General features: G+C 35.2%; 47 protein-coding genes and 2 other annotated features. Of the genes, 5 read left to right on the forward strand and 42 right to left on the reverse strand.

The genetic code is table 11. The features are described from left to right. Window positions 1-260: 260 nt before the first annotated feature. From BN349_RS14985 to BN349_RS24055, 6 genes are all read right to left on the reverse strand, one after another. Window positions 261-2,228 (reverse strand): S-layer homology domain-containing protein, encoded by a 1,968-nt coding sequence (locus tag BN349_RS14985; RefSeq protein ID WP_019243144.1) that lies wholly within the window; start codon window positions 2,226-2,228, stop codon window positions 261-263. A gap of 282 nt (window positions 2,229-2,510) precedes the next feature. Beyond that, window positions 2,511-4,502: an S-layer homology domain-containing protein gene (locus BN349_RS14990; RefSeq protein ID WP_019243145.1), complete on the reverse strand. Its 1,992-nt coding sequence runs from the start codon at window positions 4,500-4,502 to the stop codon at window positions 2,511-2,513. Between the two features lie 300 nt (window positions 4,503-4,802). Further along, complete coding sequence (locus tag BN349_RS14995) at window positions 4,803-5,807, reverse strand: C40 family peptidase (RefSeq protein ID WP_019243146.1); 1,005 nt, start codon at window positions 5,805-5,807, stop codon at window positions 4,803-4,805. Between the two features lie 362 nt (window positions 5,808-6,169). After that, complete coding sequence (locus tag BN349_RS24960) at window positions 6,170-8,167, reverse strand: S8 family peptidase (RefSeq protein WP_019243148.1); 1,998 nt, start codon at window positions 8,165-8,167, stop codon at window positions 6,170-6,172. An 86-nt stretch (window positions 8,168-8,253) separates the two neighbouring features. Next, window positions 8,254-9,705, reverse strand: coding sequence for an N-acetylmuramoyl-L-alanine amidase (locus BN349_RS15010; protein WP_019243149.1), 1,452 nt, complete (start codon window positions 9,703-9,705; stop codon window positions 8,254-8,256). Between the two features lie 384 nt (window positions 9,706-10,089). Continuing rightward, window positions 10,090-11,505 (reverse strand): hypothetical protein, encoded by a 1,416-nt coding sequence (locus BN349_RS24055; RefSeq protein WP_019243150.1) that lies wholly within the window; start codon window positions 11,503-11,505, stop codon window positions 10,090-10,092. A gap of 681 nt (window positions 11,506-12,186) precedes the next feature. On the opposite strand from BN349_RS24055, the gene BN349_RS15020 reads away from it, so the two are divergent. After that, window positions 12,187-13,797, forward strand: a complete 1,611-nt coding sequence (locus BN349_RS15020) for a hypothetical protein (RefSeq protein WP_019243151.1) — start codon at window positions 12,187-12,189, stop codon at window positions 13,795-13,797. After that, window positions 13,787-16,630, forward strand: coding sequence for a DEAD/DEAH box helicase (locus BN349_RS15025; protein WP_019243152.1), 2,844 nt, complete (start codon window positions 13,787-13,789; stop codon window positions 16,628-16,630). The genes BN349_RS15020 and BN349_RS15025 overlap by 11 nt, the downstream gene beginning before the upstream one ends. 452 nt (window positions 16,631-17,082) lie before the next feature. Here the strand turns inward: BN349_RS15025 and BN349_RS15030 are convergent, their stop codons facing one another. After that, window positions 17,083-17,445, reverse strand: a complete 363-nt coding sequence (locus tag BN349_RS15030) for a single-stranded DNA-binding protein (RefSeq protein WP_019243153.1) — start codon at window positions 17,443-17,445, stop codon at window positions 17,083-17,085. 275 nt (window positions 17,446-17,720) lie between these two features. On the opposite strand from BN349_RS15030, the gene BN349_RS15035 reads away from it, so the two are divergent. Further along, on the forward strand, window positions 17,721-18,152 hold the full coding sequence (locus tag BN349_RS15035; protein WP_019243154.1) for a YwpF family protein: 432 nt from the start codon (window positions 17,721-17,723) through the stop codon (window positions 18,150-18,152). A gap of 358 nt (window positions 18,153-18,510) precedes the next feature. Here the strand turns inward: BN349_RS15035 and BN349_RS15040 are convergent, their stop codons facing one another. From BN349_RS15040 to BN349_RS15090, 11 genes are all read right to left on the reverse strand, one after another. After that, window positions 18,511-18,915 (reverse strand): hypothetical protein, encoded by a 405-nt coding sequence (locus BN349_RS15040; protein WP_019243155.1) that lies wholly within the window; start codon window positions 18,913-18,915, stop codon window positions 18,511-18,513. 560 nt (window positions 18,916-19,475) lie between these two features. Beyond that, the gene (locus tag BN349_RS15045) at window positions 19,476-19,790 is read right to left on the reverse strand and encodes a hypothetical protein (protein WP_019243156.1); all 315 of its coding nucleotides are present in this window, start codon (window positions 19,788-19,790) and stop codon (window positions 19,476-19,478) included. A gap of 342 nt (window positions 19,791-20,132) precedes the next feature. Next, a complete protein-coding gene (fabZ, locus tag BN349_RS15050; RefSeq protein ID WP_019243157.1) occupies window positions 20,133-20,561 on the reverse strand; it encodes a 3-hydroxyacyl-ACP dehydratase FabZ in 429 nt (142 codons plus the stop codon). Between the two features lie 239 nt (window positions 20,562-20,800). Beyond that, window positions 20,801-21,055: a DNA-directed RNA polymerase subunit beta gene (locus BN349_RS15055; protein ID WP_019243158.1), complete on the reverse strand. Its 255-nt coding sequence runs from the start codon at window positions 21,053-21,055 to the stop codon at window positions 20,801-20,803. Window positions 21,056-21,073: 18 nt separating this feature from the next. Continuing rightward, the gene (locus BN349_RS15060; RefSeq protein ID WP_019243159.1) at window positions 21,074-21,904 is read right to left on the reverse strand and encodes a flagellar hook-basal body protein; all 831 of its coding nucleotides are present in this window, start codon (window positions 21,902-21,904) and stop codon (window positions 21,074-21,076) included. Window positions 21,905-21,949: 45 nt separating this feature from the next. Then, the gene (locus BN349_RS15065) at window positions 21,950-22,792 is read right to left on the reverse strand and encodes a flagellar hook-basal body protein (RefSeq protein ID WP_019243160.1); all 843 of its coding nucleotides are present in this window, start codon (window positions 22,790-22,792) and stop codon (window positions 21,950-21,952) included. A gap of 589 nt (window positions 22,793-23,381) precedes the next feature. Continuing rightward, the gene (locus tag BN349_RS15070; RefSeq protein ID WP_019243161.1) at window positions 23,382-24,383 is read right to left on the reverse strand and encodes a rod shape-determining protein; all 1,002 of its coding nucleotides are present in this window, start codon (window positions 24,381-24,383) and stop codon (window positions 23,382-23,384) included. A gap of 257 nt (window positions 24,384-24,640) precedes the next feature. Beyond that, window positions 24,641-24,913 carry a sporulation transcriptional regulator SpoIIID gene (gene spoIIID / locus BN349_RS15075; protein WP_019243162.1) on the reverse strand — a complete coding sequence of 91 codons (273 nt, stop codon included), beginning with the start codon at window positions 24,911-24,913 and terminating at the stop codon, window positions 24,641-24,643. A 254-nt stretch (window positions 24,914-25,167) separates the two neighbouring features. Continuing rightward, window positions 25,168-25,812 carry a 3'-5' exonuclease gene (locus tag BN349_RS15080; RefSeq protein WP_026089332.1) on the reverse strand — a complete coding sequence of 215 codons (645 nt, stop codon included), beginning with the start codon at window positions 25,810-25,812 and terminating at the stop codon, window positions 25,168-25,170. Between the two features lie 19 nt (window positions 25,813-25,831). Further along, window positions 25,832-27,760, reverse strand: a complete 1,929-nt coding sequence (locus BN349_RS15085; protein ID WP_019243164.1) for a DUF294 nucleotidyltransferase-like domain-containing protein — start codon at window positions 27,758-27,760, stop codon at window positions 25,832-25,834. A gap of 433 nt (window positions 27,761-28,193) precedes the next feature. Next, window positions 28,194-28,994: a M23 family metallopeptidase gene (locus BN349_RS15090; RefSeq protein ID WP_019243165.1), complete on the reverse strand. Its 801-nt coding sequence runs from the start codon at window positions 28,992-28,994 to the stop codon at window positions 28,194-28,196. Window positions 28,995-29,190: 196 nt separating this feature from the next. Here BN349_RS15090 and BN349_RS24060 point away from each other — a divergent pair, with 196 nt between their 5' ends. After that, complete coding sequence (locus BN349_RS24060) at window positions 29,191-29,610, forward strand: VanZ family protein (protein ID WP_019243166.1); 420 nt, start codon at window positions 29,191-29,193, stop codon at window positions 29,608-29,610. Between the two features lie 171 nt (window positions 29,611-29,781). Here BN349_RS24060 and BN349_RS15100 read toward each other — a convergent pair whose 3' ends face one another. Next, complete coding sequence (locus BN349_RS15100; RefSeq protein WP_019243167.1) at window positions 29,782-30,969, reverse strand: MFS transporter; 1,188 nt, start codon at window positions 30,967-30,969, stop codon at window positions 29,782-29,784. 129 nt (window positions 30,970-31,098) lie between these two features. On the opposite strand from BN349_RS15100, the gene BN349_RS15105 reads away from it, so the two are divergent. Next, window positions 31,099-31,959: an AraC family transcriptional regulator gene (locus BN349_RS15105; protein ID WP_019243168.1), complete on the forward strand. Its 861-nt coding sequence runs from the start codon at window positions 31,099-31,101 to the stop codon at window positions 31,957-31,959. Window positions 31,960-32,035: 76 nt separating this feature from the next. Here BN349_RS15105 and BN349_RS15115 read toward each other — a convergent pair whose 3' ends face one another. The 23 genes from BN349_RS15115 to BN349_RS15230 form a co-directional block, all read right to left on the reverse strand. Beyond that, window positions 32,036-32,359: a hypothetical protein gene (locus tag BN349_RS15115; RefSeq protein WP_019243170.1), complete on the reverse strand. Its 324-nt coding sequence runs from the start codon at window positions 32,357-32,359 to the stop codon at window positions 32,036-32,038. 555 nt (window positions 32,360-32,914) lie between these two features. Next, window positions 32,915-33,943: a stage II sporulation protein D gene (spoIID, locus tag BN349_RS15120; RefSeq protein WP_019243171.1), complete on the reverse strand. Its 1,029-nt coding sequence runs from the start codon at window positions 33,941-33,943 to the stop codon at window positions 32,915-32,917. Window positions 33,944-34,298: 355 nt separating this feature from the next. Beyond that, window positions 34,299-35,597 carry a UDP-N-acetylglucosamine 1-carboxyvinyltransferase gene (gene murA, locus BN349_RS15125; protein WP_019243172.1) on the reverse strand — a complete coding sequence of 433 codons (1,299 nt, stop codon included), beginning with the start codon at window positions 35,595-35,597 and terminating at the stop codon, window positions 34,299-34,301. A gap of 32 nt (window positions 35,598-35,629) precedes the next feature. Beyond that, complete coding sequence (locus BN349_RS24965) at window positions 35,630-36,358, reverse strand: YwmB family TATA-box binding protein (RefSeq protein ID WP_019243173.1); 729 nt, start codon at window positions 36,356-36,358, stop codon at window positions 35,630-35,632. Window positions 36,359-36,523: 165 nt separating this feature from the next. After that, window positions 36,524-36,763, reverse strand: a complete 240-nt coding sequence (locus BN349_RS15135) for a DUF1146 family protein (protein WP_019243174.1) — start codon at window positions 36,761-36,763, stop codon at window positions 36,524-36,526. A gap of 469 nt (window positions 36,764-37,232) precedes the next feature. Continuing rightward, window positions 37,233-38,009, reverse strand: a complete 777-nt coding sequence (gene trpA, locus BN349_RS15145) for a tryptophan synthase subunit alpha (RefSeq protein WP_019243176.1) — start codon at window positions 38,007-38,009, stop codon at window positions 37,233-37,235. Then, on the reverse strand, window positions 38,006-39,205 hold the full coding sequence (trpB, locus tag BN349_RS15150; protein WP_019243177.1) for a tryptophan synthase subunit beta: 1,200 nt from the start codon (window positions 39,203-39,205) through the stop codon (window positions 38,006-38,008). Before trpB ends, trpA begins: the two co-directional genes overlap by 4 nt. Then, entirely contained in the window at window positions 39,202-39,819 is a 618-nt protein-coding gene (locus tag BN349_RS15155; protein WP_019243178.1) for a phosphoribosylanthranilate isomerase, read from the reverse strand. Before BN349_RS15155 ends, trpB begins: the two co-directional genes overlap by 4 nt. 70 nt (window positions 39,820-39,889) lie before the next feature. Continuing rightward, on the reverse strand, window positions 39,890-40,660 hold the full coding sequence (gene trpC / locus BN349_RS15160; RefSeq protein WP_019243179.1) for an indole-3-glycerol phosphate synthase TrpC: 771 nt from the start codon (window positions 40,658-40,660) through the stop codon (window positions 39,890-39,892). After that, window positions 40,632-41,669 carry an anthranilate phosphoribosyltransferase gene (gene trpD, locus BN349_RS15165; RefSeq protein ID WP_019243180.1) on the reverse strand — a complete coding sequence of 346 codons (1,038 nt, stop codon included), beginning with the start codon at window positions 41,667-41,669 and terminating at the stop codon, window positions 40,632-40,634. Before trpD ends, trpC begins: the two co-directional genes overlap by 29 nt. Then, entirely contained in the window at window positions 41,666-42,250 is a 585-nt protein-coding gene (locus BN349_RS15170) for an anthranilate synthase component II (protein WP_019243181.1), read from the reverse strand. Before BN349_RS15170 ends, trpD begins: the two co-directional genes overlap by 4 nt. Then, window positions 42,247-43,629 (reverse strand): anthranilate synthase component I, encoded by a 1,383-nt coding sequence (gene trpE / locus BN349_RS15175; protein WP_034294493.1) that lies wholly within the window; start codon window positions 43,627-43,629, stop codon window positions 42,247-42,249. Before trpE ends, BN349_RS15170 begins: the two co-directional genes overlap by 4 nt. A 90-nt stretch (window positions 43,630-43,719) precedes the next feature. Further along, window positions 43,720-43,960: a binding site (T-box leader), on the reverse strand. A 38-nt stretch (window positions 43,961-43,998) separates the two neighbouring features. Further along, window positions 43,999-44,253, reverse strand: a binding site (T-box leader). A 128-nt stretch (window positions 44,254-44,381) separates the two neighbouring features. After that, window positions 44,382-45,536, reverse strand: coding sequence for an anti sigma factor C-terminal domain-containing protein (locus BN349_RS15180; protein WP_019243183.1), 1,155 nt, complete (start codon window positions 45,534-45,536; stop codon window positions 44,382-44,384). Next, on the reverse strand, window positions 45,536-46,027 hold the full coding sequence (locus BN349_RS15185) for an RNA polymerase sigma factor (RefSeq protein ID WP_019243184.1): 492 nt from the start codon (window positions 46,025-46,027) through the stop codon (window positions 45,536-45,538). Before BN349_RS15185 ends, BN349_RS15180 begins: the two co-directional genes overlap by 1 nt. A gap of 612 nt (window positions 46,028-46,639) precedes the next feature. Further along, window positions 46,640-48,163, reverse strand: a complete 1,524-nt coding sequence (nuoN, locus tag BN349_RS15190; protein WP_019243185.1) for an NADH-quinone oxidoreductase subunit NuoN — start codon at window positions 48,161-48,163, stop codon at window positions 46,640-46,642. Window positions 48,164-48,169: 6 nt separating this feature from the next. Next, window positions 48,170-49,690, reverse strand: a complete 1,521-nt coding sequence (locus BN349_RS15195) for an NADH-quinone oxidoreductase subunit M (RefSeq protein WP_019243186.1) — start codon at window positions 49,688-49,690, stop codon at window positions 48,170-48,172. After that, on the reverse strand, window positions 49,690-51,552 hold the full coding sequence (gene nuoL / locus BN349_RS15200; protein ID WP_019243187.1) for an NADH-quinone oxidoreductase subunit L: 1,863 nt from the start codon (window positions 51,550-51,552) through the stop codon (window positions 49,690-49,692). Before nuoL ends, BN349_RS15195 begins: the two co-directional genes overlap by 1 nt. A gap of 54 nt (window positions 51,553-51,606) precedes the next feature. Continuing rightward, the gene (nuoK, locus tag BN349_RS15205; RefSeq protein WP_019243188.1) at window positions 51,607-51,921 is read right to left on the reverse strand and encodes an NADH-quinone oxidoreductase subunit NuoK; all 315 of its coding nucleotides are present in this window, start codon (window positions 51,919-51,921) and stop codon (window positions 51,607-51,609) included. Next, the gene (locus BN349_RS15210; protein ID WP_019243189.1) at window positions 51,921-52,439 is read right to left on the reverse strand and encodes an NADH-quinone oxidoreductase subunit J; all 519 of its coding nucleotides are present in this window, start codon (window positions 52,437-52,439) and stop codon (window positions 51,921-51,923) included. The genes nuoK and BN349_RS15210 overlap by 1 nt, the downstream gene beginning before the upstream one ends. Before the next feature lie 2 nt (window positions 52,440-52,441). Further along, a complete protein-coding gene (gene nuoI / locus BN349_RS15215) occupies window positions 52,442-52,855 on the reverse strand; it encodes an NADH-quinone oxidoreductase subunit NuoI (protein ID WP_019243190.1) in 414 nt (137 codons plus the stop codon). A gap of 31 nt (window positions 52,856-52,886) precedes the next feature. Then, window positions 52,887-53,894: an NADH-quinone oxidoreductase subunit NuoH gene (nuoH, locus tag BN349_RS15220; protein WP_026089335.1), complete on the reverse strand. Its 1,008-nt coding sequence runs from the start codon at window positions 53,892-53,894 to the stop codon at window positions 52,887-52,889. A 1-nt stretch (window position 53,895) separates the two neighbouring features. Beyond that, window positions 53,896-54,996: an NADH-quinone oxidoreductase subunit D gene (locus BN349_RS15225; RefSeq protein ID WP_019243192.1), complete on the reverse strand. Its 1,101-nt coding sequence runs from the start codon at window positions 54,994-54,996 to the stop codon at window positions 53,896-53,898. 3 nt (window positions 54,997-54,999) lie between these two features. Beyond that, window positions 55,000-55,917 (reverse strand): NADH-quinone oxidoreductase subunit C (locus tag BN349_RS15230; RefSeq protein ID WP_019243193.1); only part of this gene is annotated, 918 nt, incomplete at its 5' end.

Raw genomic sequence — 55,917 nt, forward strand, 5'->3', positions numbered from 1 at the left:
CTATTCATATATCATCACCGTCGATTGGGACTTTCACCCGACCCCGAAGGATAAAACATATCATGTTTTCATAACTATCATATCACTATACTTTTTTATAAATCTATAAAAATCTCAAAAATTATCCTATTCAATAATGGAAATTTAAAAAACAGACAAAACTATGTGTGATTATCCCTGAATTTTCAAATAATTACATAAGTTTTTTCACTCTATTAAAAAACACCCAAAAGCATAACGCTGATGGGTGTTCTTGATTATTATTTAGCTATATTTAATAGCTCTATTAATCTTTGATCTTGATCAAATTCGGCTACATAGCCATATTTCTCATTATTACTATCTGATAGGATTTTATGCCACGTATAACCCGAAGTCATTTCACTGGAAAGAGATGCTATCACAGAATCCATCACTTTATATTGATATATTCTAGTGGAACTAATGCTTGGTTCTTGACGCACATTTAAATTGTTTGTCGGCGAAACGACTTTATAAAGCGTATAAGGATTATTATTATGAATAAAATCCTTACCACCCATTTTTTCATCTAATCTATACAGATGCCCAGCAATTTTTTGTCCCCAATAAGGGTCTGTTGCATAAAGAACATTTACTCCACGATATTTATTTCCTAAATTTGGGCCATTGGCGAATTTTCCGTTTGCCGGAATATAATTTTTATTCAAATAGTTATCTACTAAATCTTTGATACTATCTTCAGGCGTGGAGTATTTATTAGCGCTACCCGTACCATCGTATGCACGTAAGCCAAATAAGTTATTATTATTCTGAGCAAACCCACTCATACCATACTTGCTTTCATGAATTGCTTGTGCCAATATCATAAAGGCATTTACTTTACTCTTCTGTTCATACTCTTTTAATGTTTTCCCTAGTCCAATCAGTTTACTATTTTTAGTTGCATCTTTGTATATTGAATAACCAGTTGGATCTTTCTTATATAAAGCCTCTCTTTCAGCAAGTTCACTCTTTATAATGTTATCGAGTTCATCTGCTGAATAATTTGTGGCTGTTCTAAATGGTAGAACGTTAAAATATTGATAGATAGTTGTAATTGTCGTTCCATTTTCCGCTGTAAAATTCACACCATCTCTGCTGGAATATTTAACATTTGGTCTAAAATTAGCCGGTGCTTTCCCATATAAAACTGTTTCATATCTCTTATCTTCCCGATTATAAATATTTAAATAAATCTCACTATTTGAATCTACCGAATAATACGTTCTATTTTCATCTACTACTTCAGGTAATAGATACGCTTCAGAATACTTCACATAGCCGTCCTGTCCAGCTATATTAACACGGATACTCTTCTCGTCTGAAGAAACGTATTCCATATCCGAACCACGAGACATACCTAGCTTAACGGTCCTTAACTGGTCAGTCGTATAAACAACTGTTTCTTTAGTGCCGCTAGCTTTCGCTACAACAATCCCCTTGTTCATTTTTACAATTGTGCCATTATAAGAGATTACTTGATTCGAAGCAGTAGTAAACTCTTTTTCAGCCTCTTCAAATGTTTGATATATCTTATTAGTAGGCGTTATCTTCCCCGTAGAATCGATGGTTCCAACAGTGTATACATCCTGTTCTGGCTCAGGAGTTGGTATCACATTTCCAACAACACTTAGCAAACGATTTATAAATGCAGCTGCTTGGTTTCTTTGTGCATTTGCTTTTGGCTTAAATTCATTTGTTGTATAGCCAAGTATAATCTTATAGGCTACCATATTGGATACTGCTTTCTTGGTAGCTGGTGACGATAGATTATAATTATCTTTAAAAGTTAGTGTAATGGTTTTTCGTTCGATTTTTAGATAGTCCATTGCTCGGTCCATCATTAATGACATTTGTTCTCTCGTAATATTTTGTTTAGGTGAAAAAGTTTTGGAAGTTGTTCCAAAAACAATGCCTGCATTAGCTGCAGCATTAATACCAGGTGCATAAATGGATTTTGCATTCACATCACTGAATCGGTTCACACCACTTGGTAGTTTTAATGCATTACTAATATATGTTGCAAATTCTTCTCTTGTTATAGTCCCAGTAGCGGTAGGATAGACTCCTTTTTCGTTTTTAATGATGATACCTTGATCAATCATTTTTTGCCATTCTTGATTTAGCCCAGCTGCAGAAGTTTGATTAATTGGTAACAGTGAAACAATCAGCAAAATACTCATAATAAATATCGCGATTTTCTTCATTACTGTACTCCCTTCCATGTCGGATATACTAAATTATACCATCTACTATTAATCTATAACTCTCATGCACAAGTAAATTTTAAAATATTTTGTCAATTAACTAAAGTAAATACAATCGTTTTCTCGTTTTTTGTTTCTCTCTCGGAAAGTTATGCTTCAAACTAGCTCAATTCATGCCCAATTTTCACTTTCATTCTCTCCTATTTTGCAGCTACTAAAAGAATACAAAAAAGATGGAGAAAACAAATTTTTCTCCATCTTTTATCTTCATGACCTATAGTACTATTTTGCTATTGGCAATTGCTTCGCATAGCTCGTTGAGATATAAGCAAATTGATCTGCTCTACTATCAGAAAGAATTTTGTACCATGAACCTTCTGTTGCAACAACAGCTACTGGAAATCCTGCTTTTTTATACGTATATAAAAGGTTGGTTGAAGTAGTACCCGCAGAAGATCTTACATTTAAGTTATCTGTAGTTGTTTCATAGATAGCATACTGATTTGCAAAATCTTTACCACCAAGCTCTTTGTCTAGAGTATAGGCATGTCCCGCATTTTTTTGACCCCAATAAGGATCAGATGCATATTTCACATTAATACCTCTAGCTTTATTTCCAAACATTCCTCCGTTAGCATAAGCAGCTGTTGCAGGAATATAATTTTTATTTAAATAATCATTGGATAAGGCACGAACACAATCTCGTACAGAATTGAACTTCCCGCCTACAAGAGGTGCACTATCATATACAGAAAGTCCGAAAAGATTGTTATTGTTCTGTGCATGCGCACTCATTCCAAAATCACTTTCATTAATCGCTAAACCTAAGATTAATAAAGCATTCAACTTATGATCTTTACTACTCTCAAAGTCTTTTAATATTTGACCTAGACCGATTAACTTACTTTTCTTCGTCGCATCCTTGTAACGTGCATATGTCGTTGGATTTTTCGTATAAAGAGCTTCTCTTTCAGCAAGCTTTTTCTTTATGATACTTTCAAGCTCTGCTGCCGTATATTTCGTACTAGTACGCATCGGTAACATATTAAAATATTGATAGAATGTGCCTGCTGAAGCTCCACTTTCTAGTTTAAAGTTCGCTCCATCCATACTGATATACTTAACCCCTTGCTTAAAGCTAGAAGGTGCTTTACCTACTACATTGGTAGCAGACACTTTTTTCGTACTGTGATTATACAAGTTGAAAACCAAATCTCCTGCAGAATTGACACTATAATACGAGCGTCCAGTCATTTGCTGAGTTGGAATTAAATAAGCATCATCATGGCTTACGTATACTGTTTTACCTGCTAATTTAACCGTAATTTTATCTTCATCAGAAGATACATACTCTAACTCATTTCCACTATTAATATATGTAATTTGAGTTTTCATGTTTGATTCATAAATCGGTGTAGTAGATTTTCCTGTACCAGGTTTTGATACAGCGATACCACTTTGCATTTTTAAAATTTTATCGCCTTTTACGATAACTTGGGAATTAGCATTTGTAATAGCAGAAGCCGCTTTTGTAAATGTTGAATAGGATTTACTACTAGTGGTCATATTCCCATTAGAATCTAATGTTCCAATTTTATAGTCACCTGTTTCTTCACCTGGTGCTGGATCAGGATCTGGTTCAGGCGTCGTACTACCACCTTGGCTTTTCTTCACATCTAGCATTCTGGAGATAAAAGCAGCAGCTTCAGCTCGTGTCGCTGTTTTATGTGGTTTAAATGCAATTCCGTCTCCATCTTTGAATCCAGAAATAATCCCATGTCCCACCATGTTTGAAATCGCAGCACTAGAGGAAGCACCTATATCTTTATTATCAGTAAAAATTAGATTCGTTGTTTTCTTACTAATCTTCAAATATGTAAAAGCATTATCAATCATAATCGCCATTTGGCTACGTGTAATATTGTCCTCAGGTTTAAAAATTGTTTTGGAATAACCATTTACAATTTTAGCGGCTGCGGCTGCATTAATTCCTAGAGCCAACGAAGAACTAGGAGCTACATCCTCAAACCTATGCTCACCTGCAGGTAATTTTAAAGCTCGATATATAAATGTTGCAAATTGCCCTCGACTTACATTTTCAGCTGGTGCATATACACCATTCCCATAGCCAGAAATAATACCTTGTTCTATCATTGCTCTCATTTCTTTTTCTAAAGCAATTCCTGTAATATCATCAGCCGCTGATGCTGATTTAACAGGTATTAAAGTAATGAGGAGCACCAAACTAAGAAGCATTGAAACTAATTTTTTCATTTTAAACTCCCTTCAAACTTTTTCTTGCCCATCTATCTGTCAATCAGGACATATATCATACTTACGCTCTACTTATATATCGGCATGATAGAACGTATCTACTAGTATTCTAGCAAAAAAAGCATTATATATAAAAATATATCTAGATTACTAGTAAAAAAGAATGGTTGTTCATTCTTTTATCGCGACTCAATTAAGACATTTCGGCTAATAAACCATTATTTTATTGTCGTGAATAAAAAGAATAGTTCATTACTCTCACAAAAAGGCTGCTCAAATCGATTGAGACAGCCTTTTTCATTATTTAGCATTTACTCCGTTGTAGACAGCTGCAGAGAAATCTGCTCTTGTCGCTTTATCTCCTGAACGGAATTTAGTTGTTTTAAATCCAGTTGTTTGATCAATTAAATTCATCGTTACAATCGCATCGTAGGCCCAATATGAAGGACTTACATCCGAATATAGTTTACTTGCGCTTTCGCTTGATGCACTTGCATGACTAATTTTGAAAGCATTTTTTACGATCACTGCCATTTGACCTCTTGTCATTGTATCGTTAGGTCTAAATGTACCATCTTTAAATCCATTGATAATACCAAGGTGTTTGATTGCTGCAATATCCTTAGCAAAGTTATTGCTTGGGGATACATCTTTAAAGGATACAGAGCTTGGTGCTGTATGTTTCACGATTCTATTAACAATCGCTGCTGCTTGTCCTCTTGTAACAGATGAAGTTGGGCGGAAGCTACCATCGCTATATCCACTAATAACTCCTTGAGTACTTAATGTTTTAACAGCAGAGAATGCAAAGTGATCAGCAGATAAGTCTACAAATTCACCTTCTGGCAACTTAGGAGACAAAACACGTTTTGCTCCTGTGTATTTTGGTTTCCAATAGGAGTTATTCAAGCTAGCTACAGAAACGCCACTACTAGATGCTGCACTAATAAAGTTATTGTTTCCTACATAGATTCCTGCGTGAGAGATTCCTTTTTTATATGTATTTGAAAAAAATACTAAATCTCCTGGTTGCAGGTTACTTCGATCTACTTTCGTTCCTACCTTGTTGTACTGCTCTTCAGCTGTACGTGGCAAAGAAACGCCTACTTGCTTGAATACGTAAGTTAAATAACCTGAGCAATCAAATCCTTTTGGAGTTGTTCCTCCAAAAACATAAGGTACACCTTTATATTTGTTTGCTATGCGTACAACATCGTCACCTGTGTATGCCGCTGCTTCACTTTTTACTGGCATAATGATTAATAGAAGAGTCGCTGTCATCACCAAGTAGAATAACTTCCTCATCGTAAACCTCCAAAATAAAATCATATATCTATTAAAACCTTTAAATAAGGCTAAATTCCGCCTCAATCAACATGTACTATTCTATCAAAGACATCAGCATAGTAACTTTACACTTATATTACAATTCTTTTACTTTTGTTATATTAAAATACTATTAAAACATTTTCAAATCAATCTCATGTCATTATTACATTTTGATTTGAATTTTATCGGTTCAACTTTAAGTGTTTTTGGTTCAATTTCCTGACTTGTTCGTTCAACTTTCGACGCTTTTGATTCAACTTTGCTACTATTCAGTTCAACTTTCCAATCTAAACAAAAAGAGGATGTCTCATAACTTTGAGACATCCTCTTAGGATTCATTACTGTACTTTCAAACTCGAATTATAGGCTCTTGATAAGAAAACAACATATGTGGCACGGTTCATTTTTTCATACGGTTTAAAGGTCTTTTCATCATACCCTTGAGCTATCCCATTTGAAACCACTTTTTGAATAGCATCATAGCCCGCTATTTTCTTATTAACATCTTTAAATGATGTAACATTTAAGGTTCCCTGCTGTAATTGGAACGCTTTTGAAATCATAATACTCATTTCTACTCGTGTAACCGTTTGAGATGGACGGAATGTTCCATCTGCAAAGCCAGATAGGATACCATTATTTACTGCTGCAGCTACATAATTAGCACCAAACTTTTTAGCTGGTACGTCTTTAAAATAGCTCTTTTGATCATCTAAATCTAATCCAAGTGCACGAACTAATAGAACAACGGCTTCTAAGCGATTAATGTTCTGAAGAGGCTTGACCTCCCCTGTGTCATATCCTGATAAAATATTTTCTTGGTATAAATACATAAGGTTACGACTGAACCAATAGCTATTGTTCATATCTTTTATGTTAGGAGAAGCTACATCTATCTTAACTATTTTTGTTTGTAAGATCATTTCATTTCCATCTACTACAGGTATTAGTTTATACTCTAGACTACCTTTACTTGCGTAATCTTCCAAACTCGTACTCTTTCCATTCGAAATGATTTTATTGTTAAATCGATAAAGATTATAGCCCGTCGCATTGTCTGGAAGTTTATTTATTTCAATCTTTACTATTCCCTTTTCATTAGCTGTTGCTGTAAAATTCGTAACTACTTCTGGTGAAGTATCCATTTGCACTAACCCGTAGCCAAATTTCGCATCTCTTCCCTTAACACCTAAATCTTTCGCATTGCTTTGTAACAGCTTACGAATTTGTACATTCGTTAAGTCCGGAAACTTCTCCATGTATAGAGCAGCAACGGCTGAGACAAACGGTGTTGCCATTGATGTACCTGACATAGACATATAGCCATCTCGCTTACCATCAATATCATATGCAAGTGGTACTGTACTATAAATCGATCCACCTGGAGCTGTTAATTCCATTTCCTTCCCTACTGAGCTTGTATGAATTAAATCCATACTTCTTCCTAAAGCCGAAACAGCAATGGCTTGTGAGAACTTTGCTGGATACAAGACATTTTCTTCTTTACCAGTTACGTGCTCTTCGTTACCTGCTGCTGCCACAATTAAGATTCCTTTGTTGTAAGCCTTCTTAATGATAGATTCCATCGCTGGCTCATAATATTCGGAATTCAAACTCATATTGATAATATCCACGTTATTTTGAATGGCCCAATCAATCCCTGCCAAAATAGAGGACGTGGTTCCATAACCTTCTTGATCCAACGCTTTAATAGCATAAATACTTGCCTCAGGTGCCACACCTACAACACCTATGTCATTATTCTGTGCTCCAATAATTCCTGCCACATGCGTTCCATGCCCATTATCATCTTCATATGATTTTGAGCACCAACCACCGTTTAACACTTGCTCAAGCACGCACTTTCCACCCGCTATTTTTAAATCTGGATGGCTTGTATCTACTCCTGTATCAATAATAGCAATTCGAATATTTTCCCCTGTTAATGTTGATGGCACACTATTTTCCAAATTTAATTGACTATAGCCCCAACTCGTTGTTTGAGATTGAAGCTGTACCAGTTGATCCTTTTCTATACTTTTAATTTGTGGTTCTTTAGATAGCTGATCCATTTGATTTGGATCGATTTCAATCGTTACTGCTTCAATAGAATGATAATCATAGATAATATCAGCATGATATTTTTTCAGTAAACTATAATCGATCGTGTCTTTAAACAACACATTCACTCTAGTTGAGTTTTGTAATGCTTCTTTAGCTATTGAATAGGAAGCTTTGTCGGTTGCTCCTTTTTCTTGAACACTCTCAGCCTGAGAGCTGTGAGGAAGTAAACATAATAAAAGAATAAAAAATAGAAAGCGGAATGTATGTTTCATACGGTCTCTCCCAACATCCTGATATTAATATACGTCTTTTTTAATCAAAGGAAAGGGAGTCAAAAGTTGGACTCCCTTTAATATATCTATTCATTTACAACACTATAAAGGCTACTTACGTTGTATCCTTTTGCTTTATAATAATCTAAGATTCCTAGATAAACGGCATTTGCGGCTTTTTGGCGATATGTCGGTGAAGCAAGTTTGGCATTATCCGACTTATTCGAAATGAAGCCCAATTCTACTAAAGCGGCCGGCATCGTATTTTCACGAAGAACATGCAAGTTGCCAATTTTTGTTTTACGATCCTTCATATCCATTGCCACATACAATCTCTCTTGAATACTACTAGCAAGTAACTTACTGTCAGCTACATTCGGATTTGTTGCTCTTGACGCGCTATAATAATAGGTTTCTGCTCCAGTTGCACTTTCATTGGTAGCAGAATTCGCATGAATACTCACGAACGTATTTCCATTATTCTTTTTAGCAAAAGATACACGATCCGATAGCTCAATAAATACATCTGTGTCTCTTGTAAGTTTTACATTGAATGGTGTTTTATCTAGTAGCTTTTGTACAAGTAATGATGTTTGTAATACAACATCTTTTTCTTTTAGTCCAAAGCCAACTGCTCCAGAATCTTTCCCACCATGGCCCGGGTCAATAATAATAGTTTGTGAAGAGATTGCATCATCTGAACTTCCATCTGAAGGATTATCTCCCGGTGTATCATCCCCACCAGATGCAACTTCATTTGACAAATAAGAGCTTGAAACAAAACCAGTTAGTGAGCCTGATTTAATAAACGTCCAAGTTCCTACTGTATATCCTATTGATACTTTGTCATGTTTCTGTAAAGTTCCAATCGATTTATATTTCGTAGATGGACCAGTTCGAACATTTAAATCATTGGTTATCGCATACTTTTCTCCACTATAAGTAATAGTAGGTTTTAATCGTAACGTGTAATCAACAGCTCTTGCTAAGAAGACTGCAAAATCAGCACGAATGATATTTTGTTCTGAACCAAAACTACCGTTGGATAAACCTTGTGCAATACCTCTTGATTTAAGTGCATTTTCAGCTCCTGTTAGGGTATTACCATAGCTGTATTCAAACGCTCTGCTAATCATAATCGCCATTTCTCCACGATTGATTAACTTATCTGGTTTAAATGTTCCATCAGCAAATCCTGAAATAATACCTTTTTTCGTAGCTGCATCAATATAGCCTGATGCAAAATTTCCTGATCCTACATCTTTAAAGGCTGTGCTTTTCTTTGTCCCATCCAGATTTAATGCTCTTCCAACAAACGCCGTTGCTTCGGCACGTGTTACATTTCTGTTTGGTGCAAAAGTACCATTTGAACTACCATTAATAATTTGACCTTGAGCTAAATACATAATTTCTTTATAAGCTCGGTGATTTGGACCTATATCCGAAAAACTAGATGCCGCCTCCGTTGGTTTACTACCGAATGTTATACATGCAGATGATACGAGTAATAAACATAGTAGTGCTTTTACAATTTTCATTCTTCTTTAATCCCTCTCCCTTCCTTTAAATTTCCTTACTTTCCATACAGATTGCTATAAATCATTGCTGTATTTCTCTATTAAAAAGCAAAAAAATTACTAATCGTAATATATAAAACTATCGATTTTTTCTAAAAATACATAATGCCTTAGTATTATATCAAAAATCGACAATTAATTGGACAGCTACCTCCTATTATCACATATTCGACAAACAATTGAAACAATTCCAAATAACATTTTATTTCAGATATAAGGACACTAAAAAGGAAGATTCTCGATAAAAGTAGTGATTATCGAGAATCTCCCTATATTAAAGGAAATTTTTCTTATAAAAACAGGTCTTTGTTCACAACAGCTTTTTCAACAGATAGACGTTCAGAGTCATCTTCTCTTTTTCATCATTTCCTTTAACCAATTTTTCAAAGCAAAGAAACCTAGTAGAGTTCCTATTGTGATACCTGAAATTCCAATAATTAAAGCAATCCATTCAAAAAAAGAATAGGACAAAATTTGATCCCACTTTAAAGCTTTATCCCAATCTTGTATAACCAGGTTCATTCCATAAATACCTGATATGACCGTATAAATTGTTAAAATTTGCAGTAAATAATTATCTCGTTTCGACACGATTTTTTCATGATTCTGATAGAGCGTTTCTAAGGTCGTTTTTACATGATCAAGTAAATAGTCGATGTGGTAAACATCCTTTACCATTCGGAAGATTTCTTTTCCGATGGTACTACTGTTAACCTCCGGAAAATAATAGCCAGATGAAAATTCCGTGATATCTTTAATCAACCCTTCTATTTTATCTTCATCTTTATCGATTTGAAGAGTGGATTGCTCATGTGTTAATTTCATCAAAACAATCTTGTAATAATAGTAGAGTAAAATAGAATAATAATGATTTCCATTCATCGCATTTGCTAACATCTTATGTAAATTTTCATCTTTACTATTGGTCGCACATGAAAAAGTATAATCACTTACAACAAAAAAAGTTTCATCCGCCCATCGGTCATATACATTATTTTCGTAATATCTTTTTATATATTCTGGATTTTTAGCACCAACTATTGGCTTTTTATTTGAATCATAGCCCGATAAATGGCCAATTCGAAATAAATCTGTAGAAGAGATATGGCTATCGTCCTCCATATTTAAATAGCCAATGACATACATCCGCTCATCCATAAAATAAGGTAAACTCCCGAAATATGGGGAAATTTCATTTTTTTCATTTATGTATTCTCTTATCCCCTTGCATAATTGTTCAAATATAAAATCCTTCACATTGTGGTAGACATAATGATCATTTGTAATCTTACTATGCGGATCATCGTCAACAAGTGGCTCCATCATTCGAAATTCACTTCCGAATTGCAAGGAGTCGGATAATGATATTCCTTTAGGTAAATCAACTCGTATATTCATGATCCCTATTTGAAAAGGGCAAATAATAATATCAAAAGAAGGAATCTTAAATGGAATTTGAATAAACTTTGAAGTTAGTTCACAGGAGAGATCAATAACCTTAGTAAAACGGCGAAGTGCTCTTTCCTCTTTCATCGAAATCGGAAAAAGAATCCGTTCAATATTTGGAAGAAAATATTTCTCTAAACTCCGATGGGATACAACATTTCCACCATAAAATTTATCCTCTTGCTCAAAGTTTTTAAGCTGAAAAAACTCAAACCCATTTTGCAATAAATGTTTTTCCATCCGGCCATTTACATGCTCTTTCAGCATAAAAGGAAACATAAATTGAAATTGTGAAGTTTGTATTTGTGTAGTCATCGATATCCCTCCTTTATTCCATGTTAATTAACGCTACAATCCCTACTACTTATATCCAAAAACCCCCAAATCAAAACAACCTTTCGAAAAGATTGTTGTTTTCACACTTGTTAATAAGAACGAAGTTTTAAAATGCCGCCTTCCTTTATAAACTTCATTATATACAAAAACAACACTCTATTCTCTTTTAAAAATAGAGTGTTGAAGCTTTCCTTTATTCCTTTCAAACTGATATTAGACTCCTACTCTATAACGAAGGGGGAAAATGTTCTAGCTAGAGTTTCACTATCAGTATGTGCCCAATCGGCTTACCTAACCAATGTAACATTTGTACTTCCAATGATTGTTTAAAGCTGTCCCTTATCTTGATTGTTTCTTAAAGTTTTGTAACAATACTTTTAACTTTTTCGATTCTTTTTTTCTGCCCCGTTCACATATCTTTTTGATGTTATTCTTGTTTGTATAGCTCTTCAAGATGAACGCTCCCTCTATGATGTTAAAGAACTATTCCCAAATTAAACATAAAGTAAACATTTTGTTAACACTTTTAAAACGAAAACTTCTTAAAGTATAATATGTTCAGATATTTAATTTTTTTATTACTTAGTGTTACAATTTTATAATAATTGCCAATACTTTATAATACTGTTGGATTATTGTAAAGTAGTCGGAGGTTTTCAAATGACCAATGAGTTACTGTTATTCAGTTCAGAATTAGAAAATTCGTTAAATCCTAAAACGCCAGAGGATATCGTATCAGTTCAAAGAGGATTATTATTATATACACAAAATATGGTTTATGGAAAAAAAGAAACTAATGAAATCATTTCAGCAACTGTTCAAGATGTTGTACCTTGTCAGGTAACTCTCGATTTAACATTTCCCAAAAACAGCAGTTGTTCTTGTAAACGCCAAACCATTTGCCGCCACCAGCTAGCTGTATTCTTTTCCTCCTATTCTTCAATCGGTTCCATTAGTGATTGGATTAGAGATTGGAAGCACTCTAGTCATTCATCAAATAATCATGTAATCCAATTGCAAAAAGCAAAAGAGCTTTTACAATCAGAACCAAAAATTGAACATACATACGATGGATGGAAGCATTATTTAGAAGAGATGTTTAAGAAGCAAATTATCTATTCGCTTCAACAGCCATCCTATACTTTTGCGCAAAAATGGGATCAATATTTACATCGTATAAAAGCCAAAATGCCTATAGAAGCAGAATGGCGCTTATTGTATTTATTCATTACGTACTTCCACACATTTCAAATGACTTTACGTTGTTTAAATGACCCGGAAATTAGTCATAATACGAGACATTATTTAGAAAAAGAAGTGCATGAGCTTGTCGATAATATTCTCCATATCATGGAACAACTCACAAGTATCTCAAGACCTTTTTCCTTTGATGAATACTATTTAGGAATTCGGCACGATATGAAATTTCTCCTTGAGGAATGTGGATCATTTTCGGATGCAGCTCTAAATATTTATCGTTCTATTTGGTCGAATTTATTAAAGGAAAAGGCATGGAGAAAAGAGGAATTCACTGAGGTATACGACCATTTGCAAACACTGCCACCTTCAACAGAAAAAGCAACTGTCAGTGATTCTTATTTAATTGCTACTATTCATCTAGCGTTATTAACAGGACAAGAAGACCAAGTTAATAAACTATTACCTGAAATGCATCCTAAGGATATTCCACTTATCAGCTATTGGATTCGCTATGAGGATGAAAAAAAGGTGGCTCCCTTTATTGAATTCATCATCAAGGACGGATTAAAGTTTTTCGATTATGCGTCAAATTATTATCGTAGGAAAGAATTTGTTCAGTATTTCCTTCCTCATGTTAAAAAATATTGTATAAACAATAGAAAATTAGATACTTTTGAGAAATATTGTGAAGTCTGTCTTCCCTATTCTTTTGTTTATTTTAGTAACTATCTATTGGATGCAAGTAAGTACAAAAAGTGGGTTGAGTTATATTTATATAGCAAAATCGAGCTAGATTATATATCTGCCGATGAAATAAAAATCGTTCAGCAGCATGACCCTTCCTTATTGTTGCCTTTATTTACAAGTATAGTGAATGAAAAAATAGAAAATAAAAATCGACAAAGCTATCGAGCAGCGATTCGATATTTGAAAAAGATTAGAACGATATATAAGAAAATGAAGAAATTGGATCAATGGGAAAGATATATAGATAAAATTCAAACTTCTCATAAGAGATTACGAGCCTTTCAAGAAGAGCTGAAAAGAGGTAAGGTGATTGATGTTGAATAATATTACCGTGCATACAGAGCTCTTACCAACAGGAGAGTTTTTTTTAACTGCCTATTCAAAGGATGGGGGGCTGCTTCATCCAAAGGAATATGCAAAACAACTATTCGCTTGGGATGAGGAAAGCTTTTATGGCAGCTTTTTAACCGAAGTGACGATTGATAATGTTGAAGGCATTCAGCTTCAAGCATGGGAGCTGCTTTCCTTGTTTTCACAGGATCATTTTCTTTCTTTTATTCAGTGGCAATGGGATGAGCTTTCTTTTCTATGCCTAACGTCAGCTCCTGCTTTAAAGGAAGCGATTGAAAATGGTGTACCCGTTCCTGACTTTAGTCAAATGGAGCATGATGAAATCGGCTGGGCTTTACCCCCAATGGTCATTCATGAGTTCGATGAAGAGTTTTGGACAGAGCACCACCAAGTAAAAGATGGATCTATTTCTACCCATGATTTTATCCATCAATGGTACAACCGTGCCACTCATTCTTTTTTACAAAACAACCCGGAAACGAAGGAAAAATGGGAAACAGCGCTCCAAGCATTAAAGCACGCAGAATTCACGCCGCAGGAACTCCAGCATTATTTCACAGAGGATCGTTGGAAAAAATGGATTGGTGCTGAAGAGGATGATATTCCATTTACAACTGGCTTTCGCTTAATCGAACCGACTGACGGTGAAGGAACGTGGTCTTTAGAAATCATTCTACGTTCAAAAAAGAAGGAAGAGCAAATCAAAATTTACAACCAACAAAAGCTTCCAAAAGCTTGGAATGATTATCAATACGTTATTGAAAAAGATCTCAATAGCTGGATGGAACTTGTCCCTTCACTTACAGAAGGTGGACAATTTAAACAAGAATTAACCGAAGAAGAAGCTTGGTATTTTTTAACGGAAGCTAGTGAAAAATTACTTTTTGTTGGTGCCACTATTCTGCTTCCGTCTTGGTGGACGGAGCTAAAGAAATCATCTATGAAGCTGAAAGCACAAGTAAAAGGACAATCCTCAAAAGGAAATTCTTTTGTCGGTCTACAATCCATCATGGAATTCGATTGGCGTGTTTCTATGAATGGAGCTGAATTGTCGGAGCAGGAATTTCAACAACTTGTTCATGATAAACGACGCCTTATTTACGTAAATGGACAATGGATAAAACTAGATCCTGAACTCATTCGTAATATCCAAAAAATCATGAGAACAGCTGAGAAAAAAGGTATTTCATTAAGCGACATCTTATTTCAGCAATTTGCTGAAGAGGAAGAATTAATAGAAGAAGATGACGTTCAAGATCTATTAAAAATTCAATTCGAATTAAATAAAGATTTACGTAAAATGTTTAGCGCTCTTAAAGAGATTAAACAGATACCGCTCATGCCATCTCCATCTACCTTACAAGGAGATTTGCGTCCTTATCAGAACCAAGGGTTAAGCTGGCTGTTATTCTTAAGAAAACATGGATTTGGAGCTTGTTTAGCTGATGATATGGGTTTAGGAAAAACGATTCAAGTAATTTCTTATTTATTATCCATACAAGGGAAACCCATACCGTTGGTTCAACAGCCACTTCCTGTCACACAAGCAGCTCTAATCGTTTGTCCAACATCCGTATTAGGAAATTGGCAAAAAGAAATTGAACGCTTTGCACCCACATTAAATGTCGGTCTTTATTATGGACCACAGCGTGCCAAAGGAGAAGATTTCGTAGAATTCGCCAAGCAGCATGACGTTGTTTTAACCTCATATGGAATGACACATATTGATTTTGAGCATATAAGCACTATTTACTGGAACAGCATCATTATAGATGAAGCACAAAATATCAAAAATGCAGGAACAAAACAATCTCGTTCTGTTCGAAAGTTAAAAGGCTATCATCATATTGCTCTTACCGGTACGCCAATGGAAAATCGTTTAAGTGAACTATGGGCTATTTTTGATTTCATTAACAAAGGCTATTTAGGCTCTATCAAAACATTTCAGGATCGTTTTGTTACAAGTATCGAGCGTGATGGCCAAACAGAAAAAATTAAAGAGCTACAACGTATTATTCAGCCATTTCTTCTAAGAAGAACGAAAAAAGATAAAGATGTAGCACTCAACTTACCAGATAAAATCGAGCAAAAGGAATTTGTTCCTCTTACTTCTGAACAAGCTTCCTTATACGAACAGTTGATTAAAGATACATTTGATCAACTTGATAAATTAAATGCTTTTGAACGTAAAGGCATGATTTTGCAAATGATCGGCAAACTGAAACAGCTGTGTAATCATCCAGGACTTTACTTAAAAGAAGAAGCTATCTCGAATGTACGAGTTCGTTCTGGAAAGCTTGATAAGCTTTTCGAACTAGTGGATGCGGTTCAAGAACAAAAAGAAAGCTGTTTAATCTTCACACAATATATCGGTATGGGCGAAATGATTCAAGCACAGCTAGAGAAAACCTATGGCTTTGAAGTTCCTTTTTTAAATGGAAGCTTAAGCAAAAAACAGCGCGATACAATGATTGAAAGCTTTCAAAATGGAGAATTTCCGATTTTCATACTGTCATTAAAAGCAGGTGGAACCGGTTTAAATCTAACAGCTGCTAATCACGTTATCCATTTTGATCGTTGGTGGAATCCAGCTGTTGAAAATCAAGCAACTGACCGAGCATACCGCATTGGCCAAAGCCGTTTCGTTCATGTCCATAAGCTAATATGTACCGGAACACTAGAAGAGAAAATCGATAAAATGATTGACCAAAAACAAGCACTTAATGAGGAAATTCTAACAAGTGAAAACTGGATTACTGAATTAAGTACAGACGAGATAAAAGAACTTGTATCTCTTAGAGGGTAAATACACTTACACAAAACACAAATAAAAAAAGCATAAAAGCCCCTAACCCAGCTTATTTATAAGCTGGGTTTTGGTTTTCATCGTTTATTTCTTCATTCAAACAAAAATAGACTGCTGATTGCAGTCTAAACGAGGAAAATCATAAGCTCTATCTATTTAGAGGAATTTTGCGGATTAGATACGAGGATAATAGAGGATTCATCTTATTAGAGGGGTATTTTCCAATGAAGAATCTAAGAGGTAGACTGATTTTTCTCAAGCAAAGAGCGAACATATCTTTCTAACATCACAATCTGATTATTTAACTCACTTATTTTATCTTCATACGCACATACTTGAACATGACATCGTGCTGTAAGTTTTATTAAGTCACATACGAGAGTCTCGAGTCTTAGTACCTGATCTTGTTTTGTAGAATCTATTTACGCTCACCTCCTCCTAAATATGGCACATTATGCTTCTACCGGATGAGCAACATTTCGTTCATTCAAAGAGCGTTTGTTTCCCATAAATTTAACATGCTCTGCCACCACTTCCGTTATATATACCTTCTTGCCATTTTGATCATTATAATTTCTCGTTTGAATACGACCAGTGATTCCAACAACTGAACCCTTTTGACAATATTGTGCTGTATTTTCAGCTGCTTTCTTCCAAATCGTACATTGAACAAAATCAGCTACATACTCCCCACTACTATTTTTATAATTCCGATTTAATGCAAGTGTAACATTTGAAACTGCATAACCATCTGGCGTATAGCGAAGCTCCGGATCCTTGGTTAATCGCCCGACTAAAGTAACCTGATTAATCATCAACTTCCACTCCTTCCTAATAATCGTGATTATGTCTGTATCATACATTCTTATGTCCCATTACGTAAAATGACTAAAAACGACTTTTTGTAGCAATAATTCTCGAGCTTCGATATTTTCCTCCTACAAAAGTCACTTTTGTTTTCATACTTTCCATAAAAAATCCTTTGTGTCTATTTCAGCATTTTTCTTCGTTCTTTATATCGAAATAACCAGCATAAATGAATTGTGATATAATGGAAATATTCTAGTTAAGAAAAGAGCGGAGGGGTATAATGAAGTCTTTTAGGCTTATCTCGCTACAAATTGTTACCTCTGAAGAAGATCTAGTCGATATTGAATTAACAGAAGGATTAATCATAAATAAAGAAGATGAACATAATCGATGGTTATTAGAAGGATTCATACATCAAGATCATTATCAGCACTTACTAGATACCATAAAGGATCATCAAAGAGTTAAAATACAAGTCATTATCTCAAAAAAAGATAATAATCCAGCAACCTTCGATACTGAATTATTAACGATAAAGAAAGTCGAAGACTATTACAGCGTTTTATTTGAAGGGTGTATCGTATATAGCCAAATTGAGTATGCAGCTGTTCTTCTCGAACACCTTATGCATGAAGGCATTGAGGGCGATAAACTAATTGAACAGTTCAAAGAGAAAATGAAAACGAAGCCGCGAATAGTAGCTCAAAAATAAACAACTCACAAAAAGGGGCTGTCTCAGAAGTGAATAATATTCACTTTTGAGACAGCCCTACGGTCGCATTATCATAACACCTAAAAAACACGTTATGTTCCTATGTATTTTCTTACTTGCTAATAAAAACTCAAAAAAGAGAGTATCAACCCAACATTGGCTGTTAGGACACCCTCTTTTAAAATCTATTTTATTTTAATGAATCATGTCTGACGTTAAAAAGTCTATTTCTGGATGTGTTAATCTGAGTTGACATTGTTCTATAATATAGCAAATATCTTCTTGCGAATAATCTTGCATAGGAAGTTCTGCTTGATAAGCTAAATAATAAATAGATGCCGCCTCTATTAATTCATTCTCAGAAGCAGGCGTTATTTTTTTTTATTTCTTGATTTAATTTCTCAAGCACAAATCGTGCTTCTGTTCTACAAGAATAAGAATATACCTTATCTGGTACCTGCTTTTGTAGCTCTTCTATTTCAGCCATTTGCTCTTCAGTTGGCACTTCAGATAATATTTTATCAATCGTTTGATTAATTTTATCTGCTAAATCTTTATGAAATGCTGGATCAGCCTTAATATCATCATCTACTTTATCATACCAAGAAGCATTATGTATTATGTACTCTCTCCACTCTTTCACAAACATTTCAATATCCGCTTTATTTTCATCCCATTCGATAGAATTCATATATTGTTCAAATGCTGTAGAAATAGATCGACTAATGCTGATTTTCACACCAGGTGAAAGATTTTTAAACATGTAGGATACAAACCCCCTATTACATAATATTGTTAAAATACTAACATAAAACATACAGTAAACATATAGAAAAATATAACAAAATACTAATACTTAGCCTACAATACTAAGAGATTATTATATACGTATTGTTCCATTTTGTCGTTAAATAACGAAGACTAATCCTATTTTATATATGAGAGCAATAATAAAATAGATGCTTTTGGTTATCAGAGATATTAGCAGTAATATCCTATCAAAAAGACAACATTATTATTTTACCACATATCCCTTAAATAACCATCACTCTTTTATTTGAATATACTTTGTACGACCTATTTAAAAGACGTTGACTATGTAGGATTATTATTGTCAAAAAGATTTTCTCCCATTTTACTTTGTAAACACCGATATGTTGCAAAACTTTTTAAAAGAAGAGGGTGTCCAAAGAGATGGACACCCTCTATGTAATAACAAGAAAGCATAGGACCTCTGAAAAGTGACAAAAAATCACTTTTCAGATAGCCCCATCTTTTTTTATACGCTACACGCTAAAAATCAGACGTAATAAAGACATTAATTTACTTGTTCATGTTGTCATCTTTATCATTCAAATCTGTATTATTATTGTTATTGTTATTTAAATCCGTTTCATTTTTATCATTTACACCGTTGTTATTTACATCATTATCGTTGACATTATTATCATTGATGCCATTCTCTAAATCATTAACGCCTCTTTCAACACCATTTTCCACATCGTTGACGCCATCTTCTACACCATTTTTCACATCATTTACTTCAGGTGTATTATCATTATCGTTATTGCCGCACCCCGTTAATAACATAGCTGATAGTGCGCAACCACTTAGTAATGCTGTTAGCTTCTTGTTCATTCAAATTTCCTCCTTTCAAACAGATATTGACCGTATGTAGTGGTCAATTCGTATTTTGCCCAAAGGAGAAAAAATGTTTCATCTTAAATAAAAAAGTTCATATAGTATTTTTTACTAATAAGGATTTACCTTGGTTCAATAAAAAAGACCGGACAATATGTCCAGCCTTAACGGGCTTTGGATAAACATGGCTTACCAGACCTTATATCATTTATCCAAATCATTGCTTACTTCATCTATGTATAAAACAAGCAACTTTCTATATATTATACGTATATAGAAAAAAGATAAAGTTATTCTGATATATTTTTAATGCCAATAAAGCCCAAATAATTCATCAGCTTATTTATCACCTAATGCAAAGGAAATTTCTACTTCACATGCAACTTCGCCGTCTACGGTTGCAACTGCTTTTCCTTTACCAAAAGAACTACGTAAACGTACTAATTCGACCTCTAAACGAAGCTGATCACCAGGTTTTACTTGTCTTTTGATTCGACAATTATCAATACCAGCTAAGAAGCCTATTTTCCCTTTATTTTCTTCTTTTATTAATAAAGCAACAGCTCCTACTTGCGCAAGTGCTTCTATAATAAGAACACCTGGCATTACAGGATAGTCTGGAAAATGTCCATTGAAAAATTCTTCATTCGCAGTCACATTTTTAATACCAACTGCTCTTTTACCTTCTTCTAGTTCTACGATTTTATCTACTAATAAAAATGGGTAGCGATGCGGAATTATTTTTTTAATTTCATTAATATCTAACATAATAATCCTCCTAATAAATTGAATATGTATTTGTAGCTGTTTTTTTCAAATACTCTTTAGATTTTTGCATAATTACATTAAGTACGTTTATAAAAAGAAAACCCTCTATAACGAGGGATGTTGATAATCATATGCAAATCTACAATACATTTATGATACCATATTTAACTACAGTTCAAAAAGCTCATCTAATGCGATTAAAAAAAGCGTATTACAATAAAGCTCTTATCTTTTACTCATTATTTTCCGTGTACTAATTCAATAATATGAGTCCATGTATCTTTTTGAAATACATCAGCGGGATTTCCTCCGCCCATTACACTATAGCCAACTATTCCACCTACAGTTACCGCTACTACGATTGAAATTGCAAATATTATTAACCTAAGCCAGATCGGAATAAGTCTGATGCGAATCTTCTTCGAAACCTTTTCTTGTTTATCTTGTTGTTTATCCTGCTTATATTCTTCTCTGGTAAGCTGTCTTTGTTCCATTTATTCTTTCAAGCTCCTTTAACGTACACCATTAATTAGGCCTAGCATTTGATCTGCAAGAGTTACTGATCGTGCTTGAAGCTGATACTGCCGTTGAGTGCTTATTAAGTCCGTCATTTCTTTAGATAGATCCACATTCGAACTCTCTAAAGCTCCCTGTGTAACGGAAATTTCTTGACGCAAGCCACCTGTTAAATTTGTATAGATGTCTTCTTCTGTTATTCCGAGATCAGCATAATTTTCTGCTAAACCAACGATATTTCCTTGCTTATGCTCTAAATATTGAGGATTCTTAACAGAAATTATACCTAAATTAAAGGATTGTGAAGCACCATTTGTCATATCAACTCTCAATGTTCCATTTTCAGTAAAAGTAAAACTTTTAGCATTCGCAGAAAAAACGATTGGTTGGTTATTTTCATCTAAAACGTGATCTCCACTCGCTGTCACAAGGCTAAGTTGATTAGGTCCAGTTGGAGATACATGAAAGGCACCTTCTCTAGTATATTGCGTTTTTCCGTTCACGTTAATTTTAAAGAATAAGTTCTCTTTTGTGAAGGCTACATCTAAAGTACGGTTAGTTGTTTTAATATTCCCCTGTGTTGAAATAGTTTTAACAAGCCCTAAACGCGCACCTGTCCCCATATTAATTCCATGAGGAGTCAATCGACCCTTTTCCTTTTCCACACGCTGTTGGTTATTAAATTGTTGAAATAACAAATCACTGAATGTTCCTTCTTTTCGTTTGTATCCCGTTGTATCGATATTAGCCACGTTATTACTAATTAAATCCAACTTCAGCTGTAATTGTGACATCGTATTAGAGGCAGTAGTCATCACACGATTCATATTTCCATCTCCCAAAGATATTCAAGATTACATGATTGATTTATATTATACTTTTCCTACTTCATTAACAGTCTTTTCTAAGCTCCGATCAAAAGCCTGGAGCACTTTTTGATTCGCTTCGAATGCTCGATAGGCCGTCATCATATCCGTCATGGAACGACTTGCATCGACATTTGATCTCTCTAAGAAACCTTGTTTGACAGAATATTGTACAGCTGCATTTTGAGTAGCAAGCGGAAGGTCTTGTCCCTCATTCGACAATCGGTATAATCCATTTCCTTCTTTAATTAAATTATACGGATTTGCCGCAAATGCAATTCGGAGAGAGTCAATTCTTCTTCCATCTTGAGCAAATACATTGCCTTCCTCATCGATAGTAAATGCATCATTTCCTACTTGAATCGACTGTCCACTAGCTCCTAATACATACTGCCCAGTTGGAATTGTTAAATATCCTTGCTGATCAACTGTGAAGTTTCCATTTCTAGTATAGCGCATAGCTCCTTGCTCGCCTCTAACAGAGAAAAAGATGGAGCCATCTTCTCCATTCTCTCCATTAACGGGCATGAACTGGTCTACTAGAGCTATATCTGTTGAATTTTGTGTTTCTTGTATATCACCTTGTTTAAACGCAGGAATTGTTTCTTGAGTATACACTCCCGTATTTAAAGCTCCTACATAATTCGCAACTGGCAATTGAAGACCTTTCTTCGTTGACACCGTTTTTTGATCAAAACTACTTAATAGCATTTCAGGAAATGCACGTAAACTAGACTGATCCGCCTTATACCCTGGTGTATTCGCATTTGAAATATTATTCGTAAGCATTTCCGTTCTGCGTTGCTGAGCAATCATTCCTGAAGCTGCTGTATAGAATCCTCTTAGCAATTGGCTCACTCCTTCATTTGTCCCGTTCAAACTCTCTCTAAAACTCCCACTTCAAAACAAAGAGGAAATAAGATCGTTTAAGCAGGAGATTATATAGTAAGAATCCAAATATTCTAACTAACCATCTGTGGAGGATTATGGCCCCACTGATAGAAATTCTACTGTTTCCGCACCCATAATACTTCCATTATATACAACTTTGAATCATAACGGTTAGTCTTTTTTGTCTATATAAAAAAAGGTGACTTCTTTCCTATTTTTATTAACAGCTCTTGTTTTTCCTTATTGTTTCTTTACTAGGTACTGTTTTCTGCACGATGACTTCAATCACCCATCCTAAACATATATTCAACAAATAACTGAATCACAACATTAGTCTAATAGAAACCAAAGAGTTGCGCTCTTGCTTTACAAAGACAAAATAAAAAGTGCCCAAGGAAAAGACCTTGAGCACTTATAAAATTGGAAGATTATCCGATCAAATTATCGATAAAGCTCTCTGCTGTTTTTCATTACAGAAGAGAAATGGCTAATAATTTCAAGAGACTAGATAATGAATCTATCTCATTTAAACAAATGAAAATTCTATTTATCCGAATCGACGACTTGAAATTTTATCCATATTATCAAGCATAATACCTGTTCCAATTGCCACACAATCCATTGGATTTTCAGCCACTAGAACTGGAACTCTTAATTCTTCTGCAAGTAACGTATCCATTCCATGTAGCAATGCGCCGCCACCTGTTAAAATTACACCGCGATCAATGATATCTGCAGATAGTTCAGGTGGTGTTCTCTCAAGAACGCTCTTAGCAGCCTGAACAATAACTGCAACCGATTCACGTAGAGACTCTTCGATTTCCTCAGAATTAACTGTAATTGTTCGAGGTAGTCCTGACACCATGTCTCGTCCACGAATTTCAATTGTTTCATGACGTGCTCCAGGGAATACAGTAGCTACTTGGATTTTAATATTTTCAGAAGTTCTTTCACCGATTAATAGCTTATATTTACGTTTGATATATTGAAGAATTTCATTATCAAACTTGTCACCAGCCATTTTAATAGAAGATGATGTTACAATATCACCCATTGATAATACTGCTATATCTGTTGTTCCTCCACCTATATCAACGACCATATTACCACTAGGTTGGAAAATATCCATTCCAGCACCAATAGCTGCTACTTTAGGCTCCTCTTCTAAGAAAACTTTCTTTCCACCACTCTTCTCAGCAGCTTCTTTAATCGCCTTCTGTTCAACACTTGTAATATTCGTTGGGCAACAAATAAGAATTCTTGGCTTTGATAAGAATCCTTTTACATTTAATTTTGTAATAAAATGCTTAAGCATAGCCTCTGTAATATCAAAATCAGCAATAACGCCATCCTTTAGTGGGCGGATCGCAACAATATTTCCTGGTGTACGACCGACCATTCTACGAGCTTCTTCGCCGACTGCCAATACACGATTATTATTCTTATCAATGGCCACCACTGATGGTTCATTTAATACGATTCCTTTTCCTTTTACATGGATTAATACGTTTGCAGTACCAAGATCTATACCTATATCCCTTGCAAGCATGATTATTATTTCCTCCTCAAATACGCACATTCAGAGCTATCTATCCTAATTTTTAATTTTAACATAATATATAGTTCATTACTAAGAAGATTTTTGAAAATTTTCTTCTTTAAAATCGAAATTTGTATCAATTGTTATCATTATAATCATCTATTAAAACTCCCATTCCAATCATTCATCTAAAAAAGCCCTCAGACAACTATTAAACATTAGTCTAAAGGCATATTACATTACAATATTAATTTCTTTCTACAACCTTATTGTACAGTTTCTCCTTCTAACTCAGGCTTTTGATACTTTAATTTTGTTGCTTCTCCTCCGCGCAAATGACGAATGGATTTATGGTAATCTAAAATCTCCTTTACTTCATTTGCTAATTCTTGATTTATTGCCGGAAGTCTCTCAGTTAAATCTTTATGAACAGTACTTTTGGACACTCCGAATTCTTTCGCAATCACGCGAACCGTTTTCTTTGTCTCCACGATATACTTTCCTATCTTGATCGTTCTTTCTTTGATGTAATCGTGCACACCACTCGACCTCCCTAAATTGGATGTGAGAAGTGTGAAATGAGATTCGCTCGATATGATTATTCATTACCACCAGCTCTTTAAGTTTATAAGTAAATACGTTGAAAGATATCATTGGGTTAGTTTAAACGACTCCTCACCTCAACCACTCTCTTTGTATAAGGTTTGTAACATTTTATTAGCTTGGTTCAGGTAATATGCACGAAAAACATAAGAAGGACAAGGAGTAAACAAATTTTTTTCATTCTGCTACATCAATTTGCTCGAATTCTATATAAATCACCTAAAGTTCGGATTCCTCGATCATACATTAGCATCATTAGTTCTACAAACAAATACGCTGTTGTTAGAGCATCTCCAATAGCAGAGTGACGTGGATAGATTCTTGTATTAAAAGCCATCGCATAACGTTCTAAATCACGCATGTCGTACGATGGAGCAATATAACCAATCATATCTAATGTATCAATCGAAAGATACTTTCGATACGATCGCTTCTCTCTTTTTAATTCACTCTTAAGCACGAGCATATCGAATGCAACATAATGCCCCACAAATCCAATGCTATTGGTGCTCTCAACAAATCTAAAAAATTCCGAAATAGCTTCCATTGAAAATGGTGCGTCCCGAACCATGCTGTTGGATATTGACGTTAATTCAGTTATTTCCCGAGAAATCTGTCGGTTTGGATTCACATATGTCTGAAATTGTTTAGATTCCATAACTTCAAATCCTTGAACATGGACAGCACCTATTTCAATTAAACGATCATCCTTAGCCACTCGAAAACCTGTTGTTTCTGTATCAAATACTGTGTACCCCAGCTCTTTTATTGATGTAGATAGGGGAAGGTTTTCATAATTTAATGGGCAATCTATATTTTTTCTAATAAAAAATATCGGATTCTCCTCCTCTTTTTTAAATTTTCATTTGAAAGTGATAGAATATTTTATTTTGCAATTCCTTTAATACTTTTACGCTAATAATAAGCTCCTCTTTTTCTCGAGTGGTAAGTGTAGAAAAAGCCAACACAGACGAAGAGCGTGCATCACGTTTTTCATTTTCCCAACGCAAACGAACATACAAAGTTAATACATGATTAACAGCCTCTTTCACATCTCTAACAAACTCTTTCTCAAGGACTCCTTTTTTCTCTAATACATCTAATCTTTCAAAAGGCGTTCCCGAAATAACATGATGAATCATAGATAAGATTTGCAAACTATGATGGTAAGGAAACAGAATATCCTTCTTCACATCCATACTTTTAGTTGCTAACTTAAACAAAGATCGAATTGGTTGACCGAGAGAAATAATAGGTCTTTCCTGTTCGAGTTGAGCTAAACGATATAAAAACATATTACATCTTTGTAGAGTTTCTCTCGTCTCCAATTCAAACTGTTGATGAAGGGACTCTTTGCCATAGACCATCCTATACGAAAAGAAGTTCATTGCTAACAGCAATTGATCATTTGTAGAACGCACTCCCCATTCTCGGATTCTCGTTTGCCATTCAGATAAAGCTCCTCTCCATGTATCCTCACTAGACATCATTAATCCTTTACATTTTGCATATCCAGCTAGCTCTAAATATTGAACAATCTTTTCTCCTAACAACCTAAAATAGTTATGAACAAGTTCTATGTCTGTATGATTCTCAAAAACTAAAAAGTGATCTTGATCTGTAAGCATGAACTGTTCACCACGTCCAGAACTACCCATAACATATAAGTTGAAATCTACAGGAGGTTTAAGTTGCCTTTCCTTTTCAATATCTTGTATAGCTAACTGGATTGCTCGTTTAATTAACCGATCATATAATTTCGTTATAATCGATAGAGAGTTAACCATAGGAACCTTTTCCCTTAACAACGTCTCAAATATTTGATAAATGGCATTCTTCACCTGAAATAAGGAGTGGACATCTGCCTCTTCAATACGTCGAATGGTTTTCATAATCCCTTCGTTTTTCTTTCTTAATAAATCTGATAGAGAAATGACTCCACATATATGATATCCATCTGTAACAGGTAAATGTTTAATGCCTTTCATCAATAATATAGAAAGTGCTTCATAATAGTAGGAAAAGCGGGAAATAGTATAAGGATTTCTCGTCATAACTTCACTTGCTATCGTTGTAAAAGGACGATTTTCAGCAATCACTCTTTCCACAAGATCACGTTCTGTAATAATTCCAACTAGCTGCTGATTCTCCATCACAATAATCGAGCTTCTTTTCTGTTTATTCATTAGTACAGCCGTTTCTTGTATTGTTGCTTCAGGATTACAAGAGGTAATCTGTAAAGTCATTAAATCTTGAACTCTTAAAATCAGTGTGTCTCGTTCTCCATGTTCTCGAGCCAGTGCTACTTGTTCAGCAAGCGAGCGATACACTTCTTTTAATCTCATCGAAACTTGAGACAATAAAAATTGTTGGACATCTCTCGAACGCAATCTTTCGGATACAATGTCAAAAGGAATAAGTAAAACTAGACTCTGTTCGATAGCGCGTACTTCAACCATTGTTTCTACATTTGAATCCTTGATTTGTTGGTCTTCATCTAGAAAATTAGTTAGACTAGAAAAACCAAACAATTCATCTTTTTGAAGTACTTCTAATACCTCATCTCTTCTACCATTCTCGTCTTTAATATATACTTCCGCTATCCCCTTCACTAATAAATAAAGACCTATTCTTGGCTGCTGAGCTTTTAAAATCACTTCATTTGGCTGAAATATTCGTTCTTCACATTTTCCTATTAAATTCAGTAATTCAATACGATCAAGTTCTTGAAAAAAAGGATGAATAGAAGCCGCCATTAATATCGTTTGATTCTGTTCTAACATTTCCAATCAACCTCTCATTAGAAAATTCATTAAGAACCGAACTGCTCACACAACAATTGTAAAAAATATACATTATTAACTTAATTATCCTAACGAACCCATGTAAAGGTCAATAAACATTTCTGTGAATTAGAAAAGGTTCGACGACTTACAGATAGTACGTCTACAATAATGTTTTTTATAATCTACATATCCTATTTGGAATCGTCACCATTCTATCTGCATTAACATATGACCTTTAGCTATAAATATGAATAGTCAGGACTTTTACAAAGGCTGCTTTCTTTACAAAAATTAAAAGTAGCTTTCATGGGGAAAATCAGGGGAACGCGTTAGACTAAGCATTTTTACAGTAAACAAAAAAAACTGCCCTCAAAAAAACTGGACAGTTCACTTACTCACATATTTTAAATGATTCAATTCTACTCGTTTATTATTCTGCTTTAGTATTTGAATCTTTTGAGGATTTTTCCTTTGTTGATTCATCCTCGCTAACGCTTTTTTCATCTTTAGGAGTTCCATTCACTACTTCTGCATCTTTCAAAGCTGTAACAGGTTTTTTGAAATATGATTCTGGATTTACAGCAATATTATCTTTACGAATTTCAAAATGCACATGGATACCAGCGTCTTTATTTAATAAGCTTTGACCAGCCTTAGCAAGTGGTTGTCCTTGCTTAACTGTATCGCCAACTTTCACTGCGATATCTGTAACAGATTGATAAAGTGTTGTGATGCCATCACCATGTTCAACTTCAATCGAATTGCCAAGTAATGAATCTTCTTTCACTTGCGTTACTTTACCGCTAACAGCAGTCAATACATCAAAAGATTTACCATCTTTCATTGCTACATCGATACCATGATTTAAACGGTATTGATTATCATAGAATACAAGAGCTTTTTCTTGATCAGCTTCTTCGCCATTCACGTCATAAAATGGTGTTTTCACAATCATATCATCTTGATTCGAAACCGGCTTAATAAAGTTTTCTAACTTACTATTTACCTCTACCGCTTTCTCATCCTTATTCTTGGATGCTGTACCATTTTCCTCATAACCTACTTTACCAGGTTCTGTTGCATTATTATTATTACTAGTTTGGTACCATAGAACCGCTGTTAATAGAATAGCTGCACTCACTAAATAGATTGCTGGTAATGCCCAACGCTTTGAAAGAATACGTCTTATTCCTGATTTTTGAGAAGTACGTTTCTTTTCTTCCTCTCTCATGATTATCACCTCAGCAACCATTTTGAACATATTTTTGAAAATTTATACATTTTCTAAAAAATTTTTATTTTCTCGTTACATGGTACAATAAGAAAAACCGTTATTGGTCTTTTTGGATGTAGTAGAGACTTAGAAAAGTGTTTCATTTTAAATCGATATACTATCATTCAATGAGGAGAAAGAAAGGAATTCACTTATGAAGAAAAGTTTACGTTTGATCACTTGGTTATTACCATTTGGATACATGATTATGATATGGATACTTTCTAGTCTACCAACTGACGTTATCGTAGAGCTACCAGATTCCAAATGGGATCTTATATGGAAAGAGAGTATGCATTTAATTGAGTTTGCTGTCTTATATGCTTTATTCGTAATAGCTTTAGCTATAAACGGAAAACTATCTCTACGTTCTAGTATGATAGTTGCGCTCATTTCCGCTATGTATGGAGTAGTAGATGAGATTCACCAATCTTTTTATCACTATCGCTCTGCCTCTCTTTTTGATATCGCAAAAGATTGGATTGGTGTATTAGCAGTTTGGGGACATATACGTTTTCATTATTTTTATAGAAAGAAAAGCCTTTTAAATCGAATTCAAAAAGAACCAAGCTAATATGCCAGGTTCTTTTGAATGGCTGTATCGATAAACTTTGTTACCTATTAACCAGGTTTAGTATAGGTTGAATTCTGCTCCAGGATGCTCGCTTCAATCACCTATTTTGTCACTGAACTTATAGAAAACAACAATCTTTTAGATAATAATCTTTTAAACACAAAATATTTCTTACGCTAAAGAATGATGATTGTTCCATATTTTTCTTAATGCTGGAATAAGGAAGATAAAAACGGAACCAAATAGAGCAAAACTAATTGGTAGGATTTTTTCTGCATCGAAAAGAGCATTCATGATAAAGAAAAGAGCAATTCCCATAATTCTACCCAAACCAACAGGTATCTCTCGAACAACAATGTAATCTAAACGACGTTCTTCAAACTTCGGATCAAACTCGATAGAAGCATACATCCAAGCATTCATCGTTGTATTCATCATATTTAACCCAATGACTGACAACACTGCATAAATAACAAGTGTCCAAAAAGTTGGTGAAAGACTAATCCAAATAGAGGATGCAGCCAATAGAATAGATCCAATCGTAAATATTTTCATTCTTAATTTTGGACTAGAAATCTTCGCAAGCCATAGAGAAGTCATTAAACCCATAAACGCCGCAAACGTATTATACCCTCCAAAAGAAAGCTCATCCTTTAATATCGAAAAGGTCATAATCGTTACTAAGAATGAAGAATATGTACCTTCTACCATATAGGTTGCCATACTTACCCAATACATCCCTCTCCATTCTTTAGTAGGATTTTTCCATACCTCTCTAAAATGAGATTGCTTTGAAAGCTTCTTCCCTTTAATACCAATTGAAACAAGTGCTGTTACTAAAAAAGAGAAGAAAGAAATCGCAAAAATGATATAATATCCTTTCATTCCAATAAAACGACTAATGGTGAAGCCCGAAATAATTGGAGCTAGCATTCCTACCCCATTTGTTAGGAAACTAAGAATATATAAAAAGCGATCACGATTGCGATCTTGTGTAATATTAAAGATTTGCATATGCTGGCCAATAACAAAAAAACTTGTTCCCAATCCTAGTATTGTCCCCAACACAAACACATAGTTAACCGCTTCTTCTCTCACCAACAATAGAAATCCATAACCAATGACAAAAAAGAGAATACCTACACGTGAACATGACATTGGTGATGTTTGTCTCGCAATCCAGGCACAGATTGGAAAACTAACAAGAATCGCTATCGAATTTGATAAACTATAAAATGCTAAAAGAGAAAAGGAATTATCAATGTTCCATATAAAGATATTCACGAACACTCCGGATAGAGCAAGTGAAAAGTTTAAAAATGTCATCATAACTAAGTATAATTTGGCTTCAAATTTCATGATGTAATCTCCTTCTACTCATGTATATAAAGTAATTAAAAACATATTCATCATACTTATTTCATTCGACGAAAACTATCATTGTTTTAGGTGAATTTATATGCTAATTTGTCATTGGAGGTGACATTCGTGAAATCATTTAATGAAATCATTCAATATAATGACCCGACTCTTGCTGTTAAAATATATGAGGCATCCCCAAGAGGCAAAGAATTACTTCAAGGCAAGTGGCACTTTCATAAAGAGCTCGAAATTCTTATTATTCTTGATGGTAGTATGGAAATTGTGATCCAGGAGAAAGTGTATCATTTAAAAAATGGTGATGTTTTTTTAATCGGACCTATGGAGGTGCACTTAGATCAAAATTTAGATGTACATTATATTGTTTTTCAATTTGATGTGAACAAATTCTTCGAACCTAGCTTAGCTCCTTTTATGCATAGTTTGCTGAATCCAAACATGAATTTAAGTAAACTAAATTATATATTTCAACAAAATGAACAAGTAAGGAAAAAGGTTTTCGAACTAGTCATGAGGATTCACAAAGAGTCTATAGATCATCTGCGTGGTTATGAAGTTGCAATCAACATTCATATTAAAGATATTCTCTTAACCATTCTGAGACATGATCACCTGCATATTTTGGATGAGTTTTCTTCAGCGGAAATGGAGCGTCTAAGACCTGTTCTTCAGTATATTTCACAGCATCTCACAGAAGATCTTTCTGCTAATCATTGCTGTCACCTTTTAAACTTAAATTATCATTATTTTGTAAAACTCTTTAAAAAAACGATGGGCATTACATTTATTGAACATATTCAGCATGAACGGATAAAACTAGCAGAGCGGATTCTTTTAACAGAGCAGATTTCAATTGAAGAAATAGCTGAACGCTCTGGTTTTCATAATATGGGGCATTTTTATAAAACATTTTATAAGTTTCATAAGTGTACCCCACTTGCTTTCAAAAGAAGCAGACAAAATGAATAAGCCTAAAACAAGTAATAATTTGGTGGTTAAATATTCCCAACAAAAAGAAGACTCTATTTTCGAGTCTTCTTTTCTCTTATAGATAGCGGGTCTTGCTATTACTTGTAAATGATAGATAGATGGCTTCAATAAATAACAGAAAAGCTGTTATAGTATGGAAAAACCAACCGACTAAAGGTATCCAACTAAACAAAGCACCTATTACTCCAACTACATTGCCTGTAATCGCTAATCTTTTATCTAGAAACAATAAAATGATAGATAACGCATGGAGAAAGAATGCTATGACAAGCGGAGCCCATCCATTTGCAATAACAACAGCTCCACCTAAAATTGGTATAGCAAGAAAGCCTTCAAATAGAAACATAAACCATTTCAAAATTTTATTTAATGTCGACACTTTGTGTATTACCTTCCCTTCAATTGTTCATAACTTTGTCTCGTTGCATCTGATGTAAAGCTCTAGGATAGAGCTACAGATGAACAAAAAACAAATGTTTTAAGAATGCAAGATTTCCTTTATGCTATTCAAACTGACGTTTCAAAAATGCTGTTCGATCTTCATTGCTTATTAACAAAGCGGAAAATATACACCAGGGTGCGCGCTTTCCGCTACTCACGTAGAAGTCTCGTACTTTACTCCAATCAAGCAAATTATTTAATTCACCAAGCTTATTTTAAAAACAACCTAAATAAAAAGCATAATCATTCTAGCAGTTAATAGCGGATAGATGTGATTAGAATCTTCTTTCGCTTAAAGGTTCACTTTATTATGACATAAGATGTCGTAAACGAACGTCCGAAACAGAAATACCATATATTTCAAATACCACACCTTGCAAGTATTGAAAAAAGAGTACAACACAGCAGCTAGATCTTACATGTTCACTATTCATTATCATTCTAAATGCTAATGAAAATGACCCTCTCTACAATTGAGAAGGTCATTTGCATTTTATTTCTGTGCTACTATCTTATCTACTAGTGTATCAGATGAAATAATATTAATTCCTTGATAGTAATGTTGAACAATTTGCTTGTAGGAACTCCCTTCTTGCGCCATGCCATTCGCTCCGTATTGACTCATTCCAACCCCATGACCTAAACCTTTAGTTGTAATAATAATGGAATTACCTTTTCTCTTCCATTCAAAATCTGTTGATCGTAAATCGAGCTTTTCTCGAATTTGTTTTCCCGTTAATCTCTTTCCACCAAAGTTTACAGTAGCTACTCGATCTCCAGATGTTCGTTTTTCAATCGTTCCTATCTTTTGAGAGTTGTTTATTTTCACTCCTAATTTCTGTTCAAATTCTGCGACAGAAATCGTTTTACTTCCTAAAAATTTAGGAGATTTACGGTCCCAAGGGCTATTAACACTTTTCAAATACGGATAAGAATTTTTCCAATAATCCTCTGAGTTCTCTGTGTATCCATTACTTGTAGAAAAGAACTGTGCAAGAATGGGTTGGTTATCATAAGCCAAAATCATTCCTTCTGTTTCAAGTACTGCTTTTATTATTTTTTGCCTATTTTTATCGTATTCAGGACCCCATTTTTTCTTTAACTCTGCATCATCCGTATACACCTGATACTTTACCGTATCAGTTACATCTGCTCCATTCAGGTTATTATTACCGCCATAGAGCATTTGATTAATAATATACGTTCGAGCAGCAAGCGCTTGCGCTTTTAAAGCCTCTAGCTCGAAGTTAGCAGGCATTTCGGCTGCAACAACTCCAACTATGTATTTCTCGAGAGGTAACTTTTCAACTTGATTACTAGCAGAACGAAGAACAGCTACCTCAATACTTGTATCTTCTAATTTACTCATATTCATGGTTGTTTTTTTGCTAGCGGGTAATTGATCTCTCAACTTAGCTTCCGTCTCATCTTTTGAAAATGGAAACACAAGTACAGCAGGAATCATAATAGCTATGATTGTTACAATTAATGCTGCAATAAAAAATGGTTTAATAGATTTCAATATATCGGCCTCCCCCGTATTATGTTCACTTTACATATTATGGGATAAAAATAGTATTATGACTGAAATCTTACTCTTTTATTAGAAAAGCTTCTCCATTTCTTTTGCTTGGTCGGTTATCTTTAAGCTTCTCCCCAATCAATAAAGGAGAGTCTTATAGAAAAAGGTGGTTTCTGCTTCAGGGAGTCTAAGAAAGAATTTCACACCTTAAAACTCCAAACAATCTTTATCGATCACCTCTTCAGCGACAACCTCGTTAAAATCTACATCCTAATTACTACAAAGAAAACCCGAATAGCGCTCGCCATTCGGGTTTATTTTTTATATATCGTACATCAAAAACGATGACAAATAATTATGCTTTTACGTCTGCAACAACAGCACTTGTACTAGAATCTTCGTTCACTCGTTCAATATCAGCACCTAAAGCAGCTAATTTACCATGGAAATTAACATATCCTCGGTCTAAATGCTTTAATTCTGTAACACGAGTAACGCCGTCTGCCACTAATCCAGTTAAGATAAGCGCAGCTGCAGCACGAAGATCTGTTGCAGCGACCTCTGCACCTTGTAAATTAGAAGGTCCATTAATAATCGTTGAACGGCCTTCAATCTTGATATCTGCATTCATACGACGGAATTCTTCTACATGCATAAAACGGTTTTCGAATACCGTTTCTGTAATCATACCAGTACCTTCTGCTTTTAACAGAAGCGCCATCATTTGTGACTGCATATCTGTAGGGAAGCCTGGATGAGGCATCGTTTTAATATCTACTGCCTTCATATGCTTTGGCCCAATTACACGTAAGCCTTCATTTTCTTCAATGATTTCAACACCCATTTCTTGCATTTTAGCAATTAGAGATGTTAAATGCTCCGCAACTGCACCCTTAACAAGCACATCTCCTTCAGTGATTGCTGCAGCAACCATAAATGTACCTGCTTCAATACGGTCTGGAATAATAGTATGAGTTGTTCCATATAGCTCTTCAACGCCCTCAATACGAATTGTTGCCGTTCCAGCACCTCGTACTTTAGCGCCCATTTTGTTTAAAAGATTTGCTAAGTCAACAATTTCCGGTTCTTTTGCAGCATTTTCTAAAATAGTCGTTCCTTCTGCTAATGTAGCAGCCATCATAATATTTTCAGTAGCACCTACACTCGGGAAATCCAGATAAACTTTTGCACCTTTTAATTTACCGTTCACTTCTGCATCTAAAAATCCATTTCCTACTTTAACAACTGCACCCATAGCCTCAAAGCCTTTAAGGTGTTGATCAAGGGGACGTGAACCAATTGCACAGCCGCCTGGTAAAGCAACACGAGCTTTCCCATTACGCGCCAGCAAAGAGCCCATCACTAATACGGAAGCACGCATCTTACGAACATATTCAAACGGTGCCTCTTCTTTTAACTCTCTTGATGCATCTACAGTTATGACATTATCTGAAAAGGTAACATCAGCATTTAAGTTACGTAGTACCTCATTTATCGTAAATACATCGGAGAGAGTAGGTACGTCTTTAATTATACATTTTCCATTGCTTGCTAATAATGTTGCAGCGATAACAGGCAGTACGGAGTTTTTAGCTCCTTCAATTTTTACAGTTCCATTTAGTCTGTTTCCGCCACGGACGATGATCTTTTCCAAAAGTATTCCCCTCCGCGTCCAATTTCTATATATTAATATTCAAATGTTATGATGGGTGTGCCAATTACGAAAGTCGTCCTTGCGCCCATTCCATCAGATCTCATGGCTAGTTGTAAATTGTAATGTTCACTAATTTGTGATTGCTCAAACAAAGACGACTTAGCAGTAATAGAAATAAAATCTTTTTCTTTTAAACTTTCTACTTCCTGCGCCTTAAACTTTTGCAACCAATTGTCAATCATAGAAGTTAAAACCTTATCAATAGTATCATTGAATTGGCCTTCTATACAAGTGAAAAATGTGGTATTTCCACTAAATACAGCGTGTTTTCTATGTTCAATCGCTTTTCCAATATTTGAAATCCATGCAGATTTCAATTTCTTCCCTCTTATTTCATATGTAATATATGATTCTTGTTTACTATGAACAGTAGAGGCTATTGTGATTGTTTCCTCAAAATAAGCACCCTTTTTTGTACCAACTGTCACGTATTTATGCGAGTCTTGTTGTATATTCCATATAAAATTAGGATTTTTTTCTTTAATCCTATTGAATTCTTTTGCAAAATCTTTCTCAGTTGTGATTGAGTTAATTGCTTCTCTAGCTGTGACTGACCATCCCTCTATCGTAATATTTTTTTCTTGTTTTATAACTTGATTCATAACATCTAAATCATCTTGATTACGTTCAGCCACAATCCCTATTTTCCCAATACCAAATAAAATGAAACTCGCAAAAACAAGATAACCTACTATTTTCATATTCATATTCCTCCCCTATCAAACCATTATTTCCTTTAGGGGTATGAACATACTCTTCAGTTATCGTCATTTTTTGACATCTTTCTTCTAACGCTCATCATAAAAAATAGACTTTATAGTAAAGTCTAGTAGAATGATTATTTACTAGATTCGTTTCTTTATTTATTAGTTTTGAAATAGGAACGGAATTTGAGTAGATAATGATAGGTAGTCTAAAAAGAAGTTACTCACAGTTGAGCCAATTGCTAGCGTTAATAAAATATACAATAATCTTGCTTGCATAACTTTATTCGCGCGTAGAAATTTTTCAAAATTAAGAGCTTGGAGGGCCCACCAAGTTATGGCGAAAAAAAATAAATGTATTATAATTCCAAACATGGCTTGTTGTCCTAAATCGACAAACATTTAGTTGCCTCCTTTTTATAATATCCACCTTACATTTTACCATACAAAGTCTGTAAAAAAAGGATATTCTTCATCTCTTTAAACTTCATTTTCAAATCAATTCCAATTACTACCCACTACATTATATAAACATTCCATTTTTAAGTAAACAAAATAGATATTATTTTTAAAATAATCCATAAAACTTCCATATTTATTTCCTATTTTCTTTTAAAACATGGAATTCAAATTAAGATTCTATCAAAGTACACATTTGTTTCCTAGATAATAGTATGAGTTGAATTCTGCTCCATGATGCACGTTTTCCATTGAGCAGGTGGTGATCCTCCTCGGTACATTATTAAAAAAAAGCCCATAAAAAAGAAAAAGGCTGTTCCAAAAGAAATTCTCTTGGTCACATCCTCCTTTTTCACATAATTCTATACCTCTTTTTCAAAAACTAGCAATAATAAACTAAATATTCAGAACTCTATTCATACAAAGCTTTAATTAAATGAGTAATTTCTTCTTCTGCTCCCATCTCAAGAAGTTGAATAATTCGGCTACCTACTATTACTCCATCGCAAACGTGTATCATATTTCGGACATGTTCAGGCGTAGAAATTCCAAAGCCAGCTAGTACTGGAATCTGACTCATTTCTTTTAAATTTTGCAAGTAACTTTCTACGTTCTTTTCAAATTCATTTCTTACTCCAGTTACACCTTTAACCGTAACAGCGTATAAAAATCCTTCAGCACCTTCACAAATTTGTTGTAATCTCTCAGGTGGACTTGTTAAAGAAGCCAATCGAATAAAAGCTATTCCATAATTATTTAATATTGGTTTCATTTCATCCTCTTCTTCTAGTGGCACATCTGGAATAATACACGCGTCAATACCTATTTCTTTACATTTCATTGCAAAACTTTCGATTCCTATAGAAAGAATTGGATTTAAATATGTCATAAATATAAGTGGAATTGTAATCTTTTCACGAACATTTTCTAATGTGTCTAAAATGGCCCTCAGTGTCGTACCTGCTTGTAGCGCTCTTAAACCAGCTGCTTGAATAACTGGCCCATCCGCTACTGGGTCAGAAAATGGGACTCCAATTTCAACCATAGTTGCTCCTGCATTTTGTAAAAGCTCCAAACGTGGAATCAGCTGTTCAAGTCCACCATCTCCAGCCATTATATATGGGACAAAGCTTTTTTTCCCTTCATAAAGTACTCCATGCATAACATCCTTTATCAATAGCCTCTTCACAACCGTTCCCCTCCTAAATAGCCTTTTACTGCTTCAACATCTTTATCTCCTCTACCAGATAAGCAAATAACCATTGTTTGATCTGCATTCATTATTTTTGCCAATTTAATGGCATGTGCAACAGCATGCGAACTTTCAAGCGCTGGTATAATCCCTTCTGTTTTACATAATATTTGAAGAGCTTCAAGAGCTTCTTCATCAGTAATGGATGTATACGTCACTCTACCTTCGTCATGTAACAAACAATGCTCTGGCCCTACACCAGGATAATCTAGTCCAGCTGAAATAGAGTGTGCTTCGATTACCTGACCATTTTCATCCTGAAGAATATACATTTTGGCTCCGTGTAAAACACCTACTTTTCCTTTCGTTAGTGAAGCTGCATGATAATCTGTCTGCAATCCTTTACCTGCTGCTTCAACTCCAACTAATTGAACATCTTCTTCAAGAAAAGGATAAAACATCCCCATTGCGTTAGATCCACCACCAATACAAGCAACAATCGTATCAGGGAGTTTTCCTTCCTGTTCTATTATTTGCTTTTTCGTTTCGGTACCAATAATACTCTGAAAGTCTCGAACTATTTGCGGGAACGGATGAGGACCTAGTACAGACCCCATTAAATAATGAGTATCATCCACATGAGCTACCCAATAACGTAAGGCTTCATTTACCGCATCTTTAAGTGTTGCACTTCCTTGTGTAACACTGATTACTTTCGCTCCTAACAGCTCCATTCGAAAGACATTTAGTTTTTGTCTTTTTACATCTTCTGCTCCCATAAATATAGTGCATTCTAGTCCCAATAAGGCACAAACAGTAGCCGTAGCCACACCATGCTGCCCTGCACCCGTTTCAGCCACCACTTTCTTTTTTCCCATTCTTTTCGTTAAAAGCGCTTGACCGATCGTATTATTAATTTTGTGTGCGCCAGTATGATTTAAATCTTCTCTTTTTAGATAGATTTTTGCACTGCCTGCAAACGCCGATAATCTTTCCGCATAGTATAAAGGTGTTTCTCTCCCGATATATTGTTTCAAATAATATTGAAATTCTTTTTGAAATGATTCATCTTGTTGCGACTTCTCATATTCAGCCTCTAACTGAATCGAGGCTTCAATTAATGTTTCCGGTATAAATTGTCCACCATATACACCATAGCGCCCATCTTTAGTCGGTAATGTATAATTTTTCACTCCATTTCCTCTCCTTTGGCTGCTAAAATAAATTGACTTATCTTATCGAAATCCTTCTTCCCATCTGTTTCTACCCCACTCGAAACATCGACCATATAAGGGCGCACTGTTTGAATAGCTATTTTCACATTTTCTGGTTTTAAGCCACCAGCTAGTATGAGCTTTTTATTCAAATAATCTATTTCGTTTAATACATGCCAATCAAAAGTTTCACCGTTCCCACCATGATACATTTGTCCTTTTGGACTATCTACAAGAAGGTAAGATGTAGGATAACGTAATGCTTTTTTCACATCCTCTTCATTTGCAATTCCTACTGCTTTAATGACCGGTAAAGATAGTTGGTTACACATATCCATACTTTCTTCACCGTGTAATTGAATGATGGTCAAACCGCAAAACGAAGCAATTTCTTCTATTACTTCAACAGACTCGTCTACGAATACCCCTACTTTTGCAACAAGATCTGGTAATTGTTGAATGATTTCTTTAGCTAGCTCTGGCGTAACCCGCCTTCTACTTGGTGCAAAGACAAATCCAAGCGCGTCCGCTCCCATTCTAGCAGCGAAAAGTGCTGTCTCAACATCCATAATTCCACATATTTTCACGTTCATATTGTAGCCTTCTTTTCTTTTTAAAATATGATAAAAGCTTTTGAATCAACTGAACTATACTAGGATCTTCTTATATTTCTTTTAAAGACAATTCATGAATAGTTGCTGCAATATCTTTTGATTTCATTAAAGTCTCACCTACTAAAATCCCTGCTGCTCCAGCTTGTTTAACTTTCCTTACATCGTCTTGGATAGCAATACCACTTTCACTTATTAACAATTGATTCGTGATGAGAGGACTTTGAGCTAATTCTACAGTTGTTTCAATATCTACTTGAAAAGTGGATAGATTTCTATTATTTACACCAATTAGTTTTGCTCCAAGATTAACAGCAATCTGTAGTTCTTTTTCATCGTGTACTTCTACAAGAACATCTAATCCTTCATGAATTGCTTTATCAAAAAGCGTCTTTAACTCATCTTCAGAAAGTGCTGCAACAATCAAAAGAATAGCATCGGCACCTACACATTTGGCCTTATCAATTTGTACTTCATCTATAATAAAATCCTTACAAAGAATAGGAAGATTCACTTGCCCTCGTATATCCTCAAGATCAGAAAAGCTCCCTTTAAAAAACGGAGTATCTGTTAGAACTGAAATAGCTGCCGCACCTGATTGTTCATATTGTTTCGCTTGCTCTATAGGATCAACGTTTTCATGTAATGCTCCTTTTGATGGAGAATGACGTTTAATTTCAGCAATAATTCCTATCGGTTCTTTTTCACGAATAGCTTTAATTAAAGATAATGGCTTTCTTGGACAAGTTTTTCTTGCTTGTTCTTTCATAATTCTTACTTCATTTTGTTTTTCTTTAAGAATTTGCTGCAATATGGAACTCATGTAGTTTTCCCCCTTTTTCTATTAAAGCTTGCAATATCGAATATGCTCGACCTGAATCAATACTTTCCTTCGCTACTTCAATTCCCTCTTTAACTGTTGCTGCCCTCCCTCCTGCATAAATACCTAATCCAGCATTGAGCAAAACAGTATCTCGAAAAACACTTTTTTCTCCTTGTAGAACACGTAATAGAATCTCAGCATTTTCCGATGAGTCGCCACCTTTAATCAAATGATTCGGAACCGTTTGGAATCCAACTTCCTCGGGACTTAAAACGAATGACTGAATCTGTCCATTTTCTAAAACAGCGATTATGTTTTCCCCTGCTAATGATGCCTCATCCATAAAACCTGCTCCATTAACGACAACCGCTCTTTTTCTACCTAGGCGCTGCAAAACCTCAGCAAAAAGAGAAACGTATTTTCGCTCATACAATCCTAATAATTGATAGTCGAGCTGAACAGGATTTGTAAGCGGACCTATCAAATTAAAAATAGTAGGGATCTTCAAATCTTGTCTTACCTTCATAATTCTTTTTAAATTTGGGTGGACATGTGGAGCAAATAAGAATGCAATGCCAATTTCATTTAAAAGCTCTTCGGCTTGCTCTGGATGTAAATCCAATCTTACTCCTAGTTTTTCAAGGACATCCGCACTTCCTGTTTTACTGCTAATGCTTCTATTTCCGTGCTTGGCCACCTTAATACCTGCCCCAGCAATAACAAAAGCAGATGTTGTGCTGATGTTAAAGCTTTGCGATCCATCTCCTCCCGTTCCACAGTTATCCATAACTCCTGGAAAGGTTCTTGTGAACGGTAGTGCTTTAGCTCTTAGAACTTCAACCAAGCCCGTTATTTCTTCTACACTCTCTCCTTTTGCCTTTAATCCAATAATTAAACCTGCAATTTCACTTTCCGATATATCTTCTCGAAATAATTCAGTAGCTACCATTTTCATATCATCTTCAGTTAATGATTGTTTATTTGTAAGCATTTGTAAATATCGTTTCATTTCAATACACCCTTTCTTGATATACGTAAGAAATTACGAATCATCTTATCTCCTTCACGAGTACCTATCGATTCAGGATGAAACTGTATACCTATTACAGGAAAATCTTTATGGTAAATCGCCATAATTTCTCCATCCTCTGTCTGAGCTTGTATCTCTAAACAATCCGGCAATGTTTCTTTTTCAACAGCTAAAGAATGATAACGCATGACTTCTAGATTTATTGGTAAATCTACAAAAACACCATTCGATTTATGAACAATAGTCGACATCTTCCCATGCATTATGGTTTTAGCAGCTTTAACCTTACCTCCAAAAGCTGCAGCTATTGCTTGATGGCCTAAACAAATACCTAAAATAGGGATCGTATTATAAAATCGTTGAATAATTTCCATGCATTTACCAGCCTGTTCAGGTCTTCCTGGCCCAGGAGAAATAATGATTGCCTCAGGTTGTAACTGTTCAATTTCTTCAAGAGTCATCACATCATTCCGTATAACCCTGATATCTGGTTGAAAGTTTCCAATTTGTTGAAACAGGTTATACGTAAAGGAATCATAGTTATCAATCAGTAAAATCATATCTCCACCTCCATCAATGCTCTAGCTTTGTTCAACACTTCCTGATACTCGGCTTTAGGATCTGAATCATATACAATACCTGCTCCAGCTTGTATAGTTGCCACTCCATCCTTCACTATCATCGTTCGAATCGCTAAGGCAAAATCAAAGCTTCCATGACTCGAAAAGTAACCTACTGCTCCTGCATATACATTTCGTTTAACACTTTCTAATTCATTGATAATATTCATTGCTCTTATTTTTGGAGCGCCTGATACAGTACCCGCTGGTAAACACGCAGCTAATACATCCATGTTAGCTATATCCTTACGTTTCTTTCCTCTCACTTCCGATACAATGTGCATAACACTCTTGTACTTTTCAACGAGCATATATTTTGTTAGTTCAATAGAGCCTATTTCACATACTCTTCCTAAATCATTTCTTCCAAGATCAACAAGCATTCGATGCTCAGCTAATTCTTTTTCATCTTGTAGTAATTCCTCCTGTAAAGCCTGATCATCTTCGGCGGTCAAACCACGCTTTCTAGTACCTGCAATCGGGTTTGTCATCACATTTTCTCCATCTCCTTTAAGCAAACTTTCTGGCGATGCCCCAACAATGTGATAATCTTTGAAATCAATATAGTACATATAAGGGGATGGATTATGACGCCTTAAGCTACGATAAAATTGAAATGGATCGCCATGGAACAAAGTAGAAAACCGCTGCGAAAGAACAACTTGGAAAATTTCTCCCTTCCGTATTTCTTCCTTTGCCTTTACAACCATTTCTTCAAACTGTTGTTGTGTGACTTTAGATTGAAAGTCTATTTTTTTCTTCTTTCGATCTTGCGGTGCATCTAAAGTTTTTCCAGCTTGAATACTCTCTACTATTCGTTGAACACGGTTATAAAAGGACTGCTCAGCTGTCTCATCATCTAGGGATACGATTGATACTTGCTGATTAATATGGTCATATACAATCACATCTCGATAAAACATTAAGTGTGCCTCTGGCATATTCTGCTCATCTACTAATTCAGGTCCAATATCTTCATATTGGCGAATCACATCATAACCTACATATCCAACCGCTCCTCCTAAAAATGGAAAAGGCAAATCACATTGGAGAGCTTCATCTGGAATAATCTCCTTAATCACATCTAAAAAACGTTCATTTCGGATTGTTTGAACACCATCTTTTTGAATGATAATTTGCTTATTTGCCTTTACCTCCATATATGGGTTACTCCCTATAAATGAGTACCGTCCTTGTTGCTCATGTTTTAAAGAGCTTTCTAACAAAAATTTCTTTTCTCCTGGCAAACTTTGAAAAATGCCAATAGCTGTATAAATATCTCCTTCAATGTCTATTCGAAACAATTTCTTCTTAGCCATTTTCAAGTTATACACCTCACAATAGTTTTAGAATCTTTCAGATATAGAATGATACAAACGCAAAAAACCTCTACAAGCATTAATAGGCCTGTAGAGGACGATTATTTACCGTGGTGCCACCTCTGTTAGAGGAATGACTGATTCCTCTCACTCTTTTCAGGTACATCTTAATACCCTATCCTGTTAACGGTGGAAGCCGAGCCTGCCTACTTATCTTCAACATGCCTCTCATAAGTCCATTCGATCTGCTCGAAGCTTATCGGTTCTCAGCAATTCCCGACTCTCTGTAAAGTTCAAAAACAGATGTACTACTCTTAATCAACGATTTATTTTTATTTGTTTGTACACGCAAAAAAGGGCTCTCATTCCAAAAAGGACGAGATACCCGTGGTGCCACCTTTATTAGCTGTATGTACAGCCGCTCTGTTCGTATCGAAGCCATGATTGCTTGAATACGTGTCTCTTATAACGATGAGACCTTTCGTCGAAGCCTACTATCTCTATACAGAAAGTTCAGTTCGAATGCTCAGAAGTCCATTCACCATAATCCTCACACTGATTCTCACCAGCCATCAGCTCTCTAAAGTGATTCCTACAGCTACTACTCTTCGTCAACGCGTTTAATTGTTTTAATTTCCACAATATTAGCATACGATTTGTTAAAAGTAAATATAATTTTCTAAATTTTTAGTTTTTACAACAAAATCAGCTTATGAATCATTTATTTTCATCGAGAAAATACAACCTCCACATCATTTTTCATAAGCTGAAATTTTCACATCATCAATCATTAAGCTATTGATCATATCTTGTCTAGCAAGTTTCAATATATCCTTAACATTTCCTTGTACAACTGCACCATACGTATTAACACCATTTTTTTCTACATAGCTTAACACTTCTTCATACAATTCAGGAGAGAAATTTCCCGAGAATAAAGAGTCAAGGAAAGATTTTGCATTATGCATATATTTCACTTGCGATATAAAGTGAACTTCTAGTATTTTTGGTGTTATTTCTGTTTTATTCACACCGACATGAGCCAATTCGAAATACGGATATTTTTTTTCATCTACTGCATTTTTTTCAATAATTACACCCGTTCCTGTTGGATCAAAACCAATGTGAGTGTTTATATAATCGTATCTTATAGCAATCCATGAGAAGTAAATCGGGCTCATTCTCTCCATTAAATCGACAAGTTGCTTCATATTCAAGTCATTTTTATAGGAAACATAAGCTTTAACAAATGCTGTTTCAGGCAATTTTTCTAATTCAGCTATATACTCTTGAAACTGTTCTGGTTCTTGTTTGTAATTGACATTACTAGCATCACCAAAGGCATTACCGTACACTCCTTTATAAAATTCAAATGGCAACTCAGTCTCATTTCGAATCAATTTCCCTCGATTTACAGTTGTCTCATTTCGAAAAGAATCCCATTGATAAATTTCTAGATTATATTTTCCATATCCTAATGGTTCGGCCATAGCTTGGGATGTATTAAAGCCTGGAAAATGAAGATCGGTCAAAGTTGCCATATCTACAAAAAATTGTCCATTGCCAGAATATTTATCTACATAACCTTTATTCGGGTTATAAAAATAGGAATTAATAGCAGGAGCTATCCCAAATTGAAAAAGTAAAATAAGAGCTATCATTATACTAATCGTAAACGAAATAATCTTTACTATTTTACGATTAACAGATTTTTTTATTTTTTTTATTTCCTTGCTTACTTGCTCTTTTGGTTCGTCATCATAAGAAGCATTTATTTCTAAATCAATTTTTTCCGCCAAATAATCATTAATCAATTCATTTTTTTCAAGTTCTTCTTCAATAAACTTCATTTCTTCAGGTGATGCTGTACCATTTTTATACTTGATGAAAACTTCTTTAAAGTTCACTATAAATCCTCCTCTCTCAAAATCGTTTTCATTTTTTTCCTTGCCCTATATAGCAATGCCCTTGCAGCTCCATCAGAAATCCCTAAAGCTTCTGCGACTTCATGCAACGATAAATCTAAATAATAATAAAGTAAAATCGCTTCTTTATAGGAGTTTGGTAATGAAAATACTGTTTTTAAAATCGTCTTCTTCTTTTCGTCTTGAACAATTTGATTAATAATCACTTCATCAGAAACAAACATTTCTTCACTAATCATCGTATCAGAAAGCTTCTTCCTTCTTCTTACTAAATCAATCCATATATTCTTACATACACGTAATAGCCAAAATTTGATTCGATCATCTACGTTATCAAGAGAAATAAATGCTTTAAAAAATGTTTCACTTACCAGATCTTCGGCTAATGATTGATTTTTACATAGAAAAAATGCATATAAATAAACCTCATGATAATAACGTGAAAATACATTTTCTAAATCATCATTTTTCATTCCTATCTCCTTTCACTAAATAAACGAATCAAATTAAATAATGTCACACTTTTCTTTAACTTAAATGAATTGCAATAAAAAAAGCAAATAGAAAAAGGATGTCCTCTAGCATTTCACATCAAGGACATCCTCATTTATACATTGCTTTTTCCTCATAATTAAAGAAATTGTGACAGTTTTAGCCATTGGCCTATACTTGCAAGGGGGCTTACATTTTTCTATGTCTAACCTTTCACCTGATATGCTCGGAAATAAGTCATCCCTTTACGGAAGGACAAATTACCTTCCTACAAGGTCTGTCTTATTTCTGCCGCATAGCTCCTTTTTGTATTGAAATCAAACAATGTATCAAAAGATTCTACAGCTCAAAATTTCAAGAAGTTAGCTATCACACTCAAAAGAAAAGGACCGATGACGATTTTTCTTCTTGTCCTTCTCCAACACCTAGCCAGTTTTCTTCCTTAGACCTCGTTGAGTCTCTTGTGAAAGTCATTACTGGTAAGTGATGACTTTTACAGCTTGAAGACATAAGGCAATCCGTCCAAAAACCAACCTTCTAGCCGACCTTCCTTATGCTGGGCGGGGCTGAACAAGGTACTTCCGCATTTCTTCTTACCTCAGGAAGTCTTCGAAGTCTCCGAAATGTCCATGAAGGAAATCAAATGCTACTCCCGGCGCTAGCCCAAACCCAATTGTACCTACAATACAAACGACAAGGACAATTACTATACTGGCAGGAACTTTAATTTGATTTAAACCTTTCTGTTCATAAGCTGGGCGGAAAAACATTTGAATCATTACACCAAAATAATAAAAATAAGATACAACCGTGGTAGCAATTAATATTCCCGCTAATACGTAATGGCTCGGATCAACTGCAAATGTTCCAAGAAAAATATTAAGCTTAGCAATAAAGCCTGCCGTTCCTGGTATTCCTGCTAGGGAAAGTAAAAAGATTGTAAATGCTACTGCCAAAAATGGTGCCCTTTTATACAGACCCGCAAATGTGGCAATTTCATCTGAATTAGTTGTTTGCGAAATATACTGAATGACAGCAAATGCTCCTAAATTCATAAATACATAGGCTAATAGATAAAACCATACCGTGCTCATTGTAAAATAGCCTAATGTAGCAATGGCTACTAATAAATAACCTGCGTGAGCAATACTTGAATATGCTAATAAGCGCTTAATATTCTTTTGACGAAGTGCAATAACATTTCCAAGTATCATCGTAATGCCCGCTAGGAAGCCAATATAAATCTTATTCTCATCCATAAAGCCAAATACACCTTGTACATCTCCTGGTGCATTTAAAAATAAAGCAAGTATAATCCGTAGCACAATAACAAAACCTGCTATCTTAGATACAACACTTAAAAAAGCCGTAACAGGTGTTGGTGATCCTTGATACACATCAGGAGCCCACATATGAAATGGCGCGGTAGCAATCTTGAAGCTTAAACCTACAACTATCATAAAAAATGCAATTCCTAAAAGGTACTGGTATTGGCTCTCTAAAAGCTGTTCCAATATTGTTCCCATTTCGGATAAGTTGGTCGTACCTGTTAGCCCGTATAAATAACTCATTCCAAATAGTGTAAAGGCCGTTGAAATACCTCCGCTTATAACATACTTCATTGCCGCTTCATTGCTTTGTAAATGATGTTTTCGAATTCCCGCAAGTATGTAAGATGAAATAGTTAGTAACTCCAATCCTACGAATAGTGTTATAAAATCACCACTCGAGGTCATCACCATTCCACCTAGTAAAGCTGTAAGAATTAAATAATAAAACTCTCCTCTTGTTTCCTTCATCCCTTCAACCGGACGATAGCTTTGAGCAAGAAGAAGTACCAAAACGGCTCCAACCAATAATAGTAATTTAAATGCCTTGCCGAACGCATCCAGCATAAATGTATCATGTAAAATGGAAGTAGATTCTATGGATAACAATCCTACTAACGAAATGATGGCTAGTAAAACTCCTGTAATAGCAATCCATGCTAATGAACGACGACTAGCCTTTGATGGCATAAATAAATCGATTAAGCACAATAAAGTCGCAACACCTAGGATGATGAACTCTGGCATCATGACTCCCCAATTGTATGAAAGTAAAGTCTTTATATCCATCGATCATCATCCTCCTAATCCTAATAATATTAACTTCATTGTTTCATTAAGAGGCTCAGATAAAACAGAAGGATACACGCCAATTACGATAATGAGTCCCATTAACACAATTAGCGGAGTCCATTCAATCGATTGGATGTCCTCTGTCATTCTTGGTCTTGGTAGATTTTTCTCTCCATATGTAATAGAAAGAATCGCTCTTAATACATATACAGCAGTTAAGATTAGACCAAGAGTACCAATAGCTCCAATTATAGGTTCTTCTTTAAACAAGCCTAAAAATGTCATAAATTCACTTATAAAACCAGACATCCCAGGTAGTCCCAGTGAAGCCATTCCTGCCGCTAATAAGAACCCTGAAAAAATAGGCATCACTTTAGCCATTCCACCGATTTCAGTAAGGTCAGTCGTTTGGACTCGCTCATACATAATATTAACGAGAAAGAATAGTAACGCTGCTATTAAGCCGTGCGAAACCACTTGAAAAATAGCACCTTGTATTCCTGCTTCATTTAAAACACCTAAACCAATTAAAACAATTCCCATATGAGAGATAGAGGAATAAGCGAGAACTTTTTTCAAATCAGTTTGAATTAGAGCCAAAAACGCTCCATACAAAAGATTGATAATTCCTAATATAACGATATACAGAGCGATTTCCTTGAATTGCTGTGAAAAGATTCCCATTCCGAATCGAATCAGCCCAAATGCACCAATTTTCAAAAGTACACCGGCATGTAGCATAACAATAGCTGGTGGCGCTTGGACATGAACACGTAGCATCCAAGTATGTAAAGGAAAAATAGGAAGCTTAACACCAAAAGCAATAACGACAGCAAGTAATAGACCATACTTTAATTCTGTTGATATATTGGAAATTAACGATACTCCACCATGAGAAATTATTTTTTGTAGCATATCAATGTTACTCGTTCCTGTTTTAGCAAACAGAATCATAATAACAATTAATAAAACAGCTGATCCTAGCCCATTATAAATTAGAAAGCTATATGCTGCTTTTTCCTTTTCGACATAACCCCATTTACCGATTAAAAAAAACATAGGAACTAGAGTAATTTCAAAAAATAAAAAGAATAGAATCATATTTTCAGCTGTGAATACACCTAACATTCCTACTTGTAAAACTAGAAGTAGGATGAAATATCCTTTCCATTCTTTCTTTATAACTACGGAAGCGATAGCAGCTAGAGTTGTTAATACAGCCGTTAGTAACAACATGACGAGAGATAATCCATCAATTCCTAGTTCAAAGTCAACAGCGAAAAGGTTGGGATCATATTCTTTAAAATTACCAAATTGAAACCAATTTAAAGTTAAATCATAAAGCTGAAGATCTGTTCCTATTCTTTCCTGGATAAATAAATAGATTGCTGTACATAAAGCAGGGAGAGTCGCTAGAATTCCTAAAACTTTTATTAGCGTTTCCTGTTTTTTAGAAACAAACAGCAAAATGACAACACCGAGTAACGGAGAGAAAACTAAAAATGGTAATAACCAATCATTCATTATAGATACCCCCCTGTTATCGCGAAAACGACTAATAAAATAGCGAGTCCGACTAAGGCCACTACTCCATATTGTTGGACTTGCCCCGTTTGAAATCTCGATCCCATTCTCCCCAATAACATGACAAGATACCCTACTAAATACACGATTCCTCCAACAATGTACTTATCAATAAACGATAAGAACCATGCAATCCCTTTTGTTAGTGGGACGACGGTATAACCATACATTTCATCAATATAGTATTTGTTGGCGAATAAGCTATAAAATACAGATTCCTCTCCTCCGAGCCAGTCATTGGAAATACTCTTCTTCACATAAATGAGATACGCAAGAACAATACCCATCAATGAAAGAATGGTAGCAACAATCATGATCCAAAAAGGTCCATCAACATGCCCATCTCCTAACGCTGCATTTCCTTCTACTAGCCAATCTCCTAGAAAGGTTCCAAACCAAGGTGTATTAACATAACCACTGACTATTGCTAACAAGGCTAGAAGAATCATAGGAAAAATCATAGAACGTGGTGATTCATGAACAGATTGAACCTTTTTACGATTTTCACCAGCAAAAACCATAAAGAACAAGCGAAACATGTAAAAAGCAGTTAAAAAAGAAGTCAATAAGGCGATTGCAAACAAAACATAATGACCATGATTATACGCAGCTATTAATATTTCGTCTTTACTAAAAAATCCTGAGAATAGTGGTACTCCTGAAATAGCTAATGTCCCGATTAAAAATAACGGCCCCGTATACTTAAGCTTTTTCCATAGCCCACCCATTTCATCGATATTTTGAGTTGAGACAGCATGGATTACACTACCTGCTGCTAAGAATAATAATGCTTTAAAGAAAGCATGCGTCATTAAATGAAAGACGCCCGCAACATAGCCTGCTGAACCTAAGGCCAACATCATATAACCTAACTGGCTAACCGTTGAATAGGCTAGCACACGTTTGATGTCCTTTTGAACAATACCAATGGTAGCTGCAAATATGGCTGTGAAACCGCCAATTATCGCAACTGTCATTAGAGCAGCTTCACTAGCTGAAAACAGTGGAAACATATTGGCCACTAAGTAAACACCAGCCGCAACCATGGTAGCAGCATGAATTAACGCTGAAACTGGGGTAGGACCCTCCATCGCATCTGGAAGCCATGTATGAAGAGGAAATTGTCCAGATTTACCTATCGCCCCTATAAAAATAAGGATAGCAATTAAAGTAATCATGCTACTAGACATAGACCCGGCACTGACGGCATGAAAAATCACGTCATATTCAAAACTTCCAACTTGCCAAAATAATATAAGCATCCCGATTAATAAAGCAACGTCACCAATTCGAGTCATGATAAAAGCCTTTTTAGCAGCTGCTTTTGCTTCCTGCTTATAAAAATAAAAGCCAATCAGCAAAAAAGAACCCAGACCCACAAGCTCCCAAAAAATATATAATTGTAGTAAGTTAGGTGTCATTACTAGACCTAGCATTGCAAATGTGAATAAACCTAAATACGCATAAAACACTGGAAAGCGTTCATCTCCATGCATATAGCCTTTGGAATATGTATGAACGAGAAAGCTAACGAGTGAAACGATTACTAACATCAATGCATTTAATTGATTGATTTCAAAACCCGCTGTTATTTGTACATCCCCTATTGTTAGCCAAATGGCTTCGGTTTTATAAGTTGGTTGTGTAAATCTTTCAAAGAGAACCAACAAAGAATAGATGAAAGAACCTAGTGTCAGTATTATCCCTACATACGCACTCGACTCTTTTAATCTTTTACCGAATAGAAGAAGGAACAAGAACGAGAGTAGCGGGAGTAGCGGAATAATCCAAGCATTCTCCATCGTATCAAATCCCCTTCTGATCGTGTTCTATTAATCTCTCATTGCTCTTTATAGCTAGTTTTTCATAGTATTAACTTCATCCATCTTCACAGATTTTCGATTACGATACCAAGCTATTAAGATAGCTAACCCAACAGATGCTTCAGCTGCAGCTACTGTAATCGTAAACAACGAAAATACCTGCCCAGTAATAGATGGAGCTATTCCAAATTTACTAAAAGCAACTAAGTTAATATTCGCAGCATTTAACATCAACTCAATACATAATAAAACAATTACAATATTCTTTTTTGTTAATGCCCCATAAAGCCCTATACAGAATAATATCAACGCTAGAACTAAATAGGCTGAAAGTGGAACAGAATGCATTATTTCTCTGCCTCCTCTTTCTCTTCTCTTTTAGCTAATATAACAGCTCCGACTAATGCAACTAATAACAGAACTGACGTTAGCTCAAATGGGATTACATATTTAGAATACAATTCTACGCCCACTTGTTTCGTATTCTCTTCATGTAGTGGAACTGCTTCATACGGAATATCTAATCGATATATTCCTAAATAGACGATCACAGCAAATGCAATAATCCCTATCAATACAAACAGCTTACGAAGTGTACTTGTCTTTTCCACATCGCGATCATGTTGCTTCGTCAGCATGATTCCAAATAACATCATGATGGTAATGGCACCAGAATAGATCAAAATTTGCACACCTGCCACAAACTCAGCTGACAGCATGACATAGAGGCCAGCGATGCTAATGAAACTAAATACACCAGCAACAACCATATGAACTACTTTTGTTAAATAAATCAGTAATAATCCCCCGGTTATAGCTACCAAAGCTAGCAGAACAAAGGCGATCATTTCTCCAGAAAGGTTCATATTTAATTCTCCTTTCTAAGATTCGTGTCGTTCTCATCCAACCATTCTAAATTTTTAAAAAGCTGATCTCTGCTGTATTCAGCGAGTTCAAAATTATTCGTCATAATAATCGCTTCTGTGGGACAAACTTCTGTACATAGGTCACAGAGAATACAAATTTCAAAATTAATATCGTATGTTTCAATAATCTTGCCCTTCTTTGTTGGATCTGGATGTTTTTTCCCGGTTAAGCTAATACAATCCGTTGGACAGATATTGACGCACTGATTGCAAACAATACATTTTTCTGGATAAAATTTTTGTATTCCACGAAAACGATCTGGTAAAGGAAGCGGTTCATTTGGATATCCATATGTAACCTTTTTCCTTGATAAGTTTTTTAGCGTATATTTTAAACCTTTAGCAAGTCCAAGCATTTTTCCACCCCTTATCTATAATGCGATTACACTATATGAGTTTTAACAGTTCTTTTATAATCGCTGTTAGGAAGATATTTGCTAATGCTAATGGAAGCAAGACCTTCCAACCAAACTCCATTAAATGATCGGCTCGTATTCGCGGGAATGAAGCTCGAATCCATATTAATACAAACACTACAATACTAAACTTCAGAGCAAACCAAATGGCTCCCGGAATAAAATCAAGAAACGGTAGTGGCAGCCAACCACCCAAAAATAAAACCGTGGTTAAAGCACTCATTGCAAATAAATATACGTATTCCGCTAACATAAAGAACGCCCAGCGAAAACCTGAATATTCAGTGTGAAAGCCTGCTACTAGCTCTGATTCGGCTTCCGGCAAATCGAAAGGCGTTCGATTTAACTCGGCAACTGACGCAATCACAAAAATAATAAAAGCCAATGGTTGCAAAACAATAAACCAATAATTTTCCTGAGCAGCTACAATTTCATTTAAATTTAAGCTTCCTGTCAACAAAACGATACCAACTACTGACATAACAAGTGGAATTTCATATGATATCATCTGAGCAGCAGCTCGCATGCCTCCCAAAAGAGCATATTTATTATTTGAAGCCCAGCTTCCCATTACGATTCCTACTGTCGTAACACCTGATACGGCAATATAATATAGTAGTCCAATTCCGATATCAGCAAATTGAAAGCGATCTGTAAATGGAATCGTCGCTAACACCATAAAAGCAGGAGCAAAAGCAATAACAGGTGCCAAAATAAATAATGGGCGATCTGCTAGTTTTGGTATAACATCTTCTTTAATTAAAAGCTTTAATACGTCTGCTACTGTTTGTAATAGTCCCCAACGCCCTCCAACATGGCTAGGTCCATAACGTAACTGCATAAATCCCATTACTTTACGCTCCGATAGAATCGCGAATGTAACAAAGCCTAATAATACTAATAAGAAAGCTGTTGCTAGTACAAAGAACACCATAAAATTCATAATACCAGCCTGTGAATGTATTAAATTTTCTATCATTTTAGCCATCTACCTCCCCTAGAACAATATCAATTGCTCCTAGAATGGCAATTAAATTAGCGATATTTTCACCTACCAAAAGCTTCGGGAGAATTTGCAAATTATAAAAGGATGGTCTCCGAAATTTTAGACGGTAGGGCTCTTTTTTCCCAACACTCGAAATATAACAACCTATTTCTCCTCGAGGTGCCTCGATTCTCACAAAAGCTTCTCCCGCAGGAGCCTTTATGACCTTTGGAACTTTACCTATTATTGGCCCATCAACCGGAAATTGCTCAACTGCTTGCTCAATAATTCGAAGAGATTGCTCTATTTCTTCTATACGACAATGATAGCGAGCCCACGCATCTCCTTCACTTCTCGTTGGAATATCAAAATCAAAGCGATCATAAATACTATACGGAGCATCTTTTCGTAGATCATAGTCTACACCCGTACTTCTTAAATTGGCACCACTTAGAGAATAATGAAATGCATCTTCCTTCGTGTATATCCCAACCCCTTTAATCCGGCTCATAAAAATTTCATTTCCAGTAACGAGTTCATGATAACCCTTTAACTGTTCTCTCATATACGGAACAAAATCCCGTACTTTCTCAATCCATCCATTTGGTGCATCCCACTTTACTCCACCTACACGCATATAGTTGAAGGTTAAACGAGCTCCTGATAATTCATTTAAAAGATTTAGAATCATCTCTCTTTCCCTAAATGCATAGAGAAATGGACTAATTGCTCCTAAATCTAATAAATACGTTCCCCACCATACTAAGTGACTAGCAATCCTGCCAAGTTCCATCGTTAAAACACGCAAATATTCCGCTCTTTCAGGTATCTCTAGACCCATCATTGTTTCCACAGCATGACATAAAACATAATTATTCGTCATACCTGATAAATAATCTAATCGATCTGTATATGGGATAATTTGAGTATATTGCAGGTTTTCAGCAAGCTTTTCTGTACCTCGATGTAAATAGCCTATAACAGGTGTTGCCTCAGTGATAATTTCACCGTCTATTTTTACAACCAGACGAAAAACACCATGCGTACTAGGATGCTGAGGTCCTACATTCAATAGCATTTCTTCTGTGCGTATCATCTGTTACACCTCCACATCATACGGCTCATAATCTTTTCTTAGCGGATATCCAATCCATTCTTCTCCTAAAAGAATACGTTTTAAATTAGGATGATTTGTAAATTGAATGCCTAAAAGATCATATGCTTCACACTCAGGCCAATTTGCCCCTTCCCAAAGTGAAACTAAAGAAGTAATAACGGGGTGGTCATGATCCAGTTTGACTTTTAATACAACTGATTGTTTAAACGCATATGAATATAAAAATACATAAATTTCGAAATAGGATTCATAGTCCGTTCCGTGTAACTCAGAGAGATAATTAAATAAAAGTTGGTCATGATGTTTTAATAGGCTTGCAATATCAAAATATGATTCAGGTTTTGCTACCAAGGTTGGTACATGCTTAGATAGCCTATTAATATAACTCTCCTCTATTTTGTTTTCTCCTATATGTTTCTCAATTAAATGGAGATATTTATCTAACAATGGCTGATTCGGAGAATCCTCCATTTCTACTTCTGTTGAAATGGAAGTTTTGGATCCTTTGGCTAACGCTACTGCTTTCGCTTTTGCCGCTGCAACCGCTTTCAACTTTGCGTCGGCAACCGCTTTGGCTTTCTCGTCTACAGAACTGTCAGAAGTCGTTTCTCTGCTTTCCTTTTTTGACTTCGCTAATGCTGCTGCCTTTGCTTTTGCTGCTGCCACTGCTTTGGCCTTAGCTAATGCTAGAGCTTCGGCTTTTTCATCTGTTGAGTCCTCTCTTTCTGACTCTTGCTCTTTGGCTTTCTGCTTCGCTAACGCTGCCGCTTTCGCTTTTGCTGCTGCCGCTGCTTTGGCCTTAGCTAATGCTAGAGCTTTGGCTTTTTCATCTGTTGAGTCCTCTCTTTCTGACTCTTGTTCTTTGGCTTTCTGCTTCGCTAACGCTGCCGCTTTCGCTTT

It is taken from the genome of Bacillus sp. AP8, assembly GCF_000321185.1.
Classification (GTDB): Bacteria; Bacillota; Bacilli; order Bacillales; family DSM-1321; genus Bacillus_AD; species Bacillus_AD massilioanorexius.

What these genes read in the sequence shown, in the direction of transcription:
- BN349_RS14990 (WP_019243145.1), bottom strand. Translation starts at nt 4,502, where the DNA reads ATGAAAAAATTAGTTTCAATGCTTCTTAGTTTGGTGCTCCTCATTACT.
- BN349_RS15085 (WP_019243164.1), bottom strand. Translation starts at nt 27,760, where the DNA reads ATGTTAGAACAGAATCAAACGATATTAATGGCGGCTTCTATTCATCCT.
- BN349_RS15060 (WP_019243159.1), bottom strand. Translation starts at nt 21,904, where the DNA reads ATGAATCGTGTGATGACTACTGCCTCTAATACGATGTCACAATTACAG.
- BN349_RS24965 (WP_019243173.1), bottom strand. Translation starts at nt 36,358, where the DNA reads ATGAAAATAGTAGGTTATCTTGTTTTTGCGAGTTTCATTTTATTTGGT.
- fabZ (WP_019243157.1), bottom strand. Translation starts at nt 20,561, where the DNA reads ATGTTAGATATTAATGAAATTAAAAAAATAATTCCGCATCGCTACCCA.
- nuoH (WP_026089335.1), bottom strand. Translation starts at nt 53,894, where the DNA reads ATGATAGAAAATTTAATACATTCACAGGCTGGTATTATGAATTTTATG.
- BN349_RS15195 (WP_019243186.1), bottom strand. Translation starts at nt 49,690, where the DNA reads ATGAATGATTGGTTATTACCATTTTTAGTTTTCTCTCCGTTACTCGGT.
- BN349_RS15135 (WP_019243174.1), bottom strand. Translation starts at nt 36,763, where the DNA reads ATGTTTGTCGATTTAGGACAACAAGCCATGTTTGGAATTATAATACAT.
- nuoN (WP_019243185.1), bottom strand. Translation starts at nt 48,163, where the DNA reads ATGGATATAAAGACTTTACTTTCATACAATTGGGGAGTCATGATGCCA.
- BN349_RS15010 (WP_019243149.1), bottom strand. Translation starts at nt 9,705, where the DNA reads ATGAAAATTGTAAAAGCACTACTATGTTTATTACTCGTATCATCTGCA.
- nuoL (WP_019243187.1), bottom strand. Translation starts at nt 51,552, where the DNA reads ATGGAGAATGCTTGGATTATTCCGCTACTCCCGCTACTCTCGTTCTTG.
- nuoK (WP_019243188.1), bottom strand. Translation starts at nt 51,921, where the DNA reads ATGCATTCTGTTCCACTTTCAGCCTATTTAGTTCTAGCGTTGATATTA.
- BN349_RS15170 (WP_019243181.1), bottom strand. Translation starts at nt 42,250, where the DNA reads ATGATTTTACTGATTGATAACTATGATTCCTTTACGTATAACCTGTTT.
- BN349_RS15040 (WP_019243155.1), bottom strand. Translation starts at nt 18,915, where the DNA reads ATGTTTAAAAATCTTTCACCTGGTGTGAAAATCAGCATTAGTCGATCT.
- BN349_RS15045 (WP_019243156.1), bottom strand. Translation starts at nt 19,790, where the DNA reads ATGAACAAGAAGCTAACAGCATTACTAAGTGGTTGCGCACTATCAGCT.
- BN349_RS15055 (WP_019243158.1), bottom strand. Translation starts at nt 21,055, where the DNA reads ATGGAACAAAGACAGCTTACCAGAGAAGAATATAAGCAGGATAAACAA.
- trpD (WP_019243180.1), bottom strand. Translation starts at nt 41,669, where the DNA reads ATGAAACGATATTTACAAATGCTTACAAATAAACAATCATTAACTGAA.
- BN349_RS15035 (WP_019243154.1), top strand. Translation starts at nt 17,721, where the DNA reads ATGAAGTCTTTTAGGCTTATCTCGCTACAAATTGTTACCTCTGAAGAA.
- BN349_RS14995 (WP_019243146.1), bottom strand. Translation starts at nt 5,807, where the DNA reads ATGAGGAAGTTATTCTACTTGGTGATGACAGCGACTCTTCTATTAATC.
- BN349_RS15070 (WP_019243161.1), bottom strand. Translation starts at nt 24,383, where the DNA reads ATGCTTGCAAGGGATATAGGTATAGATCTTGGTACTGCAAACGTATTA.
- BN349_RS24960 (WP_019243148.1), bottom strand. Translation starts at nt 8,167, where the DNA reads ATGAAACATACATTCCGCTTTCTATTTTTTATTCTTTTATTATGTTTA.
- BN349_RS15100 (WP_019243167.1), bottom strand. Translation starts at nt 30,969, where the DNA reads ATGAAATTTGAAGCCAAATTATACTTAGTTATGATGACATTTTTAAAC.
- BN349_RS15090 (WP_019243165.1), bottom strand. Translation starts at nt 28,994, where the DNA reads ATGAGAGAGGAAGAAAAGAAACGTACTTCTCAAAAATCAGGAATAAGA.
- BN349_RS15020 (WP_019243151.1), top strand. Translation starts at nt 12,187, where the DNA reads ATGACCAATGAGTTACTGTTATTCAGTTCAGAATTAGAAAATTCGTTA.
- BN349_RS24060 (WP_019243166.1), top strand. Translation starts at nt 29,191, where the DNA reads ATGAAGAAAAGTTTACGTTTGATCACTTGGTTATTACCATTTGGATAC.
- BN349_RS15225 (WP_019243192.1), bottom strand. Translation starts at nt 54,996, where the DNA reads ATGATACGCACAGAAGAAATGCTATTGAATGTAGGACCTCAGCATCCT.
- BN349_RS15210 (WP_019243189.1), bottom strand. Translation starts at nt 52,439, where the DNA reads ATGAACCTTTCTGGAGAAATGATCGCCTTTGTTCTGCTAGCTTTGGTA.
- trpC (WP_019243179.1), bottom strand. Translation starts at nt 40,660, where the DNA reads ATGAGTTCCATATTGCAGCAAATTCTTAAAGAAAAACAAAATGAAGTA.
- BN349_RS15185 (WP_019243184.1), bottom strand. Translation starts at nt 46,027, where the DNA reads ATGAAAAATGATGATTTAGAAAATGTATTTTCACGTTATTATCATGAG.
- BN349_RS15025 (WP_019243152.1), top strand. Translation starts at nt 13,787, where the DNA reads ATGTTGAATAATATTACCGTGCATACAGAGCTCTTACCAACAGGAGAG.
- nuoI (WP_019243190.1), bottom strand. Translation starts at nt 52,855, where the DNA reads ATGCTTGGACTTGCTAAAGGTTTAAAATATACGCTAAAAAACTTATCA.
- BN349_RS15030 (WP_019243153.1), bottom strand. Translation starts at nt 17,445, where the DNA reads ATGATTAATCAGGTTACTTTAGTCGGGCGATTAACCAAGGATCCGGAG.
- BN349_RS15155 (WP_019243178.1), bottom strand. Translation starts at nt 39,819, where the DNA reads ATGAACGTGAAAATATGTGGAATTATGGATGTTGAGACAGCACTTTTC.
- BN349_RS24055 (WP_019243150.1), bottom strand. Translation starts at nt 11,505, where the DNA reads ATGACTACACAAATACAAACTTCACAATTTCAATTTATGTTTCCTTTT.
- trpE (WP_034294493.1), bottom strand. Translation starts at nt 43,629, where the DNA reads ATGGCTAAGAAGAAATTGTTTCGAATAGACATTGAAGGAGATATTTAT.
- BN349_RS14985 (WP_019243144.1), bottom strand. Translation starts at nt 2,228, where the DNA reads ATGAAGAAAATCGCGATATTTATTATGAGTATTTTGCTGATTGTTTCA.